Source organism: Vibrio sp. Of14-4 (genome assembly GCF_022347625.1).
Classification (GTDB): domain Bacteria; phylum Pseudomonadota; class Gammaproteobacteria; order Enterobacterales; family Vibrionaceae; genus Vibrio; species Vibrio pristinus.
Genome location: NZ_JAKRGI010000010.1, coordinates 173015 through 229817, shown reverse-complemented (window position 1 = coordinate 229817; position 56803 = coordinate 173015). Strand labels below are relative to the sequence as shown.

The following is a 56803-nucleotide window of genomic DNA, read 5'->3' as shown; positions in this document are numbered from 1 at the left end:
GGTACTGGAAAGTATCACTGCATTGTCTGGCCAGAAATCTCTTCCGATAAAACTTTGTTATTTAAAGGGAAATCGAGTCGGTGAACTATATGAACGGTTTGGTTTTGTAGTAACAGAGGAAAGCGAGGACTTTGTGTACATGTTTAAATCATGTGAATAAACTCGCTTGGTTGATTGGTAATACTTTGTATTTTTAAGATTACTGTTTATCGCACTCAAGTTTTTATTTGCAAGTATCACTATTTTTGAGAACGTATTGTTTAGGTTGCTATTTCTTTTGGGAGCATAAATGAAATTTTACAGAGCCGATGAATATCAGATCTCTTGCGAAGTTCTGTATCGTGAGTATGAGCTTAAGATAGCGGCTTTGCTTCCAGATGCGGTTATTGAACATATTGGTTCTTCTTCCATCCCCAATGCAATATCTAAGGGTGATTTAGATATACTTGTCGGTGTTAATGCTAGTGAACTAGAGAAAGCAGTGACACGACTTACTACGCTTGGCTTTAAAGAGAAACTCGATACATTAAGAACGCCGCAGCTATGTATGCTGGAGTCTAGATCTGGTGAAGATGTAGCCTTTCAAGTTGTAGCGAATGGTCCAGAATTTGATTTCTTTGTAGAGTTTAGAAATAAGCTTCGCGAAGATCCTGACTTAGTCCAAGAGTACAATGAATTAAAACTATTATGCACGGGTTGGCCTGCAGATGACTATCGCAGAAAAAAATCAGCTTTTATAGGGCGAGTGTTAGGGCATACATAACCTATTTCCCGAAAGAGTTCATTTTTAAGTTGTAATAATAATTCAAATTGAAATACCATGCCTTTTTATTTTAAGCTATTGATTAATAATAAAAAGGTATTTTATGCAAAATGAGTTATCCCATATTTCAAGCCTGGTTGGATCGGATGCGGGAGTGAAGTATAGCAAAAGTGAACAGAGGCCTGACTGTGGTGAGTATTTTGATTTCCATCATATTGAATTTTGGGTCAGTAATGCTTTTCAGGCCAAGATGTTTTATGAAACGCATTTAGGATTTAAAACGATTGCCTATGCCGGATTAGAAACGGGTGAAAAAAACTTTACGGCTTATGTTTTGAGAGGTGATCAAGCCTGTATTGTTGTTAAATCACCATTAAATCCAAATGATGAAACGATAGCGCCTTTTGTAAAAGAACATGGCGATGCGGTTCGTGATGTTGCTTTTAGTGTTGAAGATGTACAAAAAACATTTGAGCATGCAAAATCAAATGGCGCTCAAGTTATCTTACCGCCTACATACAGTGAAGATGAGCTTGGTCAGGTACTCATCGCTAGTGTGCTAGCTTATGGAAACACAGTGCACTCCTTTATACAGCGTGAACAATATCGCGGTTTGTTTCTTCCTGGTTTTCATCCGATAGAGCCAAATTTAGTCAATGCTTTTGCTGAAAGCTTGCCTCCTGTACCTATGGGCAGAATCGATCATGTAGTGGCGAATCAACCTCAAGGAAAAATGAATGAGGTGGTTGATTTTTATATAAACTCGTTATGCTTTAGACGCTTTTGGTCGGTTGATGACAAGTTATTGCAAACAGGCACATCTGGGCTCAATTCAATCGTGGTCAGCGACTTTGATGAGCGAATCAAAATACCAGTCAATCAGCCGTCGACGCGATTTGATGGGCGATCACAAACACAAGAGTTTGTTGACTTTCATGGTTGTGGTGGTATTCAGCATATCGCGATTTGTGTGGAGAACTTAGAGCAAACCGTTCGTTCTCTAAAAGCGCGAGGGTGTTACGTCTTACCTGTTCCTAGTGCTTATTATGATGAACTCCAATCCGCTATTTCTGAGAACGATTTAGATTTGGGTATCAGTATTGAAACCATGAGAGAATTAGACATTGTCGTAGACTATGACGACAAAGGTTTTATCTTGCAGATATTTACTCGGCCAGTAGAAAGTAGACCAACCCTATTTTTTGAGTTTATGCAGCGCAATAATCACGATGGCTTTGGCGCTGGCAACTTTAAATCCTTATTTAGCGCAATTGAAGCGCAGCAGAAGCTAAGAGGGACTTTGTAAGTTAAATTTAGAAAATCACAATCCATGCTATCCAGATATAATTAAGGCTGCCTATTTGCTTAAAAGCAGCCTTTTGTTCACCCCAAAAACTTAGCGAGAGATCAGTGATAGACCCGCAGGGAGTGCATCACCAAAGGCTCGTTTTGACTCGGTATGAGACAGTGTTTTAACTTCAGCGACTAAATCAACCCAAGCATTGGGTACTTTACTTTGTTTAAGTTTGGTAAGAACTTGCTGGCGAAAATCATCAGAGATATCAAATAATCGATCGCCTGTTTTACGGCATATCATCACGGCAGCAAAGCCGATCATGGGCTCTTTTTGCCAGTTTTGTTCCAGTAACTTGGGCAGCCATTGTTCTGCTTGTTCTCTGGGAATCACGCTATGTTGACTTCCATACAGAGGGGTGCGAGCGGCTAAACGACCCAGTGCCCACCAATGAGCCTGTTCAAACTGATTAAGGTTGATGGCTTTAGTTAAAAACCAACTGGATAATAGCACCTTATCCTCTACATCCAAATGCTCTAGGGAAGCAGCGAGTCGAACCATGGATTCGTAGCCCATATCATGGGCTGCTTTCGCGGACTGTGGATTTTTCATGGCTCCCGGGTGTAGATACTTGGCAATATCGGCAAGTATAGTTTCTTGTTGTTCTTGATTAAGGCCGCCAGCTATTCGGCGCCAAAACACCCACCAATCTGTCCAACCCTGATGATTTTTGAATTGAATACTTTGTTGATATAAGCCCCAGACCTGCTCTAATCGCCAAGCATCTGTGGCGTCACCAAATCCTGGCCGCAAGGAAAAACCAGCTAAGCGTAGCCAATTCTTTTCATGGGCTTCAGAGCGGCGGCGACGTTTTCGTCCTTGGGCAAAAGCATCAAATAATTGACGTAGAGTAGCAAAGTCCCAATCGTCTCGCTTACCGAGTTTTTTCTCAAGATCTTTTGCTAGTGTCTTGATTTCTTTTGAATCAGCGCTTTTTTTGTTGCCGCTGTATAGACGAGTGATGAGCTCTTTAGACTCAACAAGGCGCGGTGGAAGTGTTACTTGTTCTGACTCGTCAGATTGTTGATTCCGGACTTCAAATTCTAATTCCCAACGCTTGTTGTCATCATCGATGCTCACACACTCTATTTTTAACGTGCCAACTTCGGTCAATTGACAGGCTAATTGCACTTCAACTCGCTCCTTTTGATTGACTTGAAGCTCTGCACCTTCACCTTCTAACGTCAAGATGTAAGGGGGAAGTGGAGCGAAAATATCAGGATCCACATCCTCCATTACGCCGTTTTGTATAGCAACGTTTTGAGTCAGGGTGTCATGGGTTGAAGTAAGTAGATTAAACCGCACTGGCTCGCCTAATGTGAGAGCAAAACGCCGGCCAGTTAAGCGTATCTCATGGCCTTCTTCCGTCCCTTTAGCGAGAAGGCATAGTGCTTTACCCATGTTGTTCTTTTCTTGCATATGCAGAAAATAAGAGCGCGCTGAACCACCACCAATTTTGAGCTGAGCGCCCCGCCTAGCTTTGCCATAGGCCACGGCTCCGAACGCGACAGACCAGTCAGGATGAGGATTATCAAGCAGTGTTATAGGAGATCCGCGCCAATGCTCAAGCAAATCTATAATGCGTTTTGTAACAAGCTCGCTGTTAAAAACACCGCCGTTAAGCAGAAGGCCTACAGGGATTGCGGGTTCAGGATTTTCTGGTTTGCCAAGAGCGGTGGATGAGACTTGTTGGTGTTGGTGGAGAAATTCAGCTAAGTGTTTACTGACCGCTGGATCGGCTACATAAGGCAAACCAAATTCGACCATAGCGCTGCGGCGCTTATTTGGCATATCTGAAAAATCAGATAAAGGGAAAAATCCGTCTAGTGCGATCTGGTGTACTTCTTCTCTACTAAGGCTAATGCTTTTCGAGCCACCTAGTAGCTTTGAGCCACTACCAAGCATGGTGATTTTTACTTCTTCAGGCGCTTCAAGGGACAATAATGCCTCTTTAGCTTGTCGAGTTTGTTGAATCAGTTTAGTAAGGCTCGCAGCATTAAGCTTTTTGCTTTGATTAAAACGGCCTTCCGCAAGATGAGCTAAGGCTAAATCGAGATTGTCACCGCCAAGCATTAAGTGTTCACCCACGCCGATTCTATCCAGAGAGAGTTTGTCTTGCTCATGCTTTGCTGCAATTAAGCTTAAGTCTGTGGTGCCTCCTCCGACATCGCAGACCAAAATGAGCGGCGACTGCTTGAGTTCATCTGCGGCAATTTGTTGGTGACGAGCATACCAGTCATAGCATACCGCCTGTGGCTCCTCGAGCAGTACAATCTTGTTTAAGCCAGCTAGAGATGCCGCTTCTAGGGTAAGTTTACGCGCTGTTTCATCAAATGATGCAGGCACAGTCACCACAACATCTTGATCTTCGAGCTTGTTGCTTGGGTGGCGATAGTTCCATGCTTGCCTGATGTGATTGAGGTAGCTGGCACTAGCAATGACGGGGGAGACTTTATTGGCATCACTGGCACTAGCCCATGGAAGAATGTCTGAGTTACGGTCAACACCTTGATGAGATAGCCAGCTTTTGGCACTAGATACTTGACGCCCCTCAACTTTGGCGCCTAGCTCTCTTGCCCACTCTCCAATGATGACATTATCTATATCACCAGAAATCGGTTCTGAGTCCCATGGCAGGGTAAGATCTAGGGGCGACATTTGCTCTTTGGCTGCATGATAGCGAAAAGAGGGCAATAAAGGTCTGCGAACAACTTCGCCTGGCCCTATGAGTTGGTCAATCTCAAAAAGAGAGACACTTGATTGCTCTAGATTGTCTGTGATTTCGCAAAAGGCGACAACGGTATTTGTGGTACCTAAATCTATACCAACGAGAAAGCGAGGAGATGTCATAAAAAACCTTGAAGATGAGAAAAGTAACGGCACCGTTTAAGGTGCCGTTAAATATTATGAAAGTTCGCTATGAGATGAGTCTTTATTTGCGTCGTCGCGAACGTCAAACTCAACATGCCACTTTTGACCATTGTCTGTGGCAATTGCTTCGAGATACAAGGTACCAAGCTCTGTAACCCGAGAAGCTAAAGTTACAGGAACAACTTCTCCCTCTCTGCGGCCATCAGATACGGGTAAGGTAACCTGAATTTCTGGCAGTTCTTCCAATTCATCAGATCCCCAATGGTCAAGATGTGCACCGGCTAGATCGTCGCGGCGAATATTTGAACCAAAGAATTGGAAATTAACTGGTTGACCTATAACCAAGCCAAACTCTTGGCTTGGGATGTCGACTGATGAGCCTTCTTCCATACCAAATGGTGCCACACACAAAGCTTCCAATGGCGGAGCCATTCCAGGAATAGCAGGCATTGCGCTTTCAATGCCCACATAATAGCTAGATGCAATACCGCCGCGAATACGAACACCTTGACCACGACGTACCGCCCCATAATAGGATGCACCGCTAGCAACTGCGAGATCCAAGTCAACGCCAGTCAGGCGCTGCGCGATTTCAGAGTTTGAATCAATCAACCATTCGTTAATTGTTTCTTCTAATCGAGAAGCGAGCAGCTGTGACTTTAACACGCCGCCGTTAAATAGAATCACGGTAGGCTTTATAAAATCAGTAGTAGCCGTATCAGATCCGCCCATCCCCGGCATTGAAGCGAATGGGTTGTAATCAGCCTGCTCACTTTCGTTCCCCAGCGCGTTAGCTTGTTTGGATAAGAAAGCAGCGATATGGCGAGTAATACCCGCATCTTGAGCGTAAGGTAGACCCATTTTGGTTAAGGCGCCGCGACTACGTTGCACTGGATGCTCTGTGACTGCCACTTTAGGGAAGAAACCATCCACTAGGGTCTGTTGGACTTCTTCTTGGGTCAGCTCAGTTTTTAGAGTAGCACCGAGCAGTTTGGAACCTCGACTCGGTACTACGATTGGCACAGACTCAAGAGAAGCGTCATTGAGTAACGCTTCTTTTGCGTCGCGACATGCGTGAGTCATAGCTTGAACTTGCCATGGCTGAAGCTCTTTTTCGTCTTGCGCCAGTTTCATTTTTAATCGATAGGCGAGAGCTAAATCCATGTTGTCGCCGCCAAGCAAAATATGCTCGCCAACTGCGATTCGGTTTAGGGTAAGGTTGCCTTCTTCTTCCGTGACTTCAACCAATGAAAGGTCAGTGGTGCCGCCGCCGATATCTACCACAAGAACAACGTCACCGACGGATACTTGATCGCGCCACTGCTCATTACTGTTATCTATCCAGTTATACAAAGCCGCTTGTGGCTCTTCTAGCAAAGTTAGGTGCGCTAGACCTATATTTCTTGCCGCTTCTGCTGTTAAATCGCGCGCTGCTGGGTCAAAAGAGGCAGGGACCGTGATGGTCACATCTTGTTCTGCTAGCGGATGGTTTGGATGCGAATGATTCCATGCTTCTTGTAAGTGTTCTAAGTAGAGCTCAGTTGCACGAAGAGGCGAGACTTTTTCGACCTCATCTGGGCTACCTGCCGGAAGAAAGGCATCACGTCGATTAACTCCGCCATGGCAAAGCCACGACTTAGCGCTAGCCACCAGACGGATAGGAGTTTTAGCTCCCAAATTACGCGCTATCGCACCTACGAGTGCTTTTGGCTCCGACGACCAAGGTAATACGCGCGAAGCTGGGTTCATTTCGTGTTCGTGAGGTTGATAGAGAAATGAGCCGAGCTGGTTTTTGCTTTCAACCGTTCCCGGTGCAGTTAACTGAGCGATTGGCATGACCTCGACACTTGCACTTTCGTCAGAAGTATCAAGGTAAGACAAAACGCAGTGCGTTGTACCCAAGTCGATACCAACACTGTATTTAGGTGTCTGGGCAGAGTTCGTGTTTTGATGGTCCATTACAGCTCTACCTCAGCAGGGGTAATAATTGAAGCGTCATAGTTTTCAGCTAATTTGGGTAGATTCATAGAGCTGGCTCTCCAGCCTTTATGGATTAGAGTACCGTTAAATGGTGCATTGCCAGTGACGTTACCTGTGAGGCGAACTTGCTGTGAGTTAAAGCCTTCTTCGACAGTAATGCGCGTTTCTTCATCTTCATTGCGAATAGGTTCGAGAGTAATGTAATCACTCAGTACTTTTTGCCCGCCAGTGTGAATGACTCTTGCTGCCGCGCCAACCTCTTCATCAGAGAATGAAGTGAGATCTTCTTTCAGGAAATCAATCAGACGAGCTTCTTGCTGCATAATAGACAGCAGTTGCATTGCAGAGTCAGTAGACGCGGTTGCTAACTTGGACTCTACTTCGACCACTTTCTCCACGACTTTTTCTACTTCAACTACTTTTTCGACTTCGACGATCTTCTCAACCGGCTTTTCGACTTCGACAATTTTTTCAATCGGCTTTTCTACTACTTTTTCGACGACTTTAGATTTGCGTGATACTGCAATAAGAAGCAAAAGAATGCTTGAAACGGTGAGGCCTGCATGCAGCATATCAAACGTTTGAGGGATCATTTGTAAATCGAACGTCATGAGATTTCTCTTAATTTATGGGATAAATAGCGGTCACAGCTGACCACCATTGTCGTTATTATTCGGTTAAATTGGGGCAAATATTACCACATTCAACCAGCTAGGCCCGTAGAAAAGAGAGCGTGCGGATTTGATTGGTTTATTTTTAGTCATTTTATGGTCTCGGTTAGCATATTTTATGACTCACCTGAAGGGTGCAGAGATAGAATTGACGCAGTTTTGATTAATTGAGTCGTACCCGGTCGAGTTTTGCGCTTAACTAATATAGAATTTGGCGCTTTGTTGGAAAACTAAAGTTTGGGCGATTAATGAACCATAACCGTATTGTTTGTTTCGATTTGGAAATGTGTTGCTGGAATGAAAATGGTGTCGGAACAACAGGTGAAATCATAGAAGTAGGATTAGCGGAAATTGATCTTACCAAAGGTGAGATAGTCAAGCGTGCTCAGTACTATGTAAAGCCCGAACAGGATGAAATCTCATTATTTTGCGCAGAGTTGACAGGCATTACGCCTCGAAAAATAGAAAAGCAAGGCCGCCCACTGGTTGATGTTTTGAAATCAATGATAAAAAATTTCGGCGGAACCAATAAAATTTATGCCTCTTGGGGGCGAGACGATCTGATATTAGCCGAAGAATGCCAAGCGAAGGGCATTGAAATGCCTTTTCGCGAATGCATTAACTTGGCAACGTTATACAGGGTGCAGCACCGCCTTAAAGATAAGCGTATCGGGCATAGAGCAGCACAAGAAGCGCAAAATATTGAATGGGAAGGCCGACAGCATTCTGGCTATGTGGATGCTTATAATCTCGCCAAGTTGGCGTTGAATATGCTCTGAATTGATAAAGGGTGTCCTTGTCTAACGACACCCTTTTAGTTTGAACTCACACCGCTAGATTATAGCTAGATAGGTGCTCGCTTGTGCTGCTAGCCTGTGAGAAGAGCTTGGCACTGTTGGTTTCGATATGCTGTGAGTCCTCAACTAGACTATTGATTTGTTGATCAACGCTGAGCAACCTTTCAACAAGATCAGACATAGCATTTATCTGTGACTCGGATGAATTGGCAATGTTTGAACACATCTGGTCCGCTTTAGACACATCTTGAAGCGCTTTTTCTATGTCTTTTACCGCGTTTTCGATCGAGTTGAGACTTGCCTCGCTGGTACTGCTTCCTTCCTCTGTTATTTGAATCAGAGAGTTAGAGACATTGCCAAGTTTGGTCAGTATTTCCTCTACTTGGTTCGTCGAATTAGAGGTTTTTTCCGCTAGACCACGAACCTCGTCAGCGACCACGGCAAATCCTCGGCCTTCTTCGCCTGCGCGCGCTGCTTCGATGGCGGCATTAAGTGCGAGCAAATTAGTTTGTTCGGCGATATTACGAATTATTCCTAAAATTTCCGTGACTTTGATAACTTGCCGATTTACCTCATTGGCTGCCTCATAAAGGTGGGTACTTTTCTCCGACATTGAGCGGTTGTCTCGTAGCGCACTCAATAAACATTGCTGGCCTCCTTTGGCACTTTCTACTGCACGATTGAGCGAATTCAAAGTATCAAAGGTATTGTCTTTCACCACTGAGAAGGAACGCTGTGCTTGTTCACTAACTTGAACAGTGGTTTTGATATCATCTCTTTGGCGCGTAATTTTGTTTCCAATCGATGCCAAATAATGATCCAGGTCTTTGGAAATGGATGTAACAGAGTCGGCACCTTGATGAATCGGGATTAAAGTTTGCTCCATTTTTGCGATGAAGCGATTCATACTATGGGCTAACCTGCCTAACTCATTCTGGCGTTTAAATTCAAGGCGTTTGCTTAGATCACATTCTCCAGAGCTGAGTTCGTCACAAAGGCCAATGAGCTTTTGAAGTGGCAGCACAAGCAGTGAGTTAAGAAGCGCGTAGAGAATCGCTATACAAGCCGCCACAGAGATAAACGCAATAATGCATGATTGAATACTCAGTTGGCTTCCAAGATCACGTGCCTGATTAAAATTCCAGTCAGTGACCAAGTATCCTACCAAGGTTTTCTTTTTACCGGCATACATGGGTACGCCTATTTGGTGGCGATTAGCTTGGTCAACAAGCACAGTCTTATCTTGTAAGATACCACTTAAGGCAGACTCATTAACTTCATTACTGCTGTAAAGTAATGAAAGGTCTGGAAGATAAATTTGTATTGCATTCAAGCTGCCATTTTGACTTTGAAGTGCGACCTCGATCTTCTCCTTTATATTAGCCACCTTTTTAAACCTAACAGGGGTTGCTAGTTGTTCACCTAGAGCGTGACTTGATTGCATGTACGACGATTTGTTTAACTGGTAGATAGCATCAACACTGCTACTCCAGTTGAAAAACGATATCGTCGCCATGGCAATAATGGTCAAAATCGACGCACTGGCGACAACGAGCTTACTAATCGTAACTCGCATAGTTAGCTCCAGTCGCTATAGTTCTTCCACGTTGACACCAACTGTAATTGCACCGATCACTTGCCCAGAGGCCGGGTCTGAGATGGCGTAACTTACTTGAGATTGGAACATTTGGGTCGATTCATCTTCTTCTATTTCACTAATGTGATAGGCGTTGGGTCCGACTAGGTAAGTTTGCTGCCACTTGTCTTCATCACCTTGCCAGTAATCCGAAGTTACAGCACTTTGCGCAACATTTAAGCCTTTATTATCCATAACAAAAATTTCAGTGATCACGCCCTGACTCTTTTGCTGCATAGCCGCAAGCTTTTTCGACAAGTCAGTATTCAATTTGCCGTTGATGAGTGGTGCGTTATCTTGGCCTACTTGGCTCCTCCAATCATTATCAAGTGATGTGATCTGGCTTTGGTCAAGCTGACTGGTTAGTTGGTTTTGCGCTTTAATTTGAGATACGACGTCTGCATCAGCCGCCATGCTTTTCACATCATTCATTGCAAATTGTTTTAGTGCTGCTTCAAACTCATTTGCCAAAGTAGTGAGAGGAAATAGTAGTGGTAGTGCGATATATAGCCTTTTCATTATTGAGTCCTATTAGTCTGACGTTGTTCATTAACAAGCGTAGGCCAAATTCTCAATATGAGCTCGATTGCATTTGTTTTTTTTAATTTTTAGTGTACAACGTATGGCTGGTACTAAGCAGCTGATGGTGTCATTTTGGAAAATTCGTATGTCAGAGATTTCATCGTTGAACAAAAAGCTTGGCTTTATGCTGAATTAGTAAAGCTCTTTATTGCTAAAGAGCTTTCGAACTACAAAGCTTATGGCTTCAAACTTAAAAGGGTGAATGACTATAGACCTGAGTAAAGCGCTGGTATAACTGCTCAACTTCTTTGGGGTCAAATGTTTTTATATAAGTCAGTTCGGTTAAACGATGAGTAATATTTTGTAATTCATGGGTACGCTTTTGGGCTCTGTGTTGATATCGTTCAAAAGCTCGTGGTATTTCGAAAAAGTTTGAGGCTAAACTTTGAGCAAGGATAAACGCATTCTCAATACCAAGGCTAAAACCAATTCCCATTGTCGGCAGAACTGCACAACATGCGTCACCCAGTAGAACCACATTATCACGGGACCATTTATCAAAAGGCGCAACATCAACCAAAGGCGAGCGAAGGATTTGCTCTTCTGATGTTTGCTCAATCATCTCTAATAGGTCAGGGGAGTAATACGCGAAACTATCTAAGACTCTTTGTTTATTTAATGCTTCTCCCGGCTCTACTTTACATGAGGCAAACCAGTATCTTGCATTACTTTCTCGATTGTAGGTATAGGTGACAATTCTTGACTGCTTACCTGCAAATACATTGATTTCTTGGGTACTTATTTTGGGGTTGGCATAGTTAACCATGCCTCGGCAACAATACACTCCATGCTCGCGAATTGATATCTCTGGTGCAACGAACTTCCTGACTTGAGAGAAAACGCCATCAGCGCCTACAATCACATCCGCTTCTAATGGTTCACCATTAAGCAGTATGGTGTTGTTTTCAACCGTGCAGTGCTGGCCCGTAACAATATTTTCCTCTCCATAAGCATCAAGCAGTAATTGGTAGAGGTCGCGACGATGAAAGGTGCCTATGTCAGCATTGACTTTGCTACCCATATTTCGGATTGAAATTTGGTTGATTATTTCACCGCTAAAAGTCGATGTAGTAATGGACTCGTTGGTATTGCCTACGGCTTGAACTTTTGAAGCATCAGTAAGAGCAGCAAGCACCTGCATACCTTCTGGCCACAATGTAATTGCAGCTCCTTCAACGCGTGGTTTATCAGACTTTTCATACACAGTTGCATTAATGCCAAACATGCGCAGAGATAAGGCCAAAGAAAGGCCGTTTAATCCAGCACCAATAATGGCAATGTTAAGAGTCTTTTTATTCATTGTTAAGTTTATATAATAACTAATCTTATCAGTAAATTATCAGCAATGTCGTAAACATAAAAGTGAAACATTCACAAGTGTTATTGCCTGATAACTGTATGCCTGATATTTGAAGGCTGCAGCTTTGAAAAAACAGCAGGACTTTATTGAGAGGGGGGCTCGAGTTTTTTGAGAGTTTTGATCCTGCCTGTCTCGAAGTCTAACTCAAAAGTTAACAACAACTTATTGCATCTGAGTTCACATATCGTTACAAGGTTTATTAATAGTTATTTATAGTTTGCTAGTCTAGAGGACCACTAACTTTATACTAGAGCAAGTTTCAGCCATGACTTTACCAATACATCAGTTACTAGGAACTAAACTCAATATCATTCAAGCCCCAATGGCAGGCGTGCAAAATTGGGAGCTTGCCGTGGCAGTTTCTAATGCTGGAGGTCTTGGCTCTATTCCCTGTGGAATCCTTACTCCTGAACAAGTCGTAGCAGAAATTGAGCTGTTCTCAGCACATAGTGATAAACCCTATAACTTAAACTTTTTTTGCCATGAAATGGAGCCAATTGATCAAAAATCATTAGCCCATTGGCAGTTGTTGTTAAAGAATTACTATAACGATCTGGGCGCCGAAAAACCGAAAAGTTTTAGGGGATTACGTTATCCTTTTGATGCTGAGATGGCCGATCGCATTGAGCCATTTAAGCCACCTATAATCAGCTTTCATTTTGGTTTGCCATCGCCTGAATTAGTCGAACGTATAAAGTCTTGGGGGACAGTAATACTGTCATCGGCCACCACGATTGAGGAGGGGATTTGGTTAGAAAAGCATGGTGCAGATATTATCATTGCACAAGGCGTTGAGGCTGGTGGACATAGGGCCATGTTTTTAACTACTGACATAAAGAGTCAAATGCCTGTAGTGGAGCTGGTGAATGCTTTACAGTCACATGTGTCTGTGCCAATTGTTGCGGCAGGAGGTATTGGTTCAAAGCAAGACATACTAAAGCTCGTTGAACTTGGAAGTTGTGGTGTGCAGCTTGGCACTGCTTTTTTGCTTTGTGACGAAGCAAAAACTAGTGAAGTACATAAAGCTGCAATCAAATCTCATAATCAAATTACAGCAATCACCAATGTATTCACAGGCCGTCCAGCAAGAGGAATACAAAATAAAGTGATGATGGATCTCGGTTATATGACGGATGAAGCACCTAAATTTCCTTATGCTTCAATAGCAATGGCACCACTTAGAGCAAAGGCAGAATCACAGTTTTCGGGGGACTTCACTCCTTTATGGGCCGGCACGAATAGGAGAGGCTGTGAAGAGATTTCCGCATCGAATCTATTAAAGGCTTTAACCAGTTAACGTTCCACCTTGGGTGGGTAGGCGACTCTTCAATAGTACAGATATCCGAGCAAGGTCTCGTTATATCTATGAATAATGACTATTTAATAGAGCTTGGTGTTATGTAGTCAGAGGAAAATATATGGAAGTACAACTAAAAGTAGGTACCGACTGCTTATTCGCTGAGTCTTTAACCAAGTCAAATATGGCAAGTTACTATCAAACTCGTGGGATAATCTGGGATCACGATTTGTTTGTGAGTAGTTGGAAAGATTTAGATAACTACGAAGTCTATTTGGAACAAGTTCGTGTTGGCATGCTCCGTTTGAGTTATAGTGACGATACGACATTCTTAAGAGACCTGCAGATTTCGCCTGAGTATCAAGGCAAAGGAGTTGGCGCTAAGTGTCTTGAGCTTGTTGTTGCACAATCAATCGAAAGGAAATCCACTAAGTTGATTTTGCGTGTATTTAGTGAAAACCCTGCGATTAATCTATATGAGTCCAAAGGCTTTGTTAGAACATCGGAAGTAAATGGACTGGTTGAGATGGAACTGTCTTTACGCTCAAACATAAAGACAAAATAGGCACAAAAAATCCCAGCGAGAGCTGGGATTTTTCTAAATTTGGTGGGTCCGGGCGAACTCGAATCGCCGACCCCTACCATGTCAAGGTAGTACTCTAACCAACTGAGCTACGGACCCAAATTTATGTTCTTTGCATATTTATACTTTAAGGAGTGGTGGGTCCGGGCGAACTCGAATCGCCGACCCCTACCATGTCAAGGTAGTACTCTAACCAACTGAGCTACGGACCCATTCCTTAAGAACGAGACGGATATTACCGAGACTTTGATTGGTGTGCAAGTGCAAATTGTTGGTTTTCAAGTTGTTTGCTTCACAACTAGGCAGTTTGATGTTTTTTTGGACTGAAAAGGCCGAGGTTTCACAGTGAAACCTCAACCTTTGTTAGTTTCTATCGGCCGCGACCATCAACCATAACAATCAGGGTTTTAGTAATGATACTAATGTCCATCATAATCCAAGATTTAAGTGAACGAAGTGATAGAGCGTAGCTGTGGTCGTAGCCGACTTTCTTTCTCACGTCATCGATACAGGTGTCATTATGAGAGGCACCGCGACCAATTAACTTGCTTATTAACATCTAGAGCTAAGTGATGATGGTTAATTGATAGTTTTATTTAATGTTATTCTCTTTGAAGCTACTCAAATCATAGACGGTTATCGTTGAAATTTATGTCTGGTGTTAAACAATCAAACTTTAATGATTCAAACAAGGTCAGGCATATGTATATCAAGTTAACTTATCTCACCATCGCTTTATTATCGGCATTCCCATGTAGAGCTGATCCTATCGATATCGTTCGAAAACACTTGCCGATTATGCTAGCAAGTTACTATGACTCTGGCGTTGATGTGAGCCAATATTGGAAGAGTGAGAAGCTTGACGGCATCAGGGCCATTTGGGATGGTGAAAATCTAAGAACTCGCAGTGGTCTTAAATTAAGTCCTCCTGGTTGGTTTACAGAGTCGCTACCCGATTATCCTGTAGAGGGAGAGCTATGGGCAGGGAGGGGACATTTCAATGTCGTTCAAAGTACGGTCTTAGATAAAACACCCGTTGAAACAGCATGGCGAAAAATTCACTTTATGTTGTTTGATATGCCAGACTCACCAGCAAGCTATAAGGATAGGTATGCAGGAATTATTCATTTGGTGAATTCGCTTCAAGTTGAACATATTAGATTTATAGAGAGTACGCCAATCTCTTCCGAACAAGACCTAAGCGCATACTTCGATCAGATTAATGCTGTTGGTGGTGAGGGTGTGATGTTGAGAAAGTATGCAGAAAAGTATCAAAGTGGTAGAGGAGAACAATTGCTCAAAATGAAACAGTATAATGACGCTGAAGCAACCATAGTTGGCTATAAAATGGGTAAAGGTAAACTAGAAGGTATGGTTGGTGCATTGTTAGTTCAGTTGGATTCCGGTATACAGTTTTATGTTGGCAGTGGACTTACTGAACAGTTAAGGGTGGTGCCTCCAAAGCTGGGAACCACGATTACCTTCAGACATAATGGTTATACTCATAAGGGGGTTCCAAAGTTCGCTCGATTTTTGAGAGAAAGGGTCGAGCCTACAACTTATTAGGGCCAGAACCACAGCGTTTGAAAAGCGTTTGCCAATATTCAACATGAGATAAAGTGGCCTCTCTAAAAGCTTGATGGTATTTTTTGATCGGGTATTGGTATTCAGGATGACCTATTTCTGCAAAGTTGAGGTAGGGTTCAAGATCGTAATACACGCTGTTCACCTTAGCGATATAAGGTTGAACTTCGCCAATGAAAAATTTGTTAAAAATGTTTTTTAAATACTTAAATTGAGTTCTATCTCGGTTTTTTTCGCATTTGATTAAATTGTCATACTGTTTCAGCTGCCTTGTCACGATTGGGAGCATTTGGCTGATGTTCAGCATTGAGTAACTGAGCTGACCAATAACGTCATACTTATCCAAAGTTTCTTGATAAGGTGTAAGAAATGTTACCTCTGCTGAACTATCAATCTGATCCGTTTCTGAAAGGGTTTTATTTATACTTTGGACGGCCTTTAATACGATGGTGCTTTCTCTTGGCCCATCGATAGCTAGAGGCGAAGAAGATTGCAACTGATTCCTCATTGCTTCACTACTATAGAGAAGGTTAGATAGGTGCAGTGGGAGCTCTGCTGATTTTTGCTTGTGAATTTCGGTTAATTGAGATTGTAACTCTTTTGACAAGTTAGGACTTTTTATACAAGTACTGAGACCACGCACTAGTGCTATTTGGTAATCATAATTGCGAAATTGATCTTGTACTTTTCCGAGAATTGAGTTGCGCTCTGCTATTAGGGAAAACAAGCCACATTTTCGTAGCTCATAACTATCGAGTAAGCCAATACTGGTTGTCGGTATATCAATCAGCAATTTTCTTTTTATGGGCAATGTTATATTTTGGTTTTGGGGTAAGTTATAGGCTGGGCGATCTTGTATGCTAGCAATACGAGCTATATAGGTTTCTATGGTTTGGTCCATTATATTGCCTCCAAAACCACAAGATGTGATCATGGAGGAAGTAAAGACAAGGATAAACAATCTTTTGGCTAGCAAAGCTCTATTCAGTCTCTATTTTTGTGGTTAACCCTTTATTAGTCGTTACTTTGTAATACAGCAAATCGATCATTTCTCTGCAAAACTTAACTGAACTTTGTCGGGCTGTTTGTGCATCCAGTGTAGCCTAATTCCCAGCATAAATGCGGCTGAAGATAGGCCAATGATAAAGCCAATCCAGAAGCCTTTTGCTCCCATAGGATCCACAACCCAATTTGTCATGCCGAGAAGATAACCCATAGGTAGGCCCAATATCCAATAAGCAATAAAAGTGCGATTGAAGATAGCTGCCATATCCTTGTATCCGCGTAATGCTCCAGCAGCGACGACCTGAACCGCATCAGTAACTTGATAAAGTGCTGCAAACAGCAACAATTGCATTGCAATTGTGATTACAGCTCGGTTGTCAGTATAGAGTAGAGCAATGAATTCACGACATGATACCGTCAAAAACGCGGTGACGAGAGCGAGTACAATTGATAACCCAATAGCGACATGCGAGGCTATAGTGGCGCCTTGGACATTACCTTCTCCCAAATTATGACCTACACGGATACTGGTTGCCGCACCTATGCTCATAGGCAGCATGAAGATAAGCGAGGAAAAATTCATTGCTACTTGATGCGCTGCGACAACGAGTGAGCCCAGTGGCGCAACAAGTATTGCTACAACCGCGAATAAAGTGACCTCGAAAAAGAGCGCGGCAGCAACCGGAAATCCGAGTTTGAACAATCGTTTTAGTGACGGTAAGTGAGGTCGATAGAAGCGATCAAATAAGCGAATGTGCGCGACTCTTTTGGATGTAATAACGTAAGCAAGTAATAGAAAAAACATTATCCAATAAACAATCGTAGTTGCTACACCACATCCTACTCCGCCTAATGCTGGAGCGCCAAATTTTCCATAAACAAATACCCAATTTAGAGGGATATTAAAGATGAGACCAATAAATCCTATCACCATTGCAGGCTGAGTTAATGACATGCCATCAGTGAAACTGCGCAGAGCTTGAAATAATAGGAATGCAGGTACGGCAAATATAACAGCATGCATGTAACCTTCGGTCTTATTCGCCATTAGCGTTTCGACATCCATCCACTCCATGATCCTTGGTGTTTGAAATAAAACCGCAATGATAGGTATAGAAATCACGATAGCTAATATACCTCCTTGCTGAATCTCAAAGGGGATTTTAACTTGTCGTCCAGAACCATTAAGTTGTGCAACTACAGGGACTAGAGCCATTAGCAGTCCCACGCCAAATAAAATCGAAGGTAGCCAAATGCTTGAAGCAATTGATACGGCAGCCATATCAATCGCACTTACTCCACCAGCCATCACAGTATCAACAAATCCCATGCCTGTTTGTGCGACAGAGGCAATCAATACAGGGGTTGATAACTTAATAAGCTTAATGATTTCTTTCTTGTAGAGATGCACTTAAAACTCCTAAAACATGCGATGAAACTCTGGTTTCGTTAGATTTGAAAGTCAGCTTGAGGCGCTATATTGGTTAACAATTTTAGGCTGGGCAGTCATAAAAATACGAATGGAATGATAAATTATTGTTACGCTAACCACCACCAAAACATCAAGATTGCTGGTGGATTCTTATCAATGCTACAAGGCCTGTTGAGTTGGATAAAGACTAAAAGATCTGTTCATCGTCGGCATCGATAGAAAGCTCAACCCTATCAAACTGTTCGTTTATCACCATGTCTAGATGAATGGTATGGCAGCATGCAGGACAGTCTTCGTAAAAGTCCTGACTTCCATTACTCGTATCTAAGCTGATACTGATGGAATGTCCACAATGAGGACAAGACACTCTTTTTTCGGTATGTTGACGCATAATTCTCTCCTTTACGACAACGATGAGAATGATGCATTTGAGTCATTCTAAATGTAAACCTCAGCTGTATTTACATTACTAGTGGCCGATGAAAAACAAAATGCATCTACACGTTCATTACATAAAGCATAATAGGGTGAATGAAGAAAGCGAGTTGAAATAAGCCATAAACTAACACCAACCCAATAAGGGGTTGTAGACAATTCGTTTTTCTAGATTTCACCATGGGGGAGAAACATGGTTTCAGTAAGAGAGTATACGAGTTATTGATGACTCACATTGAGCCAAATAAGATCCGCCAAACTGATTGTAATGGTTTAATAAGTGATAGAGGTTGTAAATATCTTTTCGCTCTTCATAACCCGAACCTAGAGAGAAAATACTTTCATAACCCAGATAAAAGTCAGGATGAAATTTAGAAAAGAGTTCAGTCATCGCCAAATCACATTCTCTATCCCCCCAATAACATGCTGGGTCATAGCAAATTGGACCAAATGGTGATGTCGCAACATTACCGCTCCAAAGATCACCATGTAGAAGAGATGGTCGAGGCTGATGGCCTGTCAGTCTATCTTGGATTAAATGGGTAAACTCCCCAATGTCTACAAGTGTTATGCCTTTTTCCTTCATAAGCTGAAGCTGCCACCCAATGCGTTGCTCAGCGAAGAATCTGCTCCATTTCTTATCCCACTTATTGGGCTGCAAAGTAGCGCCTATGTAATTATCTTGATCAAAGCCATACTCCTTTTGCTCTCCCCATTGATGAAGGGTAGCAAGCTGTTGACCAAATCTGTAACTATTATCAGCATCATCCAAAGGCTTCGTTGGAAAATAATTGAGGATGAGAAAAGCGTGTTCCTTAGATTTTCCAGTTAATATATGTTCAGGGATTAGAACACTCTCGCTTTGCCTCAGGGTGTGGATATTGTCTGCTTCAATTTCGAAATTTGAGTAGAAGTCTCTTTGGTTGATTTTTACAAAATATCGCTGCTCGCCATCACTTATCATGTAACAATCGTTTATGTCTCCTCCATGAATGGGGCTCTTTTCGACAATATTAAAAGAAAACATAAGTGTCTCGGACAATTGATCTGCAATAGCTTGCCACATATCTCGAACCATTATGGTTAACATGATGCTGATATTGTAGGATAAGCGAACACGCTATTCTTAAGCCGATAACAAAATTTTCAACTGTTTAACTACGCTTATTCGATAAATTGACTATTGTGTGATCTTTATCATGATATTGGCTAGTAATTCGAAAATACCCAACGCAGTAAACCAGAAATTTGCAAGCAAATAAATACGCCAGAATCGAGGTGCTGCCTTTCTTCTGGTAACTAGTGACTTTGGTTTTTCCAAATATGTTTACGGAGTTGGGTTGTGAAAAACCATTGATATGTCTTAGTATTAGAGAGTGAATTAGAAACACAATAATGAATGGAGAACGACAGTGGTTGTTGAAACCGATGGCTACCTTGCACTAATTGAACACCTGGCTTTTAATCTCGACATTTTCTCGTCAGAAGATGGGGACACTGGCGCAGAGAGTATCGAAGATGTGGTGACTGACATGGTAGCTAGCAATATTATGACCATTTTTGAGCAGAATCCAGAGCTCCATTCTACGGTGCGCTTCCAGCTGTTAAAAGAGGTCGATTCTGTTGTTGAGGATTTAAGCGAAGTGCTTGCTGGTGTTTGGTCAAAGCCCGCCACAAATGAGCAAATTACGTTTCTTGACGAGCTTATCGCCCTTCTAAAAAATTTATTTGACTCCGCGGTAGCAAAATACGATTAAGAATAATCTGGCTAGACCATTAGTTCAAAGCGGTGTCTGGTGTTGAATAGACTCGTCTGAAATGCCAGAACTTTGAAGCCCAATAAGGGTTGTCTAATCTAGAAACAATGACGCCTTTTGACGTTGATGCATGTACAAAACGCTTTTGACCAATGTAAATCCCGACATGGCGTACAGAGGGCGAAGTTTTGAAAAACACCAAATCTCCAACTAGTGCATTTCTGTATTGTATTCGCTGTCCCACTTTAACCTGCATGTCTGTTGTTCTTGGTAAACGTACATTCAACACGTTTGAATAGGTTTTTTGGACAAAAGCCGAACAATCTATGCCGTATCGACTGTTTCCTCCAAATTGATAGGGGACGCCAGCCCAATCTCTATAAAAACTAAGCAGATTATGTTCCAGTTCACTTGTGATTGGAGAACTCACTGAACCAGAGTTGGTATCGATTAGATGTTCATTATTTGTAGGCGATGTGCACCCTAACATGATGATCATGAATGTTATTGGTGTTAACAGTTTTATCAAACTATCCATGTTAGTCATTCTTATCCGTTTCTGAATGGTTGGGTGAGCATTTTATCAATTCTTTGCTCATTCGTTGTTTGAAACTTTGCTACGCCAATCTCCATTTTATTATGACCTAACTCTGGTTGAGGAATATGGGTATTAAACCACTTGTCCCAAATAGACAAGAAGAAGCCAAAATTAGAATGTGTTTCGCTTAAATTTTGCGAGTGATGTACTCGGTGCATATCGGGCGTGACAATGATTTTACGCATTAAGAAGTCCACCTTTTTTGGTAGGTGAGCATTACTATGATTAAACATGGCGCTAGCATTGAGTATGATTTCAAAACACACGACGGCAATGGGAGAGATGCCAAAGACGATCACTGTGACAATCTTAACCCACATCGAAATGATTATTTCTATTGGATGAAACCGAGTACCCGTTGTCACATCAATATCTTGATCGCTATGATGCATTCTGTGTAGCCTCCATAACCAAGGCACTTTATGAAAAACAATATGTTGGGTATAGATTACGAAATCAAGTATCAGTAGGCATAGGATAAACTCAGCAAATGTTGGTAATTGGAGATACTGCAATACTCCCCACTGATGTTCTTGTGCGGTAACGGCGACATCAAAAGCAAGGACAGGCATAAATATGGTTAGGCATAGAGAATTAAATGACACTAGGCCAAGGTTGTTTAACCATCTAAATTTTTTACTTTGGCTTAGCGTTCTCCTAGGTTTCTTCCACTCCCATAGAGCACAGAGTATTAAAACGACAACGAATACACTCAGCCGAATAGTATCTGGGGTGTCCATGAATTGATTTTTCTCCGGTTGTGTATTTCCAATATCCCACTTGCCATGTAAACTTGGCCCTCTTATTTATTATCCATCAATTCTCATGAGAATCCACGCGTATCATCACTTGTATGAACAGCGTTTGTTATCTTCCACTCGGGCGTATCAAGCCAGGGGTAGCAAGGTTAAACGATGCTCATTTTGTCAAGTAGAGCACACCCTCTGTCTATGTCCTTATCAGCCTAATGTCAACACAGATGTTGCCGTGCTTTTGCTTTTTTCAAGTAATGAAGTGTTCAAGCCTAGCAATACAGGGCGCTTAATCCTTGATACGGTAAAAGAAGGGTATGCGTATCAATGGAGCCGTACAGAGCCAAATCAGGAGCTGTTGGATCTTCTGATTAATCCTTTATACCAGCCGTTAGTGGTGTTTCCACAAGACTATGTAGAATCCAAATATCGCGTCATCAGGGATGAAGACATAGGGCAGTTAAGTGATAACGAGAGAAAGCCATTACTTATTTTTTTAGATGGAAGCTGGAGAGAAGCGAGGAGAATGTTTAGAAAATCTCCTTACTTAGATAACCTACCAGTGCTTTCAATTTCGCCGCAGTCACTTTCACAGTATGTAATGAGGCGTAGTGATAATGATCAGCACCTTGCCACGGCTGAAGTCGCGAGTGTTGTATTAGAGCAATTGGGAGAACATTCTGCAGCCAGAACATTAGTATTGTGGTTTGATGCCTTTAAAGAGAGCTATTTGATGAGTAAAAGTCAAACAAAGTCAGATACGCAAAGGCCGAAACTACAATATTACCTTAGCTATAAGAACATATGATAAGAGATGTGAAGGCCTTGAAAGGTTGAGTTAATGCACAAATAAGCACGGTATCACGGATTGTAGGCCTATTGATGTAGATAATAAGAAAATTATCGAATTTAGACTGAGTTTTAGGAGAGAGGTAATGTTCTACGGTTTTGATGTTGGAGGTACAAAAATTGAGTTTGGCGCTTTTAACGATCAACTAGAGCGTATAGCTACTGAACGCGTTGCTACACCGACAGATGACTATCTGCTGCTTATCAGTACCATTGCAGAGCTGGTTGAGAAATACGATAGGAAATTTGGCTGCAAAGGCAGTATTGGACTTGGGATCCCTGGAATGGAATATGCCGATGACCAAACGGTGTTAACTGTTAATATTCCATCCGCAAATGGCAAACCACTGCGTAAGGATTTGGAAGCGAGAATCGGTCGTCAAATTAAAATAGAAAATGACGCCAACTGCTTTGCCCTATCCGAAGCTTGGGACAAAAGCCTTGATGAGGAAGAATCCGTTCTTGGACTTATTCTCGGTACTGGCTTTGGTGGTGGTATCGTACATGATGGTAAAGTGTTTTCTGGCCGAAACCATGTGGCTGGTGAAGTAGGGCATACGCGACTGCCTCTAGATGCTTGGCTTTTTCTCGGAGAAAATGCACCTTTATTTGGCTGTGGATGTGGTAAAAGCGGTTGTTTAGATAACTACCTATCTGGACGCGGCTTTGAGTTACTCTATATGCACTATTACGGTGAAGAAAAAAAAGCGCTTGATATTATCAGTGCATATCAGAGTGGAGAAAGTAAAGCAGCAGAGCATGTAGATCGCTTTATGGAATTGTTGGCGATTTGTCTAGCTAATATTTTTACTGCTAATGATCCCCATGTTGTTGTTTTAGGGGGTGGGCTATCGAATTTTGAGGTGATATACCAAGAAATGCCTAAGCGCATTCCTAATTACCTGATGTCGGTTGCTAAATGTCCCAAAATTATGAAAGCTAAGCATGGTGATTCAGGTGGTGTTCGCGGAGCAGCGTTCCTAAATATCAAGTAAAAAAAGAGCTTGCTAAGGCAAGCTCTTTTAATATGTTTAGATACACATCTTTTCTGCGTTTAGTGATTATAAATCAACGACACAAGAAACATATCTAGCTTCGTCTGCTGTAACCAATAGTGGGTTTGATGTGTCATGTAATTGAACACTATCGAATTTGCTGAAGCCTGAGACCCAGGTGTGATAATCCAATGTAGCCGGCCAGCCAAAACGGTCGTACATACTACCTGCTGTTTTTTGATATTTATTCAAACTATTTAACTCACTAATTGAAGGAATATGCCATCCTGTTTTACCTGCAAATTCAATTGTATTAAGTTTTTGACACCAACGGTAGGCTTGGCCATCTTTACCGGCGTCTCGATTTGATGAACCAGTAGAGCTCGGTGGCACTGCGCCGTCACCATCTTGACGAAAACTTGCAAAGTGGTATCCCGCTGGGCCATTATTTCCATCTTCATAATTCGATGTAGCATAACTATCACCCGTATTGGTCGAGTTATCTTGGATAGAATAGCCAAGTTTTGCGATGAGTGCCGTCGAAGGTGAACTCGTAAACCACTTGTATGTTGGTCCTGCTGGATCGTCAGAATCAAGTACTTCCCTTATCTTCAGACACTCGCCTGATGCTGTGCTTATGCTGTCATCATCAATACCACCGCCCAAGTTTTTGTTGAGGGGGTTGCCTGTTGTGTGTCCACAAACTAACGTTTCTATCACATCAAGAGTAACAGGGTCGCTTGTTACACCATTGAGGGTAGCGGTAACTTCAGTCGTGCCAATGGTATTAGGCATTGCAACACCTTCATCATCAAAAGAAACGATATTATTGGTAACTTCAAATTTGACCAGTTTGGTAATGTCTTGCTCATTACCGTCATCATACTTTCCAGTTACTTTATATTGAAGCGAGGAATAAATTTCCTTGTTACCAGTATCTATAATTATTTCGTATATCCGTGCTTCTGGGTCAACTGTTACTTGGTTAGAACCTGAACTATTAGAATCTGCGTTATTCGAACCATTAGTGTCACCTTCGAAGGCTCCGCCAGAACCGCAGCCTACCAATAATAATACGATCGCTACAAATGTTGTTAGTTGGGTAGTGTGTTTAAGATTATTCATTTTTATGGCTCCAAATTACTCTGAAATAAAAACAGTGATATCAACACGTCGGTTTAAAGCTCGACCTTCGATGGTTTCATTACTCGCAATAGGAGCCATTTCTCCTTTTCCTTCAACTAGGATGCGATCTTTGTCAACACCGTTGTTCTCGAGTTTTTTTGCGATATATTGAGCTCGTTTTTCAGAGAGTTTTTGGTTATAAGCCTCTGAGCCTGATGTGTCCGTATGACCAATTACCTTTACTTTGGCCGCTGGGTTATCAGTCATGAGTTGAGTGATTTGCACAACCTCTTTTTGCTGAAGAGATAATTCTGATTTATCTACCCCAAAGGTTTTCATTTCTTTCGATAGTTGAGTTGAATAATGATAAATAGTGCGAGGTACGATCATTTTAGATTCGCACTCTTCTTCGTTGGATTTGATTACAGGAATAACAATTTTCTGTTTTTCGCTGCGACCAAAATGATACGTCAATCCTAATAAAGCACCGTGGCTATCAAATTCACCGGTTTGTTGGCTTCCAATACCATCAATATACTGATAGCCAAGATCTAGGTATAGGTCTTTTGCTATCGGAGCTGTCACCCCAATTTTATATATTGGAGAAAAACCATTATCACTGTAATGAGCATTGGGTGAAGACTTGTCTAAAGACCAATAAGCAGCACCTGCGTAGCCGTAGACAGATAGTTGCTGGTATAGAGGATATGCGTAGCGTAGACCAGTGCGAGCTAGAGATGTTTCTATACGAATAGAGTTATATGCTCCAGTCATCTCACCTAGGTATTGATAACCTAAATCCCAGCTTAAATGGTTTGTTAAGTTAATACCGCCATATATGCCTGCAAGTGGACTGTGTGGGTCGCTATATGGGTAGTTAGTGTCAGATGAAACCTGATAGCCAGTTTCAGCACCGACGAAATAGCTTATATTAAAGTCATTAGAGCTGTAATCTGTGACTTCAGCAAAACCTATAGCAGGTACTAATATTAATCCGCTTGTTAAAGCGCAGAGTTTTTTAAACGAACGCATAATAGTTATAAATCTCACCAATGTATAAAGTGGTGGCGATGCTATATGCGATATAAAAAAACACAAATGAAATAATTATGATTATATCAATAAACTATGAATAATTGATGAAATTATCAATTCATGGAATTTCAACTATTCACATGTGCATTTAATAGACTGAAATATTTAGCTTTTATTCTTTTCATGAGGCTTTATCTAGGATAAAAGGCCTTTTAGGATAATTTATCGTGAAAGGTGATGGAGATCTAAAATTTATTACTCAGAAGTATAGCAATTATGTATGTCTCTCATGTTTTGAAAGGCTACAGAACATTCCAAAGATGCTTTAAAGCAAAACTTAATGAGCTTCTTTTGCTGTAAGGGCTATCGTTGCGATAGCCCTTAATACGCTTTATTTATCCTTAGAACCAATGCCTCGATTCTCTTTTTGCGCAAGAGTGATCTTCTCAAAGCCTAATTTTCTAAAATGATTGTCCCGAAAGTTACGCACTGCCTTTGTGTCTGATACGGCCTCAATTTGCTGTTCCATCTTCAGGAACTCAGAGATGTCTATCCCCTCAGCTTGAGCAACGGCTTCATGTATGTTGTGGTGTTGCTGGTAAGAAAACGTCAGTGTTTTGTTTTTACCTTTGTATGTGTATTCGATTGTGCGTGCCATAAGTGTCTCGGATGGTTGTAGGGCATAAAACCGCTCTTATTAATTTATATTTTGCACTGAAGTAAGCTCATTGTCACTGTCTCTGAACATCAGCTGAGAGATTGGTATTCATTTCAGGTGTTTGCTTAGAACCCCTGTTGTTGCGTTTTGTCTGAAAAGTCCTTTAGCTCTTTTGGTGTGTTTAAATTAATAAAGCAGTCCGGTTCATCACTGAAGTCGACAAATTGAGTGTTACACTCTTGATAGAAACGCTTCATTTTCCTCTCTCCGTCGCTCAAAAACGTGACTAACCTGCCCAGTACTTTTTTATGATAAAGAGAGAATACTGGTTGTGCCGACTGCCCATCATGAGCAACGAGTATTTCAGATTCTTCTTTTACTGCGGAGCAAAAACGCTCGACCAGATTTTCTGTTAACGCAGGGCAATCGCAAGGGACAAAGCCAACCCAATCTTTGTTTGATTCATATAAGGCCGCATGAATTCCTCCCATTGGTCCTAGGAAACCTTGCAAATGATCTTTGATGACAGGAGCAAATTGAGAGTAAAGCTCGACATTCTGATTGGCGCTAATCCTTATGTCTGAGGTTTGAGCCGACAGACGTTCGAACACATGCGCTATCAGTGGACGATCGTTAAGCAGGATAAGCCCTTTATCTGTTTCGCCCATGCGTTTGCCTTGTCCGCCAGCTAAAATAACCCAACTGGTGTTTTCTGGAAGAAGCATAGTCATCCTCATATTGACCTGAACTTATCGAGATTTTTATCTGCAAAGTAAAGTGATAGAGAAATGAGTTTATCACTCGTGGCTCGAACACAGGTTGATTGTTGTCAAAATAAATACTGTTAAATATCAATTAATTATGTCTATTTTGACTCGTTTTGAAATTTTTTTTAAAAAAAGTGTGTTTTTAGTGCATCCAAAACTCATCTTAGTGCGTCTCTTGTATGAAACCTTTTAAAGCTAAGGAGAATACATGAAGCTTAATATGAGCTTAGCCGCTTTGACATTGGCAGTGGTCAGCACCTTTTCTGTCGCGTCGCCTAAACTTGACCCATCGATTAAACATCAGCCTAAAGATGGCGTCATTAATGTGTATGGCCCTGGTGGTCCAGACACAGCACTTCGAAGTGCAGCGAATGCCTACAGTGAAAAAACAGGTGTTCCGGTAAAAGTCATCGCAGGTCCAGAATCTAAATGGACTCGTGACGCACAGAAAAATGCAGATCTAATCTTTGGTTCTTCAGAGCAATCCATGAGCGCATTTGTTGAAACCTATCCATTTATCACCGATATGGATGTAAAACCTGTTTATCTTCGTCGCGCTGTTATTGCAGTACCTAAAGGTAATCCAAAAAATATCAAAGGGATTCAAGACTTACTAGATGAACCTTCACGTATTGTCGTGACAGAAGGCTTGGGAGTATACAACACATCAGGGACAGGTGTTTGGGAAGACATTGCAGGACGTAAAGGCTCTTTGGCTGATGTGCAAAACTTCCGCAGCAAGATTATTGCTTATGCCAAAGGCAGCGGGGCAAGTTTTAAGGCATTCCAAGAGCAGAAAGCCGACGCTTGGATCACATGGATCCATTGGCCTTTAAATCATGCTGATAAGGTTGATTATGTCGAGATTGAACCAGAAAGACGGATATATCGAGATTTGACATTAGCTAAAACACGTGGTGCAGAGCCACAAACTCAGGACTTCATCGATTTTGTAAATAGCGACCAAGGTAAAGCTTTCTTTACTCGCGAAGGTTGGACTCAATAATTAAGGAAACCAAATAATGAAAAAGTTAATTATATCTTCACTTCTAGTTGTACCTATGGCTTACGCAACGGCATCTTCAAATACGACCGAGACTTCAGTGGGCGAAGTGTATGTGGATGGTGCAGGTAAAACGCTTTATACCTTCTCTAAAGATCCTGTTGGGCAATCTGTATGTACAGATAAGTGTGAGACCTTATGGCCACCTCTACTGGTTAACGATAAAGCAAGCAGTCAGTTTTCGAAAAGCTCAGAGTTTAGCCAAGTGACTAGGAAAGATGGCAGCAAGCAATGGGCATTAAATGGTAAGCCACTTTATCGATGGTTCAAAGATCAAAAAGAGGGCGACATTGATGGCGCTGGTGTCAAAGGTGTATGGCCAATTGCACGCGCTGATGATGTTGCAGTAAAACTCTATAACGATGGCAGCCGTCGATACTTAGTCGATGATAACAACTTGACGTTATATACCTTCGATAAAGACAAGAACAACCAGTCAGTGTGCTACGGTGATTGTGAAGTGAAATGGCCACCTGCTTATGTTGACTCGGATTTAACGCAAAAAGGTATCGACAACATTAAGCTAACTGGAGGATTTGGTGTTACCAAGCGCAAGGATGACACATACCAGTGGACTTTTGAGGGCAAACCGCTATATCGTTGGTTTAAAGATTCCCAAGCTGGTGAAACAACTGGCGATGGTGTCAAAAATGTTTGGCATCTGATCACTCAATGAGGAAAAAGTGAGCGACGATAAACATCAAATCGGTTTACTGCTCTCCAAAATAGCGCTTCGAGACCGAGAGGCTTTCGAAGCGCTTTATCAGTTAACCAATACAAGATTATTTAGTCTTATATACAATGTGGTCAAAGATGAACATATCGCCGCTGACATATTACAAGAAGGTTATGTAAAGCTTTGGTATAGCAACAATGAGTATGTATTGGATTATCCTTGGGCTTGGCTTTGCCAAATTATGAGAAACATGGCAATAGATGAAGTCAGAAAACGAGAGCGCCGCAAGGAAGAACTGACTGAACATCTATTAGAAGATGCGATTCAACTTAGCGAATCAAAGACCGAATCTGGCTTGAACTATTGCCTTCAGTCTCTTGCTGAAGAAAAACGAAATGCAATTGTATTGGCGTATCAACATGGTATGAGCCACCAAGAGATCGTCGAGTATGTGAAGACACCTCTAGGTACAGTTAAATCTTGGATTCGTCGTGGGTTACAGGAATTGAAACTATGTTTGACAAGATAAACAGTAAACGATACCAAAATCCCCAACTGAGAGAAAAACTGGCGGGTGAATACGTGCTTGGTACACAAACAGCCAAAGTGCGCCGCAGAATGGAAGCCTTAATCAAGGCGGATCCGACTTGGTGGGTTCATATAGAACAATGGCAGCAACACCTATCAGGCCTCAATCCTAGTTCTGACCTTAACGCTTCGACTAACACCTTCAAAAAACCTTCCAAACGGGTATGGACCAATATTGCCAACAGCACGTTTAGATTAGGCAAACGTGAGAAAAGTATCCGCTGGTGGTGGTTGCCAACAGGTATGGCTTTCTCTTTATTCGTGGGTATATTTTTACAACCAACCCTTATGCAGCCTTCCTCGGACATAAATATCGTTGAGGTGCGTCCGGCAAGTTATTTGGCAATGATGTCATCAGATACACAAGCCAATCACTTTGCATTGGTGGCTTATCAGGGAGATAAACCCGGACAGTCCAGCTTGCGTATGCAAAGAAACCTCTCCATGGACAAGATCTCTCAAAGCAAAGCCATGGTTTGGATGCGCGATAATTCAACAGGTGAATTAAAGTTAATTGATAGCTTGCAAAACATTAATGATATTCGTTACATGTCACCGAACGAGTGGCAAATGTTAAAGAGCAGTTCAGAGTTACTCGTAACCGCAAATAGAGATCCGAATAGTGAGGTGCTTTATCGTGGTCGATGTGTTGAGTTAAGCGACTGGCGAGCAATTTAATATCGAGAACCTACTTAAAACCTGACCCAGGCTTTTGGTGTCAGGTTTGAGCAGTAATTAGACTGTAGAAGAACAAGTTGGAACAATTGATGTAGTTCATAGTTTCAATTTGGTACAATCCCCCGCAAATCATATACGAACATATTTTCTCTACTAAACTGAGTTGGAGAAAGGGGGATAGTCTTATCATAAGTACCAACAATATTACGCAGCAATTTGGTGCGAAACCGTTATTTGAAAACATATCCGTCAAATTTGGTGATGGAAACCGCTACGGTTTAATAGGCGCCAATGGATGTGGTAAGTCTACCTTCATGAAGATTTTAAGCGGTGAGCTCGACCCAACAGGTGGTAACGTCAGTTATGACCCAAATGAGCGCGTCGCTAAGCTGAATCAGGATCAGTTTGCTTACGAAGAGTTCACTGTGATCGATACCGTTATCATGGGCTTTAAAGAACTGTGGGAAGTCAAAAAAGAACGTGACCGTATCTATTCTTTGCCTGAAATGACAGAAGAAGACGGCATTAAAGTGGCCGAACTTGAAGTCGAATTTGCCGAAATGGATGGCTATATGGCTGATGCCAAGGCCGGTGAATTACTGCTAGCGGTTGGCATTCCTGAAGAACAGCATTATGGATTGATGAGCGAAGTCGCACCGGGGTGGAAGCTTCGTGTCCTGTTAGCACAAGTGCTATTTGCTGACCCACATATTATGCTGCTCGATGAGCCGACCAACAACCTTGATATGGATACCATTCGCTGGTTAGAAGACACGCTTAACCAGAGAAACTGTACCATGATCATTATTTCTCACGATCGCCATTTCCTCAATTCAGTTTGTACCCACATGGCAGACTTAGATTACGGTGAATTGCGTCTATTTGCTGGTAATTATGATGAGTATATGGTTGCAGCTACTCAGGCTCGTGAACGTTTACTGGCTGATAATGCGAAGAAGAAAGCTCAAATTGCCGAGTTAAACACATTCGTCGCGCGCTTTTCTGCCAATGCATCTAAGGCTAAACAGGCCACTTCTCGTGCCAAGCAGATCGACAAAATCCAGCTAGAAGAAGTGAAGCCATCGAGTCGCCAGAATCCGTTTATCCGTTTTGAGCAGTCTAAAGAATTGTTCCGTAATGCTTTAATTGTTGAAAACTTATCTCAAGGTTACGAAGAGGATTTGTTCTCAGACTTCAATGCTATTTTTGAAGTAGGTGAGCGGGTTGCCATTATCGGTGAAAATGGTGTCGGTAAAACAACATTATTGAACACGCTTGCAGGCGTATTGGCACCGCGTACTGGTGAGTTCAAATGGTCTGAAAACTCTAACATAGGCTATTACGCTCAAGATCATGCTGAAGAGTTTGCTGAAGACATGAACTTAATGGACTGGATGGGCCAGTGGCGTCAGGCTGGGGATGACGAACAAGTCATTCGCGGTTTCTTAGGACGTATGTTGTTTGGCCAAGACGATATTAAGAAGTCTGTCAAAGTTCTTTCGGGTGGTGAGCAAGGGCGAATGCTGCTGGGCAAGCTTATGATGCACAAACCGAACATGTTGCTGATGGACGAGCCGACCAACCATATGGATATGGAGTCTATTGAATCTCTCAATACGGCGCTTGAGCAATACAAAGGCACGCTTTTCTTCGTATCTCACGACCGCGTGTTTGTGGACTCGTTGGCAACTCGTGTTCTGGAAATTAAAGAGGGTAAGATTAACGACTTCCGCGGCACTTACTCGGAGTTCCTAAAATCGAAAGGAATTGATGGTTAACCCTTCTATAGTAATCAGAGCCTCGCATATGCGAGGCTTTTTTGTATCTGGGTGAGTTTTTAGATGTGTAGGGGGATACCATTTATTAGGGGATTTTTGATGATCATATCTTGGATAATATGTGCTGTTAAAAATTCATAATACGCTGGTGCGTTTTTATGTGATGACAGAAGACATAGCTAGATGTATTTAGTTTAATTTTTAGTGAGTTATGATAAATTGAGCGGAATATCAGGCAGACAGAAACGAGACTGTCTGTTATGAAGAATGTTAGCTTTTCCATGGAGGTTAAAGTTAAGTGGAATTAATCAAATATCTAAATAAATACTTTTTTACAAAACAAGAGCTGCTTGATATTACAAAAATCACAGAACAGGCCCTATTAAAATACCAAATAGATTGCGTGATGCCCAAATGCTCTTATAAATTAAACCTAAACATGAAAAGTGATTCATTTTTTGGCTTACATCACGATGAGCAAGAAATAGAGTATTACGCTAAAGGATATTCGTCTTGGTTAGCTATAGCTCAATCACTGAATTCAACAGAAGCCATTTATTCAGTATTTGCTAACCGTTATAAAATTGCTATCGAAAGTCTTAAAGAGCAAGGATATTCTTCTACCAACCCTAAAGTCACCTCAGAGCTAAATGAACATATTAACGAACAGTGGAGCTATTTTTTAAATGGAACTTATGGTTTATGTACTAAATCAGGGTTACCGGAAGATATAGCTGCTAAAGAATTTTCAATACTCATAATCAATGAGTTATCAGAACACAATGAGTTGACTCCTGAGCAACTTAATAGGCTAAATTTAGCTGTTGACCTTTTAGATTCAGCTAGCTCACTATTTGCCCCGCACGAGAGGCTTAAAAGCTCTCGTCATCGTTTGGTAAATGAAATTCGCCACAAATATCAATTAAAAAGCTCATAAGGTTACTAAAAAGGACGAAAAACGCTTAACGCCCTAACCTCAAGCCAGTTTAGTGGCTATGGCACAATGGTTTAGATAAGGCGTTAGCCCTAAGGAGGAATAGATGAAAAGTGTAGTATCAGTTAGTAAAAGTGCGGAGCATACTTTTTCTAAATCAGTGGAGGAATCAATTCTATTGATAGAAGGGGAGGGTGTTGAAGGAGATGCTCACAGAGGCAAAACTGTAAAGCACCGTTCGAGAGTAAAAGTCGATCCAACACAACCGAATCTAAGACAAGTACACCTGCTTCATAGCGAGTTGTTTCAGGATCTTTCTGCTAAGGGATTTGACGTTGGCCCCGCTTGTCTTGGTGAAAACATTACGACTTTAGGTATTGATTTGCTCTCTTTACCAAAAAACAGTGTTCTCAAATTCTCTGGTGGCGCTGAAGTATTGGTCACCGGTCTCCGCAACCCATGTCCACAAATAGAAGAATACCAGACAGGTCTTCTGTCTGAGGTATTAGGAAGGGATGATTCGGGTAAGGTAGTTCGTAAAGCTGGAATAATGGGTGTAGTAAAGGCTGGAGGCTGGGTATCACCAGGGGACGGCATTGAAGTTGAGTTACCCCCTAAACCGTATGAACCCCTCCAAAGGGTTTAAGGGCATAAAAACGTTTAGGGCAGATTCGCAACGCTCGCATTCCGAGTTTGAGTCGACTTTAGTGTTTACAGCACAATGCTTTAGGTCGCAGCGCTGCTCACCTCTTAACAAGGCGCTATATATTTTCAGCAATTTAGGAGTAATTTAATGTCATACGCAGAGACTAACTGCTTATGTGGCTGTAAAAATCACAGCAGAAAGCATCAACCCTAATTTTACAGTTTGTCATTGTCAGTCATGCCGAACTTGGGGTGGGGCACCATTTTTCGCAGTTAAATGCGGAACACAAGTGAAAATCGAGGGTGAAAACAAAGTTAAAATGTACAAGTAATCTTCTTGGGCTTCCCGCGGTTTCTGTACTGAATGTGGCACTCATTTGTTTTACAAGTTCAAAGAAACGGGAGAATACAACATGCCCGTAGGCTTGTTTCCACAATTAGACGGTTTGAAAATGGACATGCAATACTTTAGCGATATGCGCCCAAGCTACTACTGCTTTGCCAATGAAACTAGGGAAATGACTACAGAAGAAATCATGGCTTACTTTGCAGATAAGATTTAAATAGGATGAGTAGACTTGAATTAAGATCTATCAATAAATTTATAGTTTACGACGCAAAATAGCTGGCGTTACTTACACCATAAATGGGTGATAAGCGCTGAATTAGGAATAGAATACAGAAATATGTCGGAAAAATATATGATTAGAGCACTGGTATTATCTAGGAAAGCATTACCTGATTGTGTTCCTAATCCGCCAGTTGGTTGCGTCCTAGTCAAAGATCATCTCGTTGTATCTGAAGGTTTCACATAAGCCGTTGGTGGAAACCATGCTGAAGTAGAAGCGCTAAATGCTTACGAAGGTTCAATGGATGGTGTGACAGCTTACGTAACTTTAGAGCCTTACTCTTCTATTGGGCGAACACCTGCTTGTGCAGATGCGTTGGTTAATTCTGGAATAAAGCATGTTGTTATAGCATTAATTGACCCAGACGAACGTAATAGCGGCAAAGGTATCTCTATTCTCAAACAGCGGTATTGAAGTCGAAGTTGGGCTTTGTGAAGAGCAAGTTGCCAGTTTTCTTAAGCCATATTTAGGTAAGTCGTAACTTGATTAACCCTTGAAGTACATAATCGAAGAGGGCATTATTCGGGATTAACAATTGTAAAGCTAGCGTTTTTTCGGGGTGAAAGTGAGCGAGTATAACAAGCTATTTGAATGCTTAAGGCCTAATTTTGTCAGTAATCTCACTGCTATTCGAGAGGAAGAGCAAGGTATTCTGAAACTTAGTATCTGTACTAAAAGTCAATATATCGACCTTTACGGATTTGAAGAATTAGCCGATTCAGTAAGCGATTTATTGTTAGCAGAGAAAATAGTAATTTCTGAAGAACTTAATACCTACAAAGAGTTTGGAACAATTAGAATTGAGTGCTGGGTGGATGAGAGTTTCTCAGAATATTGGTGCGATCGCGCGAATATAGAATGAGCGTAGTAAGGAAAAATAAGCTTATGGCCAGTTGTAAGCCTTTCAAAGGTATTGCGTTTAACTTAGCTCAGTTCTGTATCAGTAGGAATAATGATTATCTTGGTTATTGGGCAATTGGGCAGCTTTATTCTTTTGCATCCCAGCGTGGTGTGAAGCAAATAACCTTTAATATTTTAAATCAAGAGATAGACCCAGAAAGTCATCAATTTTCACAGTTGAATGCGTTGTATATCGAACTGATTGCAAAAGTAGCTCATCGCAGTAAAGCAAGCTTTCAACGGTTAACGAATGCTGTTGTTATATTTAAATTTGATGTGGAATATCAGCACAAGCATCACTATTTGGGGAGTGATATAGGCAATCCATTTCTTTGTGTTGTTGAACTAACAAGTGATCTTGGCCGCATATATAAGGCGGAACTTGGTTGTAACATACAATTACATGACCCTGCTCGGGAGTCACGTCGTGGAAATTTTTAGCAAGTGTTTAATGAAAGTGTCCGATGAATAATCCCCCCAGAGAAATTGATGGGGCTAAGGTCATAGAGTGGGCTTGGTCCGGCGACAAGCCTTTTGGTTACATTCACTATGAGCACTGGGAAACTGAGCAAGACCAAAAATACAGCTCTATAAATGAAGCCAAATTGAACATACCATTACAATATCAATCAGTGAATGCTAAGTGGCAATCTCAAAAGTAAACACATAACAATGCGCTCAAGCAAAGGACGCAATGAATTGTGCCGCTTAGCTTAAGCGTTAGAACTTTCAAGGGAACATATAAATGCAAGTAAATGAATGCATCTCTTTCATTATGCTCAACGATTTACAGGTACTGCTAGAAAAACGCAGTGAGCAAAAGGAAACGGATCCCGGTTTGATCACTATACCTGGTGGCCACATTGAATATGGTGAAACTCAAGTTGAGGCGTTGTTCCGCGAGCTAAATGAAGAGCTCAATGTTGTTCCAACTGATTACAAATATTTATGCTCCCTTTACCATCCAACGAAAGAGCTGCAGTTGATCCATTATTTCATTGTTAGCGCTTGGACTGGTGATATTACGGCTCAAGAGGCTGACGAAGTTAAGTGGTATTCATTGAATGTGAATCAAGTCGGAATTGCTGCTGACAGTATTGCTTTGAAAGAAGTAGAGCTGGTTAGTCGCTACCTTTGAATACAGTTCTAACAAACAATTTAAGCAGATTCACAACGCTCGGTATTTTGGGTTTGAATCGGCTTTAGTCTTTACGATACAATAGCTTAGGCAGGTGGTAGTGTTGCTCACTACTTAACGTGGTGTTAGGCATATTAATTCATCAGGAGTAGAAGTGAAGTTCAGACAGGCTGCCTTCAAAGATATAGATATGATGGCTGAAATAAGGCTCTCAGTGGTTGAAAATGCTCTATCAGACCCAAGTAAAATCACACGGAAAATGTATGAGGACTATCTTGATAGACGAGGTAGAGGTTGGGTGTGTGAATTGGATAAAAAGGTTGTTGGGTTTTCATATGCTGATAGAGAAGTCAATTCTATTTGGGCGCTTTTTGTTTTACCTGAATATGAAGGTATTGGTGTAGGTAAAGGTTTGATTCAACTGGCTACTTGTTGGCTTTTTGATCTTGGAGCGAAAAAAGTTACTCTTGATACAGAAGCAAACACAAGAGCAGATATCTTTTATAAATCTCAAGGTTGGACTAGAGAGGGCATGAAAAATGAGCATGAAGTTACATACTCTTTATTGTGTGCTCATATGCCTAATAAGTGGATGAGTCGAGATTAACCATAGTTTGTAATTCTTAATTGCAAACGACGCAATAAAATTGCTAAATTATGCTCACAAATTATTCAGACGTTATGCGTAGCCCATAAAATCAAGCAATTAGAAGGAGTTAATGTTTATGATTACTTGTCACGTCAGGTATGTAATTGACCCAAAGAAGGTCGATGAGTTCGAAGAATACGCCAGAATGTGGATTCCACTTGTTGAGAAGTTTGGTGGTCAACACAATGGCTACTTTCTGCCATCTGAAGGCGCAAACAATGTAGCTTTGGCTCTTTTTACGTTTGAAAGTTTGTCAGCTTATGAAGACTATCGTACTAAGTCTCAAAATGATCCTGAATGTATTAAAGCTTTCGAGTTTGCCGATAGAGTGGACTGTATTATCAGCTATGAGCGCAGCTTTTTTAGACCAGTGTTGATTTAAAGAAGCTACGCATAACAAAGCTGTCAATTAGACAACCAACACTTGGCAGTTTTGGTTCACAGTTCGCGTGAGTGTTTGTACCACAATGAGCTAAGTATGTAGTAGCGTTATCTGCCCATTAACGCGGCGTTACTTTTCAATACTTCAACTAATCCGTTATATTCTAATTTAGTAATGTGGATGATACATTTTTCGGTAGACATTATGATTAGCTCGCTACTGTAATTGAGTAGGGAAATAATAACTTAAGCAGTACGAAGCTCTCTAGATATTACTCGATGTGCACTGGTCATTCTATGTGTCATGATAATTCCGCTTAGATGGTCAATTTCATGTTGCAGCAATTCGGAATCTTGCGGAGATAGATTTTCAAGAAATTTAATATCTCCATCTATTGTTTGATATTTAACCGTAATATGTTTCCATCGTTCAATCTCAACTGCAATTTCCGGTAGACTCATACAATCATCCCAAACCAGTTGAGTTTCGGTACTATGCCAAATTATCTCAGGATTTATTAAAACACTTGGTAAATGCGGTGTATTGATTGCTACTATACACTTCATTATTCCTATTTGAGGCGCAGCGATAGAACGTCCCCACTTGTAATGTTGTTGGAAAAGAACAAGAGCTTCACGTAGATGAATAATATTCTGATTCAGCTCTGAATCAGGGAAATCAACAGCATGGGTAGTGCTCTCTAGCCGAGGATCTCCAAATCTAAGTATTGATGCTAATGTTATTTCTGTTTCATGCATTTCTAAGAATCCTTTTTATGTCAATGGTGCCAATATTCGGGGTCACTCTCAAATATCGCTTTCAGTTATAATGGCCAATGGTAGTTGTTCGTCATCTAAATCGTTTATTAGTGCCGCCAATCCCGCAGCACCAGACGGTGTTGTACTGATCGAGAATTGTTGAGCAACCTTTGTGGCATTTAAGGCTTCTTGCTCAGTTATTGTTACAAAGCTATCTGCTTGATGAAATAAAATATCGAAAGCAAGAAGAGATGGCGCTTTACAGTCTAGTCTTCCCATGATGGAAACAGCCCCTTCAACGCTACAGACTTTTCCTTGTTGTGCACTTTCAGATAAGCAAGGAGCAAGGTCAGGTTCAACAACGATAATTTTAGGTTGTACTCGCCAGTTACTACGTATCATTAAACAAATTGAAGCCGCTAAACCTCCGACACCTGCCTGCAAATAAACGTGTGTAGGCCATGCATTCGTCCTATAAAACTCCTCTCGTAGCTCTTCTGCTATTACTGTATATCCTTCCATCACTAGTTGAGGGATTTCTGTGTATCCACACCAAGACGTATCTGCTAAGTGAATAGCATTTGATTCCTTTGCATCATGGATTGCTGCTTCGATGCTTTCCTCATATGTTGCTCCTGAGCGAATAACTTCGGCTCCTTTATTAATCAGACGATTAGCAAATTCATCAGGAACGTTTTTAGAAAGATGAACACGAGATCTGGCACCGACAGTTTGTGCGCCATGTGTGACAGCAAGGCCATGGTTACCAGCGCTTGCACAGACAAATGTCATGTGCTTCGTTACGCTCCGAACTTCTGGCTTAGAAAAATCGTCATAGGTAAGTACTTTTCCAACTTGCTTGGAAACGAGTTGTGTAACAGCATATGCCCCACCTAATATTTTAAAAGAACTTTCACCTAAGCGTTGCGTCTCATCCTTTATAAGTAAGCGCTGCCCCTTATAGGAGAACCCTCTCAATGGGGTAGCCTTATAGGTTAAGGATGATTCCAATAGCTTTTTAGGTCTTAGAAAATTTAGCATTTAACGTGAATTTGAATCAAATAATCAATAGTTAAATATTATTTGATGAAAGTGATATGAATTGGTCTTAATTCAATATATTTTGATAAAAATAATCATTTATTAGCTAATCGTTGGTATTTTTTATGGTTTTAGACAGAGCAGATATGCATATCTTAGGTGCTATGCAAGAAAATGCGCGTATTGGACTTGAAGCTTTATCTGAAATAGCTTCTCTTTCTGTTGCATCTACACAGAGAAGATTAAAGCGTCTACGAGATGAAGGTGTCATTGTTAAAGACATATCAATCTTAAATCCCGATCAACTTGGGCAATCGATGAGCTTTGTTGTGATGGTTGAAATGGAAAGAGAAAGACCAGACCAAATTGATGCTTTTGCTAGAATTGCTCTGTCAGATCCTCAAGTACAGCAATGCTATTACATTACAGGCGAGGCAGATTTTTGTCTGATTTGTACGTCGAAAGACATGAAAGAGTTTGAATTACTAACTTATCGACTCTTCTTTAACAACAATAACGTGCGTCGTTTTAAAACATCTGTTGTGATGGGAAGAAAGAAAGTCGGGCTTAGCATTGATACAACGGTGAGATAGTACTTTGAATCGACCAAGTATTGCTCCCTAGCATAACGTGCCACGTCAAAAAGTGATAACAGGCTGGCTCGTTTCTATGTGATGGAGAAATAAAAAATTCGATATATATTCTTTAATTTTAGTGGGTTATGATAGGTTGGTTGTAGGTTAGGCTGGCGGGAAAACAAGCCTGTCTGTTATTAACAATGTGAGGTTATTATAAAATCTGATAAATATGTCAAAAAACTATTCTTAGATGCGGGTTGGTTTGAAGACCGTAAAATAAAAATTAAGTTGCCTCTTTTCGGTTCAATCAATGCTGCTCATAAGAATGCGAATATTGTTCTCGCTCAATTTGGTGGTCTAGAAGTCGGTGAAGTTTGCGCTGGTCGTGAACTATCTGCGAGTGATATATCTTTCGGAACTGAAGCATTTGACTTTGGTGGTGAGTTTCATAGTTACTGGTCCAATTTAAATACCTCATTATATTCGTTTGCATCGGCTCATCATGATCACATGTTGTTGTTAGTTGACGAAAATAATGTTTTTTATATATTCACAGATCCGGATGAACAGTTATATAAAATCGGTATTTTTGAAGAAACCATAAAAAGGGTACTGCTGGGCATTAATTACGGGGTGGCACTTGAAAAAGCCTAACAAGGCCAGTCAACTGGACCTCGTTTAACCTGGCCGCTGAGGTGTTATGCCCCCAAGGGGAAATATAAAATTGTTTGAAAATCATTTAAAAAGAACAAAGTTCTTACTGTTTTTGCAGGGTATATCTGTTGCAGTTACTCTGTCTCTACTATTTACCTTGCTTGCCCAAGTAAATCAATTGGGCGCTTCGAGTCTTTTTCTCGCACTTGCAATCGTTTTAGTGATGCTAAGCTTGAACTTGTTTAGTTTTTACGGATTGTTAAAAAAGAAGTTTTGGGTATTTAAGTTAATGATCGCTCTTTACTTCATCCAGATGATAGGTATAGAAACGCCTAAGTTTTCCTTAGCCTTTTCTTCTGGAGTTGAAGTACCGATAAGTGTGAATGTTAATGGAGTAACAGTTTCTCTAAACTTACTGACAATCTTGGTGGTTTGGCTGTCGTATACGAGTCTTAACCTTTTGAAAAAGATCTAACAAATTGTTCAAAAGTAATTCGCAGCGCGTGGCATTTTTACTATGCGTTGGTTTTAGTGTTTAAGGTAGTATGAGGCGGCTTCGGTATTACATTGTATACACTTTAGTAGGGCGTTATGTTTTTGTGGAATTACCAGTTATAAAGTAGATGTTAATGAAAAATACAGAATTAGAAGGCGATATCAATAATCTATATGAGCAAGTTGAAAAGTACACCGCTTTTAAGTGGAGGCTTTATCGGAGAAATTATTGGGTCAATGTTATTTTGATAATTGTATCGATTGTGGTGTCAGTCTTAGTTACGGTTGTTGGTCTATTCGGAAAAAGTGAGCTATCTCCATTTTTAGGTGCCTTACTAACAATTATAATTTCATTACAGGCAGCTTTTAACTTTTCAGATAGAGCCGATTTTTACCTGAACATTCATACTGAAGCTAAAGCTTTACGAGATAATGTAAAGTACAAGGTTAAAAGTCAGGACGATCTTTTTGAATCTGTCGATGCTCTAGGAGCTTTAAGGAAAAAAGCAACAGTTGAGTTGCCAAAAGGTAGAGGAATGAAGGCAGTAAAAACATAATAAAGCAATTTAAGAGTGATTAACAGCGCTTGGCACTTTTACTTCTAGTTAAAATTTAGTGTTTATGGCACAATATTTTAGGTTGGGTGGTGGCGTTGTTCACCCCTTAATTGGGCGTTAGGCATTTCAGGAATAGTTTATGTATTCAGAACTAGAAAGAAATATACCAGGGCACGCAAATTGGGAAGGCTCTTTTTATGAGAGGCTCTCAGAATATGGGGAATGGGACTCAGAAACATTTTGGGTACTTCATTCAGAGTTACTCGATATTGCTAAAAAACAAGATTTACATTCCCCGGTAATTCGTGAATTGGCATATATGCTTCTATATATCCAACAACGAGTTCTCAATTTAATTTCAGCGCATTTTGCAGAAAATGATTTTTTTGAAATTAGTAATATCGATACTGAGCAGCTTTATGAGTTTAGAGAACGATTCGAAATGGCAATATTAGGTACAATAACGGGTAAGGTGTTGCCAGAGACATCATTTGACTTGGTTAACCCATTAATAAACAATGCCTAACAAGTTGCTGCACTCAGAAAATTACTCGCTACGCTCGTAATTTTCCGTTGAGTAAAGCGTTATGAGCTAGAAGGAAATTTCACATGGAATACATCATCAGATCTGCTTCAGAATCGGATGCGGTTGGTATAAATATCTAGCTGAAAACCAAAAAATATACATAGAGTTTGTTAAAAGCTTGTACGATCGAGTTTACGGCAAAGCCAACAATTTGTTTGAGAGGGGGCGAGGGTGATATGAGTATCTTTCCAAAAATGAGGCAGCCAGAAGGAAGTCTGTATTGCGGGCCTTATTGTATTGTTGCATGTTTAAAAAGGTTGAATAAGCTACCTCTTACTTCGTCTATTGAGCTACATAAATATGATGCAAAAAAGGTCGCATTTACGGGCTCTTCTATTGAAATTAGTGATTCAGAGGAATTAAAAGACTTGGCTTTGGAACTCTACAAAGTCACGGGAATAATTACTCCCGGCGAGAACCCAGATTACATAGAACATTCTGGCTATAATTCATTAGGAGCGATGCTGTATGTTCTTCGTCAATTTGGTTTGGAGTGTGAAGTTATTATTAGAGATGAGCAAACCAATGAATATTTGCATCGAGCTTTCCCTATCGAATTTGAACTAATTGAAAAATTAGGTATTTCTACAAAAACGTTGGCGCTGGGCAAGTCTACACCAGACAAAACAATGTTAATATCAGTTATCTCGGTAAATGATTCGTTACATTACATACTCAATGATGCGCAAGGTTACTGGTTTGACTCACATATTGCCGAGGGCAATGCTGCGTGGGATTTCATCGAGAATTGGCACTCTACCGCTAATAAGCGTGAAGGAGCATCTTGGTTAGGTGTATCAATACGAGTTAAGTACTGAACACATAATAAAAATACCCAATTAAAACTCTTTTCTGTTCTTTTTACAGTATCATTTGGCGTTCCCTGATATAAAAGGGAATGATGAAGAACTTTGCTCTCTTTCACTGGTATAACAAGCAAAACGTGGTAATGAACACGAATAAAACGTTAGGTTTAAAAAACCATAAAGGAATATTACGATGATAATTGATCACATTGGATTTTCAGTATCTGACTTTGAAAAAAGTAATGAATTTTATTCTAAAGCTTTGGCCCCCTTGGGCATTGATAAAATAGTGGAGCTTGAAGATGCAAGTGGTTTCGGAAAGAATGGAAAAGCAGAATTTTGGCTTGGAAAAGGTAATCTACCACAACCTCCCTTACATGTTGCTTTTGCTGCTGACAATCGAAAACAGGTAGACCAGTTTTATGAAGCTGCCATGGCCTCTGGTGGAAAAGATAATGGCTCACCAGGTATAAGAGAACAATATCATCCCAATTATTATGGAGCATTTGTTATTGATCCAGATGGCCATAATATTGAAGCAGTATGTCACCGCACAGAGTGATGCTTAACAATACGCACATTTAATACTAATTTGTAATAATAAGAGGAATTAAAATGTTTGAACTGGTAGATGGAGTTATTTCTATCATTGGTGGTATTTGGTGTTACCTAGTTGCAACTGGAAAACTTAAAGTAGGTAAATCTCAAGATGACTCAACTAGTTGGCTAAATCGCAATAGAAGACTACTAAAGATCGCTGGTCCATTACTGATTGTTTTTGGTATTTTTAGGTTGTTTCAAGTTCTCTTTACCTCCTAAATATAGCGCGCTGCAATAGTAAAAGTGTTAATACAATCAATAGGGACAAGCCTTTATTTTCTAGTCAAAATAGCCACCTAGAAAGAGGTGGCATTGTTAATACTAGGTTATATGATGTAAAGCAGTTACTTTTTACAACTCAAGTGAAAAGGCAGAACTAATAACGTAATGATAAGGCCATAAAATAGAGGTAATAGTGCAACGCTCAACCCTACAAATACTGCCTCTGAATCAGAATAAGCATTCCCTAGAGTTTGTATAACGCCAATAACTACACCCAAGATACTACTAACAATGGCCGTAAATAAAGCGCAACTCAGTGCTGTAGTACGTGACTTTTGATAACCTACACCCGTAGCAAATAAAGTTGGTACCACGACAATAAGCAGACTGGTTAAATCGATAAATTGAACAGGGTCGCCTAAAGATGCTACATCGTTAACAACCAATATCGTTGCGACGACAAAACTAACATGTATTAGCCATTTGATCATGTTTATCACCAATAACCGAACATAATTGAATTTGGGCCTCGTGGTAATTTAAGCATTAATTCTTTGTCTTGCATGTAACGCCGCGCAAAGTTGCGCTGCTTTGCACCAGCAGATGTTAAATCACTTATCGCCTCGATGAGCCTTTGTACCTGCGGATCACTTATTGGAGTCCCTCGTTCCAGTGCTTCACGTAAACCTTATATCATTTATTAGCATCTTGTTTGCCAGATACACGCCCATAAATCTGCTCAGCAGCAGATGAAAGAAGAGAATTCGCCGACATAAAACCTCACAATATTTGTGATTCTTAAATAGGATAACTCTCAATATATCAGATAATTAAGTAAGGAATCGAAGTTCAGTTACATCAATTATAAGCTTGATTTCATAACTGAGAGATTAAGCCCAATTTTCCAATTTAGTAAGACCGCGCAAACACTTCAGTCTAGTAATCTCGGGAGCGTGCGGTTAATTCTTAGGGGGCTGTGTTGGTGGTGAAGGACTTCTAGCACCACTTGCGACTCATGCTATAGAGTCACAAGTGCTATTGGAAAAAGGCTAGGCGGCGACCTTATCGGCGATAAGCTCTGCCGTTTGAGCTAATACCCTGCAGCACTGTGCAAGCGCTTGTTTCTCATTGGTTGTGAGCTGCTCACCGTTCGATGGCACGGCTGATCTTTGCACTATTTCTACCCAGCGTTTTAGTTCATTTAAGTCGTTCATTGTAAACTCCCTTAAGGTGAAAGTTGTAGGATATTTCAGCACTGTAAACTAATCTGTTTATGGTGAAATTAATTTGGTATTTTTGTTTTTCTACTTTTCACGGCTAAATGAAAACTAGTTACATCAATAATCCTACCTGACGTTTTTGTGAATAATTTTAATTTTTGTTTTGCTTAACTAACGGGTGAGTACTTTGACAAACTAGGGGCATTTTTAAAATAGAAAATTTCACAAAATAACTTTATGTCCAATAAATGCGACAACATATCGCTCATCAATAGTTGTAAGCATAACTAAACTTGTAAAAAACCACTATTTATCAATGCATTATAACGATTGTGGACTTGTGAGATGGCTATGTTTTTCTTTACAGTATGGCCAACTAGGAGTGGTCGTCTATTTACTAATATGTTATTTATTCGGCTTGCGCTAATTTTGACATTTAAATTATTAATAATTTCTCTGTATTATAAATGCACTAATTTATCTCATGACGACTTGATAAACGGGTTTATTTTTATGCACGGATAGTTTGCGTATGTATTTTTTAAGCGATATCAATACACCTTCATATTCTGCCATTATGTTTTTTAATTGCCTACTTAGGTTACTCGTCGCCAATGTAATGAGAACAACAAAACATCTCATTTAGACATCCAACTCCGACTCTATTGTTGGTACCATGGTCCATTATATAGTTTACTATGTCATAAGTTTGTATAAGTTGGAGTATGAGTATGTACGACATACCTATTTTGAGTATTAAGGATAAGGTGTCTGAGATTGAATGGCAGACAAGAGTAGAGCTTGCAGCAGCTTATCGGCTTTTTGTTATGCATGGCTGGGACGATCTCATTCATACACATATATCGGCACGTATACCGGGAACAGAAGATTTACTGATTAATGCATTTGGCCTTTCGTTTGATGAAATCACTGCATCAAACTTGGTCAAAATTGATATTGATGGCAAAATTGTAGATCCACATACGCCTTTTAACATTAATCCAGCGGGCTTTACTATTCATAGCGCAGTCCATGAAGCCAGGCCTGACGACCAATGTGCTCTTCATGTCCATACAGACGCGACGGTTGCGATTGCCAGTTTAAAAGAAGGGCTCCTTCCATTAAGCCAATACTCAATGTTCGCATTGGCTTCCATAAGTTATCATGATTACGAAGGACTAGCGGTCAACCATGAAGAAAAGCTGCGTTTACAGGATGATCTTGGAGATGCCAATTTTATGCTATTGCGCAATCATGGTGCGCTGACTATGGGTAAGACCATTGGCGATGCATTTATGCATATGTACGATCTGACAAGAGCTTGTCAAATCCAGTTGCAGATTCAAGCAACGGGTCAGAAGTATCACATTGTCGACCAATCTATTGTTGATGGAATCAAAGCCCAAGCCAACGTAGTGCATTCTGGTTTAACTGGTGGTCAAAAGGCATGGCCTGCAATGATGAGAAGAGTAAAACAGCGTTACCCTGATTTTGATGTTTAGTTGTTTAATTATTTATAGTTGAGTTTGTTTCAATGAAAATCACCGAAATAGAAATTTTTGATATTCACTGTCCTAAAAGACCACCTTGGAATCCCGTATTTGTTCGTATTCATACTGATGAAGGGATTTCAGGTGTAGGGGAAGCTGGCCTTGCTTACGATTGGGGCCATAGTGCTGCTGCAGCCATGATCAAAGAAATTGCAGAAGCCGTGTTGATTGGCTTTGACCCTTTTAATACAGAGAAACTGTGGTCAAGGATGCTCAGAGAGAGCTTTTGGGGGTTAGGTGGTGGGCCTGTTTTGTATGCGGCCATGAGCGCGATTGACACGGCATTGTGGGACATCAAAGGCAAGGCACTTGGTTTACCTGTATATCAGCTTCTCGGCGGCAAAACCAATGACAAGCTACGCACTTATGCAAGCCAATTACAATTTGATTGGGATAAAGAATGTAATAAGCTTATTCAACCTGCAGAGTACGCTGAAGCAGCGCTTAAAGCTGTAGCGGAAGGCTATGATGCGGTTAAAGTTGATCCTATTGTTTATGACCAAAATGGCGAATCATCTTTCGACCGGACTAAACTTTTCACTCAGCCACAAATGCGCCTATTTGGTGACCGTTTGAGAGCGATTAGAGATGCAGTAGGCCCAGATGTCGACATCATTTTTGAATCTCATTCATTGATGGGCGCGGCATCTGCAATTCAAATGGGAGAGGTTGTCGAAGAGGTCGGTTGTATGATGTACGAAGAGCCGGTCAATTACCTAAATTCTGCCATTCACAAGAAAGTATCTGAAAGAGTTAATGTGCCAATCGCTGGGGGAGAGCGCTTGTATCACCGTTGGGATGTGAGGCCATACTTTGAAGATCAAAGTATCGATGTATTGCAACCTGATGTTGGGCTATGCGGTGGCTTTACTGAAGCTAAAAAAGTTTGCGATTATGCGGATGTCTACGACATTAGAATACAAGCACATGTTTGTGGTGGGCCAGTTGCAACAGCTGCGTCGCTTCACTTGGAAACCGCAATCCCTAACTTTTTAATTCATGAACATCATACTTACGCGATTAAAGATTGGAATCGAGAGCTTTGCATTCAAGATCCTCAGCCAAAAGATGGCTTTTTCCAAGCACCAGACACTCCCGGAATTGGTATTGAACTAAATGATGAGGTAATCAAGCGATCACCTCATGTTTCGGTAAAATAACGGCTTAGAATTTATACCATTGGCAGGCATTATCATACATTAATGCCTGCGCATTTTCCTTGGATATGCCTAAAACGCTTCCCCAATAAAAGTCATAACTCTTTGAAAATAGGCACAAAGGGAAATTGCTTGCCAACATCACTCTGTCATGGCCAAACGCTTCTAGGCACTCAGCAATAACTTGAGTGACCCAGTCCATACCATAGTTTCTGCTTTTCATTTCCCAGCCTGAGCATTTCACTGCTACATTTGGATACTTCGCGATAGACTTAATGTTGTTTTGCCAGACTTTCCAGCTTGGTTCATGAGGTAATGATGGAAAACCAGCGTGGTTGATGATGATTTTAAGGTGAGGCAAAGAGCTCATATGAGTTAACAAAGCATCGACCGATGCTGTATCACAGAATAGCATTTGCAAATCAAAGGATAAATCGTGCTGTGCTAATTGCTCAAGGTTTTTGATGACCGCGGGGTTATTGAGCAAGTTAAGCGCTTCTTCATCAAAGATATGCCTTACACCAACAACTGAGGAGTACCGTTTTAGCTTGTTAATATCTTCTGTAAATAGTTCGGGAGAGCGAGTCAGATCAGCTGAAGCAACGGTTCTAAAAGGCAAGCTCTTATTTGATTCTAACCATTCAACTTCTCGCCAAAAATGTTGGTTATCATACCCAGCTTCAATATGTACATAGCCACTGAGTTCAAGCCCTTGGCTGACTTGCAGATCCTCTTGATTGAAGTTTTTAGCGATAAGAGGTTTATCAGACCAAAATGGCGGATTTGTCGGCTTGAGCCAGTGATAATCGCCTTTAGTCAGATCAAAAAAGTGTAGGTGAGGATCGATGAGTTTAAACATTGCTGAGTTTATCCTGTTGTGTAACCGCCATCGATTACTGGAGTAGTACCCGTGATAAATGATGCGTTATCGCTTGCAAGAAAAAGTGCATAGTGCGCAACCTCTTCAGGTTGTCCTAAACGTCCTAATGGTTGAAGCATTGCCTCACTCTTGTGGACTTCGTCTATGTCACAACCAGAAGCCTCGGAGTAACGCTCAATCGCTTTGTGGTATAGAGGTGTTTCAATGGTTCCGGGGCACAAAGCGTTTGCTCGGATATTGTATTTGGCGTAATCCAAAGCGGTGGTTTTGGCGAGGGAAGCCAGTGCAGCCTTGCTCATGTTGTAAGCAAAAGAATTAGGTTTAGCCACAAGTGCTTGCTCTGATGCGATGATAATAATAGATCCTGACTGCTGCTGTTTCATAGTCGGCAAAACAGCTTGTATAGCGGAGTATGCTCCCTTAACGTTAACATCAAATACTCGTTGTAAATCTAGCTCTGATGTGTTTTCTATATTAGCGGAAAAGTGCACGCCAGCACTTGTTATCAAGACATCAATTGAACCACTTTGAGCAATTTCATGGATGTGTTTCTGTACAGCTTCATGATTGGTGATATCACAAGGGAGGTGAATGCCTGCATCACTATGGGTGATATCTAAATTATAAACTTTGTAGCCGTTATCAACGAAAAGTGTCGCGATAGCTCGGCCAATTCCTGAGCTGCCACCTGTGATCACACACGTTCTTTTCATCTGCATTTCTCCGTTTGAAAACCACGACTTGAGCACATGGTTTTTAATTGTAATTTGTCAATATTGGTGAGTATGGGCCGATGCAGGCACAGGACGACAACGGAAATAGCGTTGTTAAATAACTCATCACTAATGACAATTCTATCATATCCCTTTGATAGTCCAATGATTAACTGAGTTAAAAGCGGGTGTTCCTAAACTTGTTGAACCAGAGTTTATCAATTGCACAAAAGTTACATTTAACCTCTGTGAATAAATACTTATGCCAACGAGTAAAATATCCTAGTTTCAATAAATTGCAGTCAATTCTGAGTTAAGTTTATTAGAGCTTTGTTAATCATAGAAGCAATTAACAAAAATTTTACACCATTTCTAATGCATGTCTCAGTAACCATTACCCTGGCTGACAAAGAGGAAAACATGAGACATCGTCGAACCTTATTAGATTAAGGTTTACAGTTTTTCTGCTCCTGTTATCTTTCGGTTCAATATATGGAAGTGCAGTGTTCTTGAGACCAAATGGTAGTCGTAAAGACTGAAGTTGAGTTGCTCTTTTTTGAGAGCAGTTAAGTGGTAAATAGTCAGCTATAGTGTTCAAGAGACGAAGCAAATAAGTGTTTTACCAAAGTGGAGCGGCGCAATGGGTGAGTTATTTATTATAGGAATTGATCTGTTTGCAGGGCTATTTACTCTCGTCGTTGGTGGCGGAGTGATTGCTGTTATTTACATGTATATTGTAGATAAACGCCAACATACCCACGCTATAAGACATAACTATCCGGTGATTGGTCGCTTTAGGTACTTGTTTGAAAAACAGGGTGAGTTTTTTAGGCAGTACTTTTTTGCGATGGATCGAGAAGAGATGCCTTTTAATCGAGCCGAGCGAAGCTGGGTTTATAAAGCCGCGAAAAATGTAGATAGAACAATAGCTTTTGGCTCTACACGTAATTTGGATGCGACAGGCACAATTATGTTCATGAACTGTGCTTTTCCTACTCTTGAAGAAGATGCGGTGTCTCCCGCTCCCGTAACTATTGGCCCCAACTGTCGAAACCCTTATGTCACTTCCTCAATCTTTAACATCTCAGCGATGAGTTTCGGAGCACTCTCAAAACCTGCCGTTAGGGCTTTATCAAAAGGTGCTCAGATGGCTGGATGTTGGCTAAACACAGGTGAAGGTGGTCTAAGTTCTTACCATTTGGAAGGGGGATGTGACCTAGTATTCCAAATAGGAACCGCGAAGTATGGTGTTCGAGATAGTTTGGGTAATCTATCCGATGAAAAGCTAATTGAAATAGCGTCACATGACAGCGTTAAAATGTTTGAGATTAAGATGAGTCAAGGAGCAAAGCCAGGAAAAGGGGGAATTTTGCCCGGTCGAAAAGTGACAGCTGAAATTGCAAAAATTAGAGGGATACCTGAGGGGCAAGATTCAATAAGCCCAAATGGGCACCCTGATGTTCGTAGTGTTAGTGATTTACTCGATATGATCGGTCGGGTTCGAGATGTGACGGGGAAGCCTGTTGGTTTTAAATCTGTAGTAGGTTCACAAGCATGGATTTATGACTTTTTTAATGAGATCGATAAACGCGGTCATGATAGCGCTCCTGATTTTATCACTATCGATAGTGCTGATGGTGGCACAGGTGCTGCCCCACAGCCACTTATGGATTATGTTGGTTTGCCTTTAAAGGAAAGCTTACCTATTGTGGTGAGTCTTCTTCATGAATATGGGCTTAGCTCCCGAATAAAAGTGATCGCGTCTGGCAAACTTATCACACCCTCTAAAGTGGCCTGGGCGCTTGCCTTGGGTGCCGATTTTGTTGTTTCAGCGCGAGGGCACATGCTTGCGCTGGGATGTATTCAAGCGTTGCAATGTAACAAAGACACTTGTCCGACAGGTATTACTACACATGACAAACGTCTTCAGCAAGGACTTAATGTTGGGGATAAAATGACTCGCGTTGCCAATTATAACAAATACATCCATTATGGAATTGGGTTGATTGCACACTCATGTGGATTAACCAATGCGAGAGGCTTAAAGCGAGAGCATATAAGAATAGTAAAAGAAGATGGCTTGTCCGTTGCTCTAGATGAACTCTACCGACATCATAAATAAGTTTTATACTACCTTCCCATAATTATTTTATTTCAAGGTTTAAAAATAACCATATTAATAGTGCGCTAAATACATAAGCTTTATTTTGTTGAATATGTTCAGGTTTTAGATATGTGCATTGTTTGTTATTGGCTTTGTGACATAATCCAACCCAATTCTATTCTGCGTTACAAATTGCACAGTTTTAGGATGAATCAACGGTATTCAAACCAATAAAGGAGTATGTTTTGTTTTGTGTTGAAGAGAAGGATTTCTGTGCACGAAATATTGAAGTCCATAGTGGTCTCGGGAAGCATTCACGTATGATTTGTGATGTGTTCAAGCCTGAAAACGACCTGCAACTTAAACAGTTTATTAAGCAAGCATTTATTAATAAACAACCATTTTATCCCATCAGTAAAGGAAATAATTGGGGATATGGGTACAACGCACCGGCGCAAGATGGGTGTGTTTTACTCGATCTTAGTAGGATGAATCGTATCCTAAGTTTTGATGAAGATCTTGGGGTCGTAGAAATTGAACCTGGTGTCACACAGGGCCAATTATCAGAGTATCTTAAGCATACTAATTGGGTTTTAGACTGCACAGGGGCAGGGCCTGATACCAGTATCGTTGGTAATGTATTAGAGCGAGGTTTCGGTCATGGACCTGTGGGTAATCGCAGTCGACATTTTACTATCAGCGAACTTATCTTACCGAGTGGTGAGGTCTTAGAACTCAGCCGCAGTGTACGTTACAACGGTAGGGCTGGTCTATCAGCTAACCTACATGAACTTTTTACGCAAAACAATCTTGCTGTAGTCAGTAAGATGAAGTTTGAATTAATGCTAAAGCCTGAAGCAAGCTTACGCTGCTTGGTTCGTTTGACGTCTTCGAAAGACCTACCTAAATACATCGAGATAATGCGTCAGCTCAAAGCGGAAGGGAGTATAGATGGCTTACCTCATTTAGGGAATCATTATCGTATGTTGACAATGATGGAACGTTTTAATTTTGATAAATGGAATCCATCTAAAGGCATTAGTGAAGACGACATTGATCCACTTTGTAAAAAGCATGGTATCACCCCTTGGTCCGGAGCCTTTCTTATTGCTGGCACCAAAAGTGTCGCGAAGGAAAAAGCCAAACGAGTAAAAAAATTATTAAAACCTATTGCGCGGGTCAACATCATTAGTTTCGATACACTTCGACACGTTAATTCTTTAGCGAATATAGCGGGAAGACTATTGGGGAATATTTCTTTATACCAACGTTTATCAAATAGCCTTAATGACTTTACACAAATGATGGATATGTTTGAGGGAAATCCTAAAGATCTTGCCCTGAAAGGTTGTTATTGGCGATATAATGGACAGATTCCAAAATCTATGGATCCAGTCCGTGATGGCGCTGGTTTTTTTTGGATTGCGCCATCTATCCCTATGGTTGGTGAAGAAATTGAAAAATGTATGCGCCTGTCAAAGCAAGCCTTTGATAAAGCGGGTTTTGAATTTGGTGTCACCATCACTGCTGTAAGCGCTCATATGTGCCAAGCAATAATTAGCATTTATTATGACGCGACTAATCCAAACGAAATAGAAAGGGCGACTGAGCTAAGACAAAAATTGAACGATCTCTATCGACGTTATCAATGGCCTTGTTACCGTCGAGCGGTCGATGAAATGCCTTTTACTAGTGATCAGGAGCTGGAACTTGATGCTTTAATTCTTCGCAATAAAATTAAAGTCGCTTTAGACCCTAATAATATTGTTGCACCAGGACGTTACCAAATGGGTGGGGCCATATAAGATGAATAAAAAACTCAAATCCATTAAAACGGATTCAGAATATGGCGAGTTTGCACTGAATTACAAAGCAATATCTGGAAACACAATCACAATTGAGGAGCTTCGTCGGCGAACACATGTTGAGGCGCTTTATGACCAAGACGGCAAAATGTGGGCTGGATATACTGTCAATTGTGAACACCCATTAGTCTATATTTCAGACCTTCCGCAAGAAATGGAGCAACATACGCTGTGTCATTCTGCCAATGAGGTGGTGGAAGGGGGAAGTCTCTGGGTGAAAAATGAGTTATCTGATTTTGACCGAGGCTATGTATTTCTAATTGCTAACTGGAAAGCATATACAACCAGAAAACGTTACTACATGGCAGGAGCTCGAAACTCGAAGGTAGCCAAACGGCAGAAGTTTATTTTTCCTAACGTATTGTTTGAAGGAAAGACAGATAAATTTGACTATTTGTGCGTTCTGTATTGCAGAAGAGAATATATATTTGTTCAGATAGCCCTAATTTTGTTGAGGTACTGGGTAATTCAACCAATAAAGCGACGACTAAATGGGGTTAAGGATCTCGCTATGAGCCTCGCCTCTAAGTTTTAGTGTCATAAGTCGTATCAGAATCTCCCAATACTGACTGGGAGATTCTGCACATATACTTATTGAGGGTTATCAATTCGTGACCAGAAACAACGTTTATTATTACTTCGTTTGTCAGTCATCCATGTATAACGACAGTTGTTGTCATAGCTATATCTTCCTACGTCAACCTTGTAAGGGCCAAGAGATAAATCTTGTAGCGACTGAAACCGGCCATTGAATAGGACCGAGAAATGCAGGTGTGGCCCTGTCGATGAGCCCCCCTGACAAAGGGCAATATTCTTTTGGCTTGCGTATGTACCTATTCTGTCATTCTTGCTAACCCAAGCTCCGTGTTGGATATCGATCCCATCCATATGATAGTAATTGGTCGCCCATCCATCAGGGTGTGTGACTCTTAGTTGGCACCGTGAAAATACTGACACATACCCTTCGTGTGCAGCTGTGACACTATAGGTCTGTCCTCCCCAACGTGGCCAATCATAAGAAACATCAATAGATGACAGTGGAAATCCTGAACCAGTATGTGAATGAGGTCCATTAGGGACCCAATTATAACCTGCTCTCCATGGCCATTGCATCTCAGGTTGAGCTGATTTTGTTCTACTCTGGTCAGAGCTAGGCTCACCAAACCACTCTTTATAAAAACTGACCCATTGTGGCCATAAAGCGCTAGATTTGAGTGAAGATGAAAGCGCAAAGCTTATTGCTTGATCATTAGATAAACTTTGGTTGATGGACTGATAAAAAACCTGCGAAAGGTAATTTGTTATCTGTTTAATATCAAGCTTATATCGTGATAACTCAGGATCACTTGGATTAGACTTGGGGTTCCAACCTGAAGTCATTGCTAGGGTGGTTAAGACAACTCTTGGGTCTATACCCATAGCGCCACTCCAATGCAGCAGATCTTCCTCAAGAAGATGCCACTCATTGTATTCTGAAAAGTACATTTGCATATTGAAAGGGTGTTCAATTGGTCTAAAAACGAAGCTATTTTCAGAGATAAAGGTTTGGTTATTGAGTGACTCTACCTTTGCTTTACCAATGTTTCCTATATCAATAGGGGGCATAAGCGAATGCGCTACGCTATTTGCACTCCAAAATAGGGCGAGTGTGAGTAGTATCGTTTTCATTGTTCTCTCCAGTCAACTGTATTGGGCAAGTCCTTACGACCACCTTCCTTGCTGACAGCAGATTTACACCAGAACCGCTTCTACTGTTGTCTATTTTGTCCGTATGACCTGCAACTTTACCGCAATAGGTGCGGCGCCTAATTATCTAATGAAAGTAATATATCTTTATCGATTAGCGCTAGTATTTAAACTGTGCAACAATCTTTTCGAGTTTATGGCTAACACTAGACACTTGTTCACTGCAGTGTACTGACCCTGACACAATATGGTGGGTATCACTGGCAAGATGCGCTATCTCGGTAATATTGCGGTCAATTTCAGCTGATACCATAGATTGTTGTTCTGAAGCTGTCGCAATTTGGGTGTTCATATCTGACATAGTATTGATACGAATAACCATGTCTTCTATGGCCTTAACAACATCACTAGCCGTTTCTTTTGTATGGCATGCTAAATCTATACTTGATGACATTTTTGTCGCTGTATCTTGTATACCTGACGCTAATTCTTGGATGGTTGATTCTATTTGATGAGTTGAATTGTTTGTCATTAGAGAAAGCTGCCTAACCTCATCGGCCACCACAGAAAACCCTCGACCATATTCGCCTGCGCGCGCGGCCTCTATTGCCGCATTTAGTGCAAGAAGATTTGTTTGTTCGGCAATGTTTTGAATGGCGGTAATGACTTGATTAATTTCTTTACTTTGCTCTGCTAGGTTTACTATTAAAGCCTGCGATTCTGAAATACTTGACGATAATGATTGCATACTTTTGCTGGTAGCAAGCGTAATTTCTAATGCTCCTTGTGCATCTTGCTTGATAGTTTCTGCGCTATTTGCGGCACACTCTATGTTGGCAGTGATTTCATTGCTTGTCATGACTAATTCATTAACGGCAGTAGCAACAGACTCAGATTGAATTTTTTGTTGTTCAGCGTTGTTCATGCTCTTAACAGCGTTCGTTTTTGAATTCTCAGAACTTTCTCCCAAGATGCTCATAACTTTAGCCACATCTTGAATATTTCCGTGCAACTTAGAAATAAATATATCAAAAGAATTAGCCAATTGAGCGAGTTCATCATTCCCTTTGGCATTCATCCGTACGGTGAGATCGCCATTTCCACTGGCGATTTCTTTCATTAAGATATTAATGGCATTAATGCGACTGAGAATGCTACGTCCGATAAAAAAAAGTAGTATAGATAGTATCGCTACTATAGCGCTGCCAAACACTAAAAGCTGAGTCCGTATTTGCTCAGATTTTAATTTAATTGCGTGACTTATTTCAGTTTGAAGTGACTTAATACCATTTTCAGCATTATGTACATTTTTTCGCAGTTGTGCTTTCAAACCTTCATCTGCGGAGTGACCTAGTTCTGTAGAGGCTGAGACTAATGCCTCTACATCTTGTTTATATTGATCGAACTCTGGTTTCAATGACGATGGAACATGTTCGCTAATGGCAAAGTTAGATACTGCTTTCAGTAGGTTATTACTACTCTCTGCAGTAGAGTCAGCAAGGTATCGATAATCTTTCTCTATCAGCTCCAGAAGCTCAACTTCTAAATAAAAGCTGTCATAACTAGATGCCGCGCTTTTTAATTTTTTCCTCGAATTTTCTAAGCGAGACCTATGGTTGTCCGAAGTTTCTATACCCTCAATACTGTTTACTTTATCCACGAGTAAGTGAAACTGTTGTTGATACCTATCTAAGGTTTCAATGATATTTGTGGTTTGCTTCTCTAGATGAAGGTTATGTAATTTCAATAAGCTATTTAGGTCAACTAGCCTTTGGGAGAGTGTATTAAATACGTCATCGAATCGTTTAGGGTACTTGTTCTCTTTTCTCGCTAGGAAATCTTTTTCATGACGTCGCAACGTTAACAAATCTACAGAAGCTTGTAAGTTTTCTGTTGCTGCATGTTCCAGAGACTCAAAGCTTGAAAAACTCGCATGTTCATAAAATGCATATAAGCCAACACAGGTTAACAAGGTGAGATTAATTAGAAGTAACTTGCCGCGAATTGATCTTGCAAAAGAAAATGGCTTCTTATTCGACCTAGACTTTTCCATTCGAGCTCTCCGTAGCCTCTGACATTTAATTATATGCATCTATTTTTATATTTAGTATGAACACTAAAGGAATAGCATCAAATGAGAACATTGCAAGTTATGCTCGAAAGACGATTCGAGCTAAGTAAAAGTGAATTAAGAAGCGCATAAATGGTACCAATCTCTTGGCGTAGGTTCACAGAAATGCAACCTAAATAAGGGATTTAGACTATGGTCTAAGTCCTTTGTATTATGAAGTGAAAGCTCAAGTGATAAGCTAAAGAATAGTTAAACACAGAGGATCTCCGGATGAATTTTCCCTATACAAATATCGTGATACTAACCGGGGCTGG

General features: G+C 40.8%; 61 protein-coding genes, 2 tRNA genes and 3 pseudogenes (2 of these 66 cut by a window edge). 39 read left to right on the top strand and 27 right to left on the bottom strand.

Features of this window, described 5'->3' with window-relative positions; genetic code table 11:
- The 3 genes from MHN79_RS12140 to hppD form a co-directional block, all read left to right on the top strand.
- On the top strand, positions 1–160 hold the 3' portion of the coding sequence (locus MHN79_RS12140; protein WP_239173107.1) for a GNAT family N-acetyltransferase. The gene continues 275 nt to the left of window position 1, outside the view; the window shows 160 of its 435 coding nt (coding positions 276–435); the start codon falls outside the window, past its left edge; it ends in the stop codon at positions 158–160.
- A gap of 129 nt (positions 161–289) precedes the next feature.
- Positions 290–763, top strand: a complete 474-nt coding sequence (locus MHN79_RS12135) for a GrpB family protein (protein WP_239173106.1) — start codon at positions 290–292, stop codon at positions 761–763.
- Between the two features lie 103 nt (positions 764–866).
- Entirely contained in the window at positions 867–2069 is a 1203-nt protein-coding gene (gene hppD / locus MHN79_RS12130; RefSeq protein WP_239173105.1) for a 4-hydroxyphenylpyruvate dioxygenase, read from the top strand.
- A 90-nt stretch (positions 2070–2159) separates the two neighbouring features.
- Here hppD and MHN79_RS12125 read toward each other — a convergent pair whose 3' ends face one another.
- From MHN79_RS12125 to MHN79_RS12115, 3 genes are read right to left on the bottom strand one after another with little or no spacing between them, the layout of a single operon-like run.
- Positions 2160–4967, bottom strand: coding sequence for an Hsp70 family protein (locus MHN79_RS12125; RefSeq protein ID WP_239173104.1), 2808 nt, complete (start codon positions 4965–4967; stop codon positions 2160–2162).
- 54 nt (positions 4968–5021) lie between these two features.
- Positions 5022–6947: an Hsp70 family protein gene (locus MHN79_RS12120; protein ID WP_239173103.1), complete on the bottom strand. Its 1926-nt coding sequence runs from the start codon at positions 6945–6947 to the stop codon at positions 5022–5024.
- On the bottom strand, positions 6947–7579 hold the full coding sequence (locus MHN79_RS12115) for a DUF2760 domain-containing protein (RefSeq protein ID WP_239173102.1): 633 nt from the start codon (positions 7577–7579) through the stop codon (positions 6947–6949). The genes MHN79_RS12120 and MHN79_RS12115 overlap by 1 nt, the downstream gene beginning before the upstream one ends.
- A 308-nt stretch (positions 7580–7887) precedes the next feature.
- On the opposite strand from MHN79_RS12115, the gene MHN79_RS12110 reads away from it, so the two are divergent.
- Positions 7888–8418: a 3'-5' exonuclease gene (locus MHN79_RS12110; protein ID WP_239173101.1), complete on the top strand. Its 531-nt coding sequence runs from the start codon at positions 7888–7890 to the stop codon at positions 8416–8418.
- 46 nt (positions 8419–8464) lie between these two features.
- Here MHN79_RS12110 and MHN79_RS12105 read toward each other — a convergent pair whose 3' ends face one another.
- The 3 genes from MHN79_RS12105 to MHN79_RS12095 form a co-directional block, all read right to left on the bottom strand.
- Complete coding sequence (locus MHN79_RS12105) at positions 8465–10012, bottom strand: methyl-accepting chemotaxis protein (protein ID WP_239173100.1); 1548 nt, start codon at positions 10010–10012, stop codon at positions 8465–8467.
- A gap of 15 nt (positions 10013–10027) precedes the next feature.
- Positions 10028–10591, bottom strand: a complete 564-nt coding sequence (locus MHN79_RS12100) for a hypothetical protein (protein WP_239173099.1) — start codon at positions 10589–10591, stop codon at positions 10028–10030.
- Positions 10592–10844: 253 nt separating this feature from the next.
- Positions 10845–11954 carry an FAD-dependent monooxygenase gene (locus tag MHN79_RS12095; protein WP_239173098.1) on the bottom strand — a complete coding sequence of 370 codons (1110 nt, stop codon included), beginning with the start codon at positions 11952–11954 and terminating at the stop codon, positions 10845–10847.
- A 325-nt stretch (positions 11955–12279) separates the two neighbouring features.
- Between MHN79_RS12095 and MHN79_RS12090 the strand changes: the two genes are divergently transcribed.
- On the top strand, positions 12280–13311 hold the full coding sequence (locus MHN79_RS12090; protein WP_239173097.1) for a nitronate monooxygenase: 1032 nt from the start codon (positions 12280–12282) through the stop codon (positions 13309–13311).
- Positions 13312–13432: 121 nt separating this feature from the next.
- On the top strand, positions 13433–13876 hold the full coding sequence (locus MHN79_RS12085; RefSeq protein WP_239173096.1) for a GNAT family N-acetyltransferase: 444 nt from the start codon (positions 13433–13435) through the stop codon (positions 13874–13876).
- A 40-nt stretch (positions 13877–13916) separates the two neighbouring features.
- On the opposite strand, the gene MHN79_RS12080 is transcribed toward MHN79_RS12085, so the two are convergent.
- From MHN79_RS12080 to MHN79_RS12070, 3 genes and pseudogenes are all read right to left on the bottom strand, one after another.
- Positions 13917–13993: transfer RNA gene (locus tag MHN79_RS12080), tRNA-Val, on the bottom strand.
- A gap of 36 nt (positions 13994–14029) precedes the next feature.
- Positions 14030–14106: transfer RNA gene (locus tag MHN79_RS12075), tRNA-Val, on the bottom strand.
- Positions 14107–14264: 158 nt separating this feature from the next.
- Positions 14265–14411, bottom strand: a pseudogene (locus MHN79_RS12070) (sugar transferase); the annotation flags it as partial.
- Positions 14412–14596: 185 nt separating this feature from the next.
- Here MHN79_RS12070 and MHN79_RS12065 point away from each other — a divergent pair.
- Entirely contained in the window at positions 14597–15460 is an 864-nt protein-coding gene (locus MHN79_RS12065) for a DNA ligase (RefSeq protein WP_239173095.1), read from the top strand.
- Here the strand turns inward: MHN79_RS12065 and MHN79_RS12060 are convergent.
- From MHN79_RS12060 to MHN79_RS12045, 4 genes are all read right to left on the bottom strand, one after another.
- The gene (locus tag MHN79_RS12060) at positions 15447–16379 is read right to left on the bottom strand and encodes a DUF3080 family protein (RefSeq protein ID WP_239173094.1); all 933 of its coding nucleotides are present in this window, start codon (positions 16377–16379) and stop codon (positions 15447–15449) included. The two genes, MHN79_RS12065 and MHN79_RS12060, sit on opposite strands and share 14 nt — an antisense overlap.
- A gap of 144 nt (positions 16380–16523) precedes the next feature.
- Positions 16524–17894, bottom strand: coding sequence for an MATE family efflux transporter (locus MHN79_RS12055; protein ID WP_239173093.1), 1371 nt, complete (start codon positions 17892–17894; stop codon positions 16524–16526).
- A 208-nt stretch (positions 17895–18102) separates the two neighbouring features.
- The gene (locus MHN79_RS12050; RefSeq protein ID WP_239173092.1) at positions 18103–18306 is read right to left on the bottom strand and encodes a CPXCG motif-containing cysteine-rich protein; all 204 of its coding nucleotides are present in this window, start codon (positions 18304–18306) and stop codon (positions 18103–18105) included.
- A 243-nt stretch (positions 18307–18549) separates the two neighbouring features.
- Positions 18550–19416 (bottom strand): fructosamine kinase family protein, encoded by an 867-nt coding sequence (locus MHN79_RS12045; RefSeq protein ID WP_239173091.1) that lies wholly within the window; start codon positions 19414–19416, stop codon positions 18550–18552.
- A gap of 346 nt (positions 19417–19762) precedes the next feature.
- Between MHN79_RS12045 and MHN79_RS12040 the strand changes: the two genes are divergently transcribed.
- Positions 19763–20107 (top strand): DUF3802 family protein, encoded by a 345-nt coding sequence (locus tag MHN79_RS12040; protein ID WP_160927836.1) that lies wholly within the window; start codon positions 19763–19765, stop codon positions 20105–20107.
- A gap of 19 nt (positions 20108–20126) precedes the next feature.
- Here MHN79_RS12040 and MHN79_RS12035 read toward each other — a convergent pair whose 3' ends face one another.
- Both MHN79_RS12035 and MHN79_RS12030 read right to left on the bottom strand, forming a co-directional pair.
- Positions 20127–20654, bottom strand: coding sequence for an NlpC/P60 family protein (locus tag MHN79_RS12035; RefSeq protein ID WP_239173090.1), 528 nt, complete (start codon positions 20652–20654; stop codon positions 20127–20129).
- A 2-nt stretch (positions 20655–20656) separates the two neighbouring features.
- The gene (locus MHN79_RS12030; RefSeq protein ID WP_239173089.1) at positions 20657–21445 is read right to left on the bottom strand and encodes a sterol desaturase family protein; all 789 of its coding nucleotides are present in this window, start codon (positions 21443–21445) and stop codon (positions 20657–20659) included.
- Between the two features lie 85 nt (positions 21446–21530).
- On the opposite strand from MHN79_RS12030, the gene MHN79_RS12025 reads away from it, so the two are divergent.
- Positions 21531–22265 (top strand): tRNA-uridine aminocarboxypropyltransferase, encoded by a 735-nt coding sequence (locus tag MHN79_RS12025; protein WP_160927635.1) that lies wholly within the window; start codon positions 21531–21533, stop codon positions 22263–22265.
- 127 nt (positions 22266–22392) lie between these two features.
- Positions 22393–23301: an N-acetylglucosamine kinase gene (gene nagK / locus MHN79_RS12020; RefSeq protein WP_239173088.1), complete on the top strand. Its 909-nt coding sequence runs from the start codon at positions 22393–22395 to the stop codon at positions 23299–23301.
- 66 nt (positions 23302–23367) lie between these two features.
- Here nagK and MHN79_RS12015 read toward each other — a convergent pair whose 3' ends face one another.
- The 4 genes from MHN79_RS12015 to mobA form a co-directional block, all read right to left on the bottom strand.
- Positions 23368–24426, bottom strand: coding sequence for a hypothetical protein (locus tag MHN79_RS12015; RefSeq protein ID WP_239173087.1), 1059 nt, complete (start codon positions 24424–24426; stop codon positions 23368–23370).
- 15 nt (positions 24427–24441) lie between these two features.
- Complete coding sequence (locus tag MHN79_RS12010; protein WP_239173086.1) at positions 24442–25458, bottom strand: OmpA family protein; 1017 nt, start codon at positions 25456–25458, stop codon at positions 24442–24444.
- Between the two features lie 394 nt (positions 25459–25852).
- Positions 25853–26119: a DUF2960 domain-containing protein gene (locus tag MHN79_RS12005; protein ID WP_160927627.1), complete on the bottom strand. Its 267-nt coding sequence runs from the start codon at positions 26117–26119 to the stop codon at positions 25853–25855.
- Positions 26120–26244: 125 nt separating this feature from the next.
- The gene (gene mobA / locus MHN79_RS12000) at positions 26245–26844 is read right to left on the bottom strand and encodes a molybdenum cofactor guanylyltransferase MobA (protein ID WP_239173085.1); all 600 of its coding nucleotides are present in this window, start codon (positions 26842–26844) and stop codon (positions 26245–26247) included.
- Positions 26845–27094: 250 nt separating this feature from the next.
- On the opposite strand from mobA, the gene MHN79_RS11995 reads away from it, so the two are divergent.
- From MHN79_RS11995 to MHN79_RS11925, 15 genes and pseudogenes are all read left to right on the top strand, one after another.
- Entirely contained in the window at positions 27095–27892 is a 798-nt protein-coding gene (locus MHN79_RS11995; RefSeq protein ID WP_239173084.1) for a substrate-binding domain-containing protein, read from the top strand.
- A gap of 16 nt (positions 27893–27908) precedes the next feature.
- The gene (locus MHN79_RS11990) at positions 27909–28625 is read left to right on the top strand and encodes a hypothetical protein (protein ID WP_239173083.1); all 717 of its coding nucleotides are present in this window, start codon (positions 27909–27911) and stop codon (positions 28623–28625) included.
- A gap of 7 nt (positions 28626–28632) precedes the next feature.
- A complete protein-coding gene (locus MHN79_RS11985; RefSeq protein WP_239173082.1) occupies positions 28633–29154 on the top strand; it encodes a sigma-70 family RNA polymerase sigma factor in 522 nt (173 codons plus the stop codon).
- Entirely contained in the window at positions 29139–29891 is a 753-nt protein-coding gene (locus MHN79_RS11980) for a hypothetical protein (RefSeq protein ID WP_239173081.1), read from the top strand. The genes MHN79_RS11985 and MHN79_RS11980 overlap by 16 nt, the downstream gene beginning before the upstream one ends.
- 185 nt (positions 29892–30076) lie before the next feature.
- Complete coding sequence (locus MHN79_RS11975) at positions 30077–31669, top strand: ABC-F family ATPase (protein WP_114787622.1); 1593 nt, start codon at positions 30077–30079, stop codon at positions 31667–31669.
- A 298-nt stretch (positions 31670–31967) separates the two neighbouring features.
- Positions 31968–32606 carry a DUF6058 family natural product biosynthesis protein gene (locus MHN79_RS11970; protein WP_239173080.1) on the top strand — a complete coding sequence of 213 codons (639 nt, stop codon included), beginning with the start codon at positions 31968–31970 and terminating at the stop codon, positions 32604–32606.
- A gap of 103 nt (positions 32607–32709) precedes the next feature.
- Positions 32710–33249, top strand: coding sequence for an MOSC domain-containing protein (locus MHN79_RS11965; RefSeq protein WP_239173079.1), 540 nt, complete (start codon positions 32710–32712; stop codon positions 33247–33249).
- Between the two features lie 147 nt (positions 33250–33396).
- Positions 33397–33811: pseudogene (locus MHN79_RS11960) on the top strand (GFA family protein).
- Positions 33812–33934: 123 nt separating this feature from the next.
- A pseudogene (locus MHN79_RS11955) lies at positions 33935–34358 on the top strand (bifunctional diaminohydroxyphosphoribosylaminopyrimidine deaminase/5-amino-6-(5-phosphoribosylamino)uracil reductase RibD).
- An 84-nt stretch (positions 34359–34442) separates the two neighbouring features.
- Positions 34443–34739 (top strand): hypothetical protein, encoded by a 297-nt coding sequence (locus tag MHN79_RS11950; RefSeq protein ID WP_239173078.1) that lies wholly within the window; start codon positions 34443–34445, stop codon positions 34737–34739.
- Positions 34740–34762: 23 nt separating this feature from the next.
- Positions 34763–35218 carry a hypothetical protein gene (locus tag MHN79_RS11945; protein WP_239173077.1) on the top strand — a complete coding sequence of 152 codons (456 nt, stop codon included), beginning with the start codon at positions 34763–34765 and terminating at the stop codon, positions 35216–35218.
- 23 nt (positions 35219–35241) lie between these two features.
- The gene (locus MHN79_RS11940; RefSeq protein ID WP_239173076.1) at positions 35242–35439 is read left to right on the top strand and encodes a hypothetical protein; all 198 of its coding nucleotides are present in this window, start codon (positions 35242–35244) and stop codon (positions 35437–35439) included.
- Positions 35440–35522: 83 nt separating this feature from the next.
- Positions 35523–35915, top strand: coding sequence for an NUDIX domain-containing protein (locus MHN79_RS11935; RefSeq protein ID WP_239173075.1), 393 nt, complete (start codon positions 35523–35525; stop codon positions 35913–35915).
- 190 nt (positions 35916–36105) lie between these two features.
- The gene (locus MHN79_RS11930; protein WP_239173074.1) at positions 36106–36522 is read left to right on the top strand and encodes a GNAT family N-acetyltransferase; all 417 of its coding nucleotides are present in this window, start codon (positions 36106–36108) and stop codon (positions 36520–36522) included.
- Between the two features lie 118 nt (positions 36523–36640).
- Positions 36641–36946, top strand: a complete 306-nt coding sequence (locus MHN79_RS11925) for an NIPSNAP family protein (protein ID WP_152430456.1) — start codon at positions 36641–36643, stop codon at positions 36944–36946.
- Between the two features lie 245 nt (positions 36947–37191).
- Here MHN79_RS11925 and MHN79_RS11920 read toward each other — a convergent pair whose 3' ends face one another.
- Together MHN79_RS11920 and MHN79_RS11915 are read right to left on the bottom strand one after the other, a co-directional pair.
- A complete protein-coding gene (locus MHN79_RS11920) occupies positions 37192–37704 on the bottom strand; it encodes a peptide deformylase (protein ID WP_239173073.1) in 513 nt (170 codons plus the stop codon).
- Positions 37705–37752: 48 nt separating this feature from the next.
- A complete protein-coding gene (locus MHN79_RS11915; protein WP_275436248.1) occupies positions 37753–38745 on the bottom strand; it encodes a pyridoxal-phosphate dependent enzyme in 993 nt (330 codons plus the stop codon).
- 125 nt (positions 38746–38870) lie between these two features.
- On the opposite strand from MHN79_RS11915, the gene MHN79_RS11910 reads away from it, so the two are divergent.
- The 8 genes from MHN79_RS11910 (at position 38871) to MHN79_RS11875 (ending at position 43240) form a co-directional block, all read left to right on the top strand.
- A complete protein-coding gene (locus MHN79_RS11910) occupies positions 38871–39338 on the top strand; it encodes an Lrp/AsnC family transcriptional regulator (RefSeq protein WP_152430453.1) in 468 nt (155 codons plus the stop codon).
- Positions 39339–39533: 195 nt separating this feature from the next.
- Entirely contained in the window at positions 39534–39977 is a 444-nt protein-coding gene (locus MHN79_RS11905; protein WP_343283929.1) for an SUKH-3 domain-containing protein, read from the top strand.
- 70 nt (positions 39978–40047) lie between these two features.
- On the top strand, positions 40048–40452 hold the full coding sequence (locus MHN79_RS11900) for a hypothetical protein (protein ID WP_239173069.1): 405 nt from the start codon (positions 40048–40050) through the stop codon (positions 40450–40452).
- A 154-nt stretch (positions 40453–40606) separates the two neighbouring features.
- Entirely contained in the window at positions 40607–41029 is a 423-nt protein-coding gene (locus MHN79_RS11895; protein WP_239173068.1) for a hypothetical protein, read from the top strand.
- Positions 41030–41168: 139 nt separating this feature from the next.
- Entirely contained in the window at positions 41169–41555 is a 387-nt protein-coding gene (locus MHN79_RS11890) for an Imm41 family immunity protein (RefSeq protein WP_239173067.1), read from the top strand.
- 236 nt (positions 41556–41791) lie between these two features.
- Complete coding sequence (locus MHN79_RS11885; RefSeq protein WP_239173066.1) at positions 41792–42433, top strand: hypothetical protein; 642 nt, start codon at positions 41792–41794, stop codon at positions 42431–42433.
- Positions 42434–42614: 181 nt separating this feature from the next.
- Entirely contained in the window at positions 42615–42983 is a 369-nt protein-coding gene (locus MHN79_RS11880; protein WP_239173065.1) for a VOC family protein, read from the top strand.
- 53 nt (positions 42984–43036) lie between these two features.
- Positions 43037–43240: a hypothetical protein gene (locus tag MHN79_RS11875; RefSeq protein ID WP_239173064.1), complete on the top strand. Its 204-nt coding sequence runs from the start codon at positions 43037–43039 to the stop codon at positions 43238–43240.
- Between the two features lie 125 nt (positions 43241–43365).
- Here the strand turns inward: MHN79_RS11875 and MHN79_RS11870 are convergent, their stop codons facing one another.
- Both MHN79_RS11870 and MHN79_RS11865 read right to left on the bottom strand, forming a co-directional pair.
- Positions 43366–43734, bottom strand: coding sequence for a MotA/TolQ/ExbB proton channel family protein (locus tag MHN79_RS11870; RefSeq protein ID WP_239173063.1), 369 nt, complete (start codon positions 43732–43734; stop codon positions 43366–43368).
- Positions 43735–44292: 558 nt separating this feature from the next.
- Complete coding sequence (locus tag MHN79_RS11865) at positions 44293–44457, bottom strand: hypothetical protein (protein ID WP_172971822.1); 165 nt, start codon at positions 44455–44457, stop codon at positions 44293–44295.
- A gap of 737 nt (positions 44458–45194) precedes the next feature.
- Here MHN79_RS11865 and MHN79_RS11860 point away from each other — a divergent pair.
- Positions 45195–45965 carry a class II aldolase/adducin family protein gene (locus MHN79_RS11860; RefSeq protein WP_239173062.1) on the top strand — a complete coding sequence of 257 codons (771 nt, stop codon included), beginning with the start codon at positions 45195–45197 and terminating at the stop codon, positions 45963–45965.
- A gap of 32 nt (positions 45966–45997) precedes the next feature.
- Complete coding sequence (locus tag MHN79_RS11855) at positions 45998–47173, top strand: mandelate racemase/muconate lactonizing enzyme family protein (RefSeq protein WP_239173061.1); 1176 nt, start codon at positions 45998–46000, stop codon at positions 47171–47173.
- Between the two features lie 4 nt (positions 47174–47177).
- On the opposite strand, the gene MHN79_RS11850 is transcribed toward MHN79_RS11855, so the two are convergent.
- Positions 47178–48029, bottom strand: a complete 852-nt coding sequence (locus MHN79_RS11850) for an amidohydrolase family protein (protein WP_239173060.1) — start codon at positions 48027–48029, stop codon at positions 47178–47180.
- An 8-nt stretch (positions 48030–48037) separates the two neighbouring features.
- Complete coding sequence (locus MHN79_RS11845; protein WP_239173059.1) at positions 48038–48763, bottom strand: SDR family oxidoreductase; 726 nt, start codon at positions 48761–48763, stop codon at positions 48038–48040.
- A 640-nt stretch (positions 48764–49403) separates the two neighbouring features.
- Here MHN79_RS11845 and MHN79_RS11840 point away from each other — a divergent pair.
- From MHN79_RS11840 to MHN79_RS11830, 3 genes are all read left to right on the top strand, one after another.
- The gene (locus tag MHN79_RS11840; protein ID WP_239173058.1) at positions 49404–50885 is read left to right on the top strand and encodes an FMN-binding glutamate synthase family protein; all 1482 of its coding nucleotides are present in this window, start codon (positions 49404–49406) and stop codon (positions 50883–50885) included.
- A gap of 227 nt (positions 50886–51112) precedes the next feature.
- Positions 51113–52672 (top strand): FAD-dependent oxidoreductase, encoded by a 1560-nt coding sequence (locus MHN79_RS11835; protein WP_239173057.1) that lies wholly within the window; start codon positions 51113–51115, stop codon positions 52670–52672.
- Position 52673: 1 nt separating this feature from the next.
- Positions 52674–53267, top strand: coding sequence for a hypothetical protein (locus tag MHN79_RS11830; RefSeq protein ID WP_239173056.1), 594 nt, complete (start codon positions 52674–52676; stop codon positions 53265–53267).
- Positions 53268–53323: 56 nt separating this feature from the next.
- Here the strand turns inward: MHN79_RS11830 and MHN79_RS11825 are convergent, their stop codons facing one another.
- On the bottom strand, positions 53324–54400 hold the full coding sequence (locus MHN79_RS11825) for a M23 family metallopeptidase (RefSeq protein WP_239173055.1): 1077 nt from the start codon (positions 54398–54400) through the stop codon (positions 53324–53326).
- 178 nt (positions 54401–54578) lie between these two features.
- On the bottom strand, positions 54579–56471 hold the full coding sequence (locus MHN79_RS11820; RefSeq protein ID WP_239173054.1) for a methyl-accepting chemotaxis protein: 1893 nt from the start codon (positions 56469–56471) through the stop codon (positions 54579–54581).
- A 288-nt stretch (positions 56472–56759) separates the two neighbouring features.
- Here MHN79_RS11820 and cobB point away from each other — a divergent pair, with 288 nt between their 5' ends.
- Positions 56760–56803: the 5' end (the start) of a Sir2 family NAD+-dependent deacetylase gene (gene cobB / locus MHN79_RS11815; protein WP_239173053.1), read on the top strand. It continues 679 nt past the right edge of the window; 44 of the gene's 723 nt are visible here — the first part of the coding sequence; its start codon is at positions 56760–56762; its stop codon lies beyond the right edge, outside the window.

Coding starts and splice junctions, on each gene's coding strand:
- MHN79_RS12135 (WP_239173106.1), top strand. CDS start 290: ATGAAATTTTACAGAGCCGATGAATATCAGATCTCTTGCGAAGTTCTG.
- hppD (WP_239173105.1), top strand. CDS start 867: ATGCAAAATGAGTTATCCCATATTTCAAGCCTGGTTGGATCGGATGCG.
- MHN79_RS12125 (WP_239173104.1), bottom strand. CDS start 4,967: ATGACATCTCCTCGCTTTCTCGTTGGTATAGATTTAGGTACCACAAAT.
- MHN79_RS12120 (WP_239173103.1), bottom strand. CDS start 6,947: ATGGACCATCAAAACACGAACTCTGCCCAGACACCTAAATACAGTGTT.
- MHN79_RS12115 (WP_239173102.1), bottom strand. CDS start 7,579: ATGACGTTCGATTTACAAATGATCCCTCAAACGTTTGATATGCTGCAT.
- MHN79_RS12110 (WP_239173101.1), top strand. CDS start 7,888: ATGAACCATAACCGTATTGTTTGTTTCGATTTGGAAATGTGTTGCTGG.
- MHN79_RS12105 (WP_239173100.1), bottom strand. CDS start 10,012: ATGCGAGTTACGATTAGTAAGCTCGTTGTCGCCAGTGCGTCGATTTTG.
- MHN79_RS12100 (WP_239173099.1), bottom strand. CDS start 10,591: ATGAAAAGGCTATATATCGCACTACCACTACTATTTCCTCTCACTACT.
- MHN79_RS12095 (WP_239173098.1), bottom strand. CDS start 11,954: ATGAATAAAAAGACTCTTAACATTGCCATTATTGGTGCTGGATTAAAC.
- MHN79_RS12090 (WP_239173097.1), top strand. CDS start 12,280: ATGACTTTACCAATACATCAGTTACTAGGAACTAAACTCAATATCATT.
- MHN79_RS12085 (WP_239173096.1), top strand. CDS start 13,433: ATGGAAGTACAACTAAAAGTAGGTACCGACTGCTTATTCGCTGAGTCT.
- MHN79_RS12065 (WP_239173095.1), top strand. CDS start 14,597: ATGTATATCAAGTTAACTTATCTCACCATCGCTTTATTATCGGCATTC.
- MHN79_RS12060 (WP_239173094.1), bottom strand. CDS start 16,379: ATGGACCAAACCATAGAAACCTATATAGCTCGTATTGCTAGCATACAA.
- MHN79_RS12050 (WP_239173092.1), bottom strand. CDS start 18,306: ATGCGTCAACATACCGAAAAAAGAGTGTCTTGTCCTCATTGTGGACAT.
- MHN79_RS12045 (WP_239173091.1), bottom strand. CDS start 19,416: ATGTGGCAAGCTATTGCAGATCAATTGTCCGAGACACTTATGTTTTCT.
- MHN79_RS12035 (WP_239173090.1), bottom strand. CDS start 20,654: ATGACTAACATGGATAGTTTGATAAAACTGTTAACACCAATAACATTC.
- MHN79_RS12030 (WP_239173089.1), bottom strand. CDS start 21,445: ATGGACACCCCAGATACTATTCGGCTGAGTGTATTCGTTGTCGTTTTA.
- MHN79_RS12025 (WP_160927635.1), top strand. CDS start 21,531: ATGAGAATCCACGCGTATCATCACTTGTATGAACAGCGTTTGTTATCT.
- nagK (WP_239173088.1), top strand. CDS start 22,393: ATGTTCTACGGTTTTGATGTTGGAGGTACAAAAATTGAGTTTGGCGCT.
- MHN79_RS12015 (WP_239173087.1), bottom strand. CDS start 24,426: ATGAATAATCTTAAACACACTACCCAACTAACAACATTTGTAGCGATC.
- MHN79_RS12010 (WP_239173086.1), bottom strand. CDS start 25,458: ATGCGTTCGTTTAAAAAACTCTGCGCTTTAACAAGCGGATTAATATTA.
- MHN79_RS12005 (WP_160927627.1), bottom strand. CDS start 26,119: ATGGCACGCACAATCGAATACACATACAAAGGTAAAAACAAAACACTG.
- mobA (WP_239173085.1), bottom strand. CDS start 26,844: ATGCTTCTTCCAGAAAACACCAGTTGGGTTATTTTAGCTGGCGGACAA.
- MHN79_RS11995 (WP_239173084.1), top strand. CDS start 27,095: ATGAAGCTTAATATGAGCTTAGCCGCTTTGACATTGGCAGTGGTCAGC.
- MHN79_RS11990 (WP_239173083.1), top strand. CDS start 27,909: ATGAAAAAGTTAATTATATCTTCACTTCTAGTTGTACCTATGGCTTAC.
- MHN79_RS11980 (WP_239173081.1), top strand. CDS start 29,139: ATGTTTGACAAGATAAACAGTAAACGATACCAAAATCCCCAACTGAGA.
- MHN79_RS11965 (WP_239173079.1), top strand. CDS start 32,710: ATGAAAAGTGTAGTATCAGTTAGTAAAAGTGCGGAGCATACTTTTTCT.
- MHN79_RS11945 (WP_239173077.1), top strand. CDS start 34,763: ATGGCCAGTTGTAAGCCTTTCAAAGGTATTGCGTTTAACTTAGCTCAG.
- MHN79_RS11940 (WP_239173076.1), top strand. CDS start 35,242: ATGAATAATCCCCCCAGAGAAATTGATGGGGCTAAGGTCATAGAGTGG.
- MHN79_RS11935 (WP_239173075.1), top strand. CDS start 35,523: ATGCAAGTAAATGAATGCATCTCTTTCATTATGCTCAACGATTTACAG.
- MHN79_RS11930 (WP_239173074.1), top strand. CDS start 36,106: ATGATGGCTGAAATAAGGCTCTCAGTGGTTGAAAATGCTCTATCAGAC.
- MHN79_RS11925 (WP_152430456.1), top strand. CDS start 36,641: ATGATTACTTGTCACGTCAGGTATGTAATTGACCCAAAGAAGGTCGAT.
- MHN79_RS11920 (WP_239173073.1), bottom strand. CDS start 37,704: ATGCATGAAACAGAAATAACATTAGCATCAATACTTAGATTTGGAGAT.
- MHN79_RS11915 (WP_275436248.1), bottom strand. CDS start 38,745: ATGCTAAATTTTCTAAGACCTAAAAAGCTATTGGAATCATCCTTAACC.
- MHN79_RS11910 (WP_152430453.1), top strand. CDS start 38,871: ATGGTTTTAGACAGAGCAGATATGCATATCTTAGGTGCTATGCAAGAA.
- MHN79_RS11895 (WP_239173068.1), top strand. CDS start 40,607: ATGAAAAATACAGAATTAGAAGGCGATATCAATAATCTATATGAGCAA.
- MHN79_RS11890 (WP_239173067.1), top strand. CDS start 41,169: ATGTATTCAGAACTAGAAAGAAATATACCAGGGCACGCAAATTGGGAA.
- MHN79_RS11885 (WP_239173066.1), top strand. CDS start 41,792: ATGAGTATCTTTCCAAAAATGAGGCAGCCAGAAGGAAGTCTGTATTGC.
- MHN79_RS11880 (WP_239173065.1), top strand. CDS start 42,615: ATGATAATTGATCACATTGGATTTTCAGTATCTGACTTTGAAAAAAGT.
- MHN79_RS11875 (WP_239173064.1), top strand. CDS start 43,037: ATGTTTGAACTGGTAGATGGAGTTATTTCTATCATTGGTGGTATTTGG.
- MHN79_RS11870 (WP_239173063.1), bottom strand. CDS start 43,734: ATGATCAAATGGCTAATACATGTTAGTTTTGTCGTCGCAACGATATTG.
- MHN79_RS11865 (WP_172971822.1), bottom strand. CDS start 44,457: ATGAACGACTTAAATGAACTAAAACGCTGGGTAGAAATAGTGCAAAGA.
- MHN79_RS11860 (WP_239173062.1), top strand. CDS start 45,195: ATGTACGACATACCTATTTTGAGTATTAAGGATAAGGTGTCTGAGATT.
- MHN79_RS11855 (WP_239173061.1), top strand. CDS start 45,998: ATGAAAATCACCGAAATAGAAATTTTTGATATTCACTGTCCTAAAAGA.
- MHN79_RS11850 (WP_239173060.1), bottom strand. CDS start 48,029: ATGTTTAAACTCATCGATCCTCACCTACACTTTTTTGATCTGACTAAA.
- MHN79_RS11845 (WP_239173059.1), bottom strand. CDS start 48,763: ATGAAAAGAACGTGTGTGATCACAGGTGGCAGCTCAGGAATTGGCCGA.
- MHN79_RS11840 (WP_239173058.1), top strand. CDS start 49,404: ATGGGTGAGTTATTTATTATAGGAATTGATCTGTTTGCAGGGCTATTT.
- MHN79_RS11830 (WP_239173056.1), top strand. CDS start 52,674: ATGAATAAAAAACTCAAATCCATTAAAACGGATTCAGAATATGGCGAG.
- MHN79_RS11825 (WP_239173055.1), bottom strand. CDS start 54,400: ATGAAAACGATACTACTCACACTCGCCCTATTTTGGAGTGCAAATAGC.
- MHN79_RS11820 (WP_239173054.1), bottom strand. CDS start 56,471: ATGGAAAAGTCTAGGTCGAATAAGAAGCCATTTTCTTTTGCAAGATCA.